At 45.0% G+C, this 55,431-nt stretch carries 68 protein-coding genes and 2 pseudogenes (2 of these 70 cut by a window edge); 13 read left to right on the top strand and 57 right to left on the bottom strand.

What is annotated here, in order from left to right:
• Window positions 1-17 carry the 3' end of a 6-phosphogluconolactonase gene (gene pgl, locus MOF34_RS01830; RefSeq protein WP_268398192.1) on the top strand. Its footprint begins 1,033 nt before the window's first position, so only the last 17 of its 1,050 coding nucleotides appear in the window; its start codon lies beyond the left edge, outside the window; the stop codon is at window positions 15-17.
• Window positions 18-53: 36 nt separating this feature from the next.
• Here the strand turns inward: pgl and MOF34_RS01825 are convergent, their stop codons facing one another.
• The 10 genes from MOF34_RS01825 to proG form a co-directional block, all read right to left on the bottom strand.
• A complete protein-coding gene (locus MOF34_RS01825) occupies window positions 54-1,043 on the bottom strand; it encodes an ABC transporter ATP-binding protein (protein WP_268398190.1) in 990 nt (329 codons plus the stop codon).
• Window positions 1,044-1,055: 12 nt separating this feature from the next.
• Window positions 1,056-1,946: a C40 family peptidase gene (locus MOF34_RS01820; RefSeq protein WP_019714126.1), complete on the bottom strand. Its 891-nt coding sequence runs from the start codon at window positions 1,944-1,946 to the stop codon at window positions 1,056-1,058.
• A complete protein-coding gene (gene ykfB / locus MOF34_RS01815) occupies window positions 1,943-3,043 on the bottom strand; it encodes an L-Ala-D/L-Glu epimerase (RefSeq protein ID WP_268398189.1) in 1,101 nt (366 codons plus the stop codon). The genes MOF34_RS01820 and ykfB overlap by 4 nt, the downstream gene beginning before the upstream one ends.
• On the bottom strand, window positions 3,040-3,999 hold the full coding sequence (locus MOF34_RS01810; RefSeq protein ID WP_268398187.1) for a S66 peptidase family protein: 960 nt from the start codon (window positions 3,997-3,999) through the stop codon (window positions 3,040-3,042). Before MOF34_RS01810 ends, ykfB begins: the two co-directional genes overlap by 4 nt.
• 88 nt (window positions 4,000-4,087) lie before the next feature.
• Window positions 4,088-5,737 carry a dipeptide ABC transporter substrate-binding protein DppE gene (gene dppE, locus MOF34_RS01805; protein WP_268398232.1) on the bottom strand — a complete coding sequence of 550 codons (1,650 nt, stop codon included), beginning with the start codon at window positions 5,735-5,737 and terminating at the stop codon, window positions 4,088-4,090.
• A 2-nt stretch (window positions 5,738-5,739) separates the two neighbouring features.
• Complete coding sequence (gene dppD, locus MOF34_RS01800) at window positions 5,740-6,747, bottom strand: dipeptide ABC transporter ATP-binding subunit DppD (RefSeq protein ID WP_268398185.1); 1,008 nt, start codon at window positions 6,745-6,747, stop codon at window positions 5,740-5,742.
• 4 nt (window positions 6,748-6,751) lie between these two features.
• A complete protein-coding gene (gene dppC / locus MOF34_RS01795; protein ID WP_019714121.1) occupies window positions 6,752-7,714 on the bottom strand; it encodes a dipeptide ABC transporter permease DppC in 963 nt (320 codons plus the stop codon).
• A 5-nt stretch (window positions 7,715-7,719) separates the two neighbouring features.
• On the bottom strand, window positions 7,720-8,646 hold the full coding sequence (dppB, locus tag MOF34_RS01790) for a dipeptide ABC transporter permease DppB (RefSeq protein WP_014663677.1): 927 nt from the start codon (window positions 8,644-8,646) through the stop codon (window positions 7,720-7,722).
• A 16-nt stretch (window positions 8,647-8,662) separates the two neighbouring features.
• Complete coding sequence (gene dppA / locus MOF34_RS01785; RefSeq protein ID WP_019714120.1) at window positions 8,663-9,487, bottom strand: D-aminopeptidase DppA; 825 nt, start codon at window positions 9,485-9,487, stop codon at window positions 8,663-8,665.
• Window positions 9,488-9,613: 126 nt separating this feature from the next.
• On the bottom strand, window positions 9,614-10,432 hold the full coding sequence (gene proG, locus MOF34_RS01780) for a pyrroline-5-carboxylate reductase ProG (protein ID WP_268398182.1): 819 nt from the start codon (window positions 10,430-10,432) through the stop codon (window positions 9,614-9,616).
• 171 nt (window positions 10,433-10,603) lie between these two features.
• Here proG and MOF34_RS01775 point away from each other — a divergent pair, with 171 nt between their 5' ends.
• Complete coding sequence (locus tag MOF34_RS01775; protein WP_268398180.1) at window positions 10,604-11,962, top strand: trypsin-like peptidase domain-containing protein; 1,359 nt, start codon at window positions 10,604-10,606, stop codon at window positions 11,960-11,962.
• A 459-nt stretch (window positions 11,963-12,421) separates the two neighbouring features.
• Here MOF34_RS01775 and MOF34_RS01770 read toward each other — a convergent pair whose 3' ends face one another.
• The 4 genes from MOF34_RS01770 to MOF34_RS01755 all read right to left on the bottom strand — a co-directional run bounded on the left by MOF34_RS01770 (window position 12,422) and on the right by MOF34_RS01755 (window position 16,796).
• Window positions 12,422-13,393 carry a glycosyltransferase family 2 protein gene (locus MOF34_RS01770; protein ID WP_268398178.1) on the bottom strand — a complete coding sequence of 324 codons (972 nt, stop codon included), beginning with the start codon at window positions 13,391-13,393 and terminating at the stop codon, window positions 12,422-12,424.
• Window positions 13,394-13,404: 11 nt separating this feature from the next.
• Entirely contained in the window at window positions 13,405-15,591 is a 2,187-nt protein-coding gene (locus tag MOF34_RS01765) for an ArnT family glycosyltransferase (RefSeq protein WP_268398176.1), read from the bottom strand.
• Window positions 15,592-15,598: 7 nt separating this feature from the next.
• Entirely contained in the window at window positions 15,599-15,745 is a 147-nt protein-coding gene (locus tag MOF34_RS01760; RefSeq protein ID WP_395940343.1) for a hypothetical protein, read from the bottom strand.
• Window positions 15,746-15,845: 100 nt separating this feature from the next.
• Window positions 15,846-16,796, bottom strand: coding sequence for a ring-cleaving dioxygenase (locus MOF34_RS01755; protein WP_268398175.1), 951 nt, complete (start codon window positions 16,794-16,796; stop codon window positions 15,846-15,848).
• 384 nt (window positions 16,797-17,180) lie between these two features.
• Between MOF34_RS01755 and steT the strand changes: the two genes are divergently transcribed.
• The 6 genes from steT (at window position 17,181) to spoIISC (ending at window position 21,653) form a co-directional block, all read left to right on the top strand.
• Entirely contained in the window at window positions 17,181-18,497 is a 1,317-nt protein-coding gene (gene steT / locus MOF34_RS01750) for a serine/threonine exchanger (RefSeq protein WP_019714114.1), read from the top strand.
• 274 nt (window positions 18,498-18,771) lie between these two features.
• On the top strand, window positions 18,772-19,389 hold the full coding sequence (locus MOF34_RS01745) for a DUF47 domain-containing protein (protein ID WP_010333926.1): 618 nt from the start codon (window positions 18,772-18,774) through the stop codon (window positions 19,387-19,389).
• A 12-nt stretch (window positions 19,390-19,401) separates the two neighbouring features.
• Window positions 19,402-20,403 (top strand): inorganic phosphate transporter, encoded by a 1,002-nt coding sequence (locus tag MOF34_RS01740; protein ID WP_268398173.1) that lies wholly within the window; start codon window positions 19,402-19,404, stop codon window positions 20,401-20,403.
• Window positions 20,404-20,512: 109 nt separating this feature from the next.
• Window positions 20,513-21,259 (top strand): toxin-antitoxin-antitoxin system toxin SpoIISA, encoded by a 747-nt coding sequence (gene spoIISA, locus MOF34_RS01735; RefSeq protein ID WP_268398171.1) that lies wholly within the window; start codon window positions 20,513-20,515, stop codon window positions 21,257-21,259.
• Complete coding sequence (gene spoIISB / locus MOF34_RS01730; protein ID WP_268398169.1) at window positions 21,260-21,430, top strand: three component toxin-antitoxin-antitoxin system antitoxin SpoIISB; 171 nt, start codon at window positions 21,260-21,262, stop codon at window positions 21,428-21,430.
• 85 nt (window positions 21,431-21,515) lie between these two features.
• Window positions 21,516-21,653 carry a three component toxin-antitoxin-antitoxin system antitoxin SpoIISC gene (gene spoIISC / locus MOF34_RS01725; RefSeq protein WP_019714109.1) on the top strand — a complete coding sequence of 46 codons (138 nt, stop codon included), beginning with the start codon at window positions 21,516-21,518 and terminating at the stop codon, window positions 21,651-21,653.
• Between the two features lie 40 nt (window positions 21,654-21,693).
• Here spoIISC and MOF34_RS01720 read toward each other — a convergent pair whose 3' ends face one another.
• The 36 genes and pseudogenes from MOF34_RS01720 to MOF34_RS01545 all read right to left on the bottom strand — a co-directional run bounded on the left by MOF34_RS01720 (window position 21,694) and on the right by MOF34_RS01545 (window position 48,487).
• Window positions 21,694-22,587 carry an N-acetylmuramoyl-L-alanine amidase gene (locus MOF34_RS01720; RefSeq protein WP_268398168.1) on the bottom strand — a complete coding sequence of 298 codons (894 nt, stop codon included), beginning with the start codon at window positions 22,585-22,587 and terminating at the stop codon, window positions 21,694-21,696.
• Between the two features lie 12 nt (window positions 22,588-22,599).
• Complete coding sequence (locus MOF34_RS01715) at window positions 22,600-22,863, bottom strand: phage holin (protein WP_268398166.1); 264 nt, start codon at window positions 22,861-22,863, stop codon at window positions 22,600-22,602.
• Window positions 22,864-22,875: 12 nt separating this feature from the next.
• Window positions 22,876-23,145, bottom strand: a complete 270-nt coding sequence (locus tag MOF34_RS01710) for a hemolysin XhlA family protein (RefSeq protein WP_019714106.1) — start codon at window positions 23,143-23,145, stop codon at window positions 22,876-22,878.
• Between the two features lie 52 nt (window positions 23,146-23,197).
• Window positions 23,198-24,038, bottom strand: a pseudogene (gene xepA / locus MOF34_RS01705) (phage-like element PBSX protein XepA).
• 44 nt (window positions 24,039-24,082) lie between these two features.
• Entirely contained in the window at window positions 24,083-24,247 is a 165-nt protein-coding gene (locus MOF34_RS01700; protein WP_003218441.1) for an XkdX family protein, read from the bottom strand.
• A complete protein-coding gene (locus tag MOF34_RS01695; RefSeq protein ID WP_019714104.1) occupies window positions 24,244-24,573 on the bottom strand; it encodes an XkdW family protein in 330 nt (109 codons plus the stop codon). The genes MOF34_RS01700 and MOF34_RS01695 overlap by 4 nt, the downstream gene beginning before the upstream one ends.
• Before the next feature lie 11 nt (window positions 24,574-24,584).
• The gene (locus tag MOF34_RS20935) at window positions 24,585-26,333 is read right to left on the bottom strand and encodes a terminase (RefSeq protein ID WP_419901019.1); all 1,749 of its coding nucleotides are present in this window, start codon (window positions 26,331-26,333) and stop codon (window positions 24,585-24,587) included.
• 2 nt (window positions 26,334-26,335) lie between these two features.
• Window positions 26,336-26,608 (bottom strand): hypothetical protein, encoded by a 273-nt coding sequence (locus MOF34_RS01685; RefSeq protein ID WP_268398165.1) that lies wholly within the window; start codon window positions 26,606-26,608, stop codon window positions 26,336-26,338.
• Window positions 26,605-27,183 (bottom strand): YmfQ family protein, encoded by a 579-nt coding sequence (locus MOF34_RS01680; protein WP_019714101.1) that lies wholly within the window; start codon window positions 27,181-27,183, stop codon window positions 26,605-26,607. The genes MOF34_RS01685 and MOF34_RS01680 overlap by 4 nt, the downstream gene beginning before the upstream one ends.
• Complete coding sequence (locus MOF34_RS01675) at window positions 27,167-28,213, bottom strand: baseplate J/gp47 family protein (protein ID WP_268398163.1); 1,047 nt, start codon at window positions 28,211-28,213, stop codon at window positions 27,167-27,169. Before MOF34_RS01675 ends, MOF34_RS01680 begins: the two co-directional genes overlap by 17 nt.
• Window positions 28,206-28,631 (bottom strand): DUF2634 domain-containing protein, encoded by a 426-nt coding sequence (locus MOF34_RS01670; RefSeq protein WP_268398161.1) that lies wholly within the window; start codon window positions 28,629-28,631, stop codon window positions 28,206-28,208. The genes MOF34_RS01675 and MOF34_RS01670 overlap by 8 nt, the downstream gene beginning before the upstream one ends.
• Before the next feature lie 56 nt (window positions 28,632-28,687).
• On the bottom strand, window positions 28,688-28,954 hold the full coding sequence (locus MOF34_RS01665) for a DUF2577 family protein (protein ID WP_019714098.1): 267 nt from the start codon (window positions 28,952-28,954) through the stop codon (window positions 28,688-28,690).
• Window positions 28,951-29,931, bottom strand: coding sequence for an XkdQ/YqbQ family protein (locus tag MOF34_RS01660; protein ID WP_268398160.1), 981 nt, complete (start codon window positions 29,929-29,931; stop codon window positions 28,951-28,953). The genes MOF34_RS01665 and MOF34_RS01660 overlap by 4 nt, the downstream gene beginning before the upstream one ends.
• A 15-nt stretch (window positions 29,932-29,946) precedes the next feature.
• Window positions 29,947-30,606 carry a LysM peptidoglycan-binding domain-containing protein gene (locus MOF34_RS01655; RefSeq protein ID WP_019714096.1) on the bottom strand — a complete coding sequence of 220 codons (660 nt, stop codon included), beginning with the start codon at window positions 30,604-30,606 and terminating at the stop codon, window positions 29,947-29,949.
• On the bottom strand, window positions 30,599-35,365 hold the full coding sequence (locus tag MOF34_RS01650) for a transglycosylase SLT domain-containing protein (RefSeq protein ID WP_268398158.1): 4,767 nt from the start codon (window positions 35,363-35,365) through the stop codon (window positions 30,599-30,601). Before MOF34_RS01650 ends, MOF34_RS01655 begins: the two co-directional genes overlap by 8 nt.
• On the bottom strand, window positions 35,366-35,506 hold the full coding sequence (locus MOF34_RS01645) for a hypothetical protein (protein WP_003220596.1): 141 nt from the start codon (window positions 35,504-35,506) through the stop codon (window positions 35,366-35,368).
• Between the two features lie 41 nt (window positions 35,507-35,547).
• Window positions 35,548-35,994 carry a phage tail assembly chaperone gene (locus MOF34_RS01640; protein ID WP_003220594.1) on the bottom strand — a complete coding sequence of 149 codons (447 nt, stop codon included), beginning with the start codon at window positions 35,992-35,994 and terminating at the stop codon, window positions 35,548-35,550.
• Between the two features lie 97 nt (window positions 35,995-36,091).
• Window positions 36,092-36,535 (bottom strand): phage tail tube protein, encoded by a 444-nt coding sequence (locus tag MOF34_RS01635; protein WP_268398156.1) that lies wholly within the window; start codon window positions 36,533-36,535, stop codon window positions 36,092-36,094.
• Window position 36,536: 1 nt separating this feature from the next.
• Entirely contained in the window at window positions 36,537-37,937 is a 1,401-nt protein-coding gene (locus tag MOF34_RS01630) for a phage tail sheath family protein (RefSeq protein WP_268398154.1), read from the bottom strand.
• Window positions 37,934-38,152 carry a hypothetical protein gene (locus MOF34_RS01625; protein ID WP_268398153.1) on the bottom strand — a complete coding sequence of 73 codons (219 nt, stop codon included), beginning with the start codon at window positions 38,150-38,152 and terminating at the stop codon, window positions 37,934-37,936. The genes MOF34_RS01630 and MOF34_RS01625 overlap by 4 nt, the downstream gene beginning before the upstream one ends.
• A gap of 3 nt (window positions 38,153-38,155) precedes the next feature.
• Complete coding sequence (locus MOF34_RS01620) at window positions 38,156-38,596, bottom strand: phage tail terminator family protein (RefSeq protein ID WP_268398151.1); 441 nt, start codon at window positions 38,594-38,596, stop codon at window positions 38,156-38,158.
• A gap of 12 nt (window positions 38,597-38,608) precedes the next feature.
• A complete protein-coding gene (locus MOF34_RS01615) occupies window positions 38,609-39,094 on the bottom strand; it encodes an HK97 gp10 family phage protein (protein ID WP_019714092.1) in 486 nt (161 codons plus the stop codon).
• Entirely contained in the window at window positions 39,091-39,447 is a 357-nt protein-coding gene (locus MOF34_RS01610) for a YqbH/XkdH family protein (protein ID WP_268398149.1), read from the bottom strand. Before MOF34_RS01610 ends, MOF34_RS01615 begins: the two co-directional genes overlap by 4 nt.
• A complete protein-coding gene (locus tag MOF34_RS01605; protein ID WP_003220581.1) occupies window positions 39,444-39,827 on the bottom strand; it encodes a DUF3199 family protein in 384 nt (127 codons plus the stop codon). The genes MOF34_RS01610 and MOF34_RS01605 overlap by 4 nt, the downstream gene beginning before the upstream one ends.
• Before the next feature lie 21 nt (window positions 39,828-39,848).
• Window positions 39,849-40,784 carry a phage major capsid protein gene (locus tag MOF34_RS01600; protein ID WP_268398147.1) on the bottom strand — a complete coding sequence of 312 codons (936 nt, stop codon included), beginning with the start codon at window positions 40,782-40,784 and terminating at the stop codon, window positions 39,849-39,851.
• Between the two features lie 24 nt (window positions 40,785-40,808).
• Window positions 40,809-41,636: an XkdF-like putative serine protease domain-containing protein gene (locus tag MOF34_RS01595; RefSeq protein ID WP_268398145.1), complete on the bottom strand. Its 828-nt coding sequence runs from the start codon at window positions 41,634-41,636 to the stop codon at window positions 40,809-40,811.
• Between the two features lie 16 nt (window positions 41,637-41,652).
• Complete coding sequence (locus MOF34_RS01590) at window positions 41,653-43,140, bottom strand: phage portal protein (RefSeq protein WP_268398231.1); 1,488 nt, start codon at window positions 43,138-43,140, stop codon at window positions 41,653-41,655.
• Between the two features lie 3 nt (window positions 43,141-43,143).
• Entirely contained in the window at window positions 43,144-44,445 is a 1,302-nt protein-coding gene (locus MOF34_RS01585; protein ID WP_268398143.1) for a PBSX family phage terminase large subunit, read from the bottom strand.
• Window positions 44,442-45,239: a phage terminase small subunit gene (xtmA, locus tag MOF34_RS01580; protein ID WP_268398141.1), complete on the bottom strand. Its 798-nt coding sequence runs from the start codon at window positions 45,237-45,239 to the stop codon at window positions 44,442-44,444. Before xtmA ends, MOF34_RS01585 begins: the two co-directional genes overlap by 4 nt.
• 117 nt (window positions 45,240-45,356) lie before the next feature.
• Window positions 45,357-45,866, bottom strand: a complete 510-nt coding sequence (locus MOF34_RS01575; RefSeq protein WP_268398139.1) for a sigma-70 family RNA polymerase sigma factor — start codon at window positions 45,864-45,866, stop codon at window positions 45,357-45,359.
• A gap of 114 nt (window positions 45,867-45,980) precedes the next feature.
• Window positions 45,981-46,187, bottom strand: coding sequence for a phage-like element PBSX protein XtrA (gene xtrA / locus MOF34_RS01570; RefSeq protein ID WP_003220566.1), 207 nt, complete (start codon window positions 46,185-46,187; stop codon window positions 45,981-45,983).
• Window positions 46,174-46,533, bottom strand: coding sequence for a phage-like element PBSX protein XkdD (xkdD, locus tag MOF34_RS01565; RefSeq protein ID WP_268398138.1), 360 nt, complete (start codon window positions 46,531-46,533; stop codon window positions 46,174-46,176). The genes xtrA and xkdD overlap by 14 nt, the downstream gene beginning before the upstream one ends.
• A gap of 84 nt (window positions 46,534-46,617) precedes the next feature.
• Entirely contained in the window at window positions 46,618-46,785 is a 168-nt protein-coding gene (locus MOF34_RS01560) for a hypothetical protein (protein ID WP_051922642.1), read from the bottom strand.
• Window positions 46,785-47,585: an ATP-binding protein gene (locus tag MOF34_RS01555; RefSeq protein ID WP_080010274.1), complete on the bottom strand. Its 801-nt coding sequence runs from the start codon at window positions 47,583-47,585 to the stop codon at window positions 46,785-46,787. The genes MOF34_RS01560 and MOF34_RS01555 overlap by 1 nt, the downstream gene beginning before the upstream one ends.
• The gene (locus tag MOF34_RS01550) at window positions 47,485-48,321 is read right to left on the bottom strand and encodes a phage portal protein (protein ID WP_268398136.1); all 837 of its coding nucleotides are present in this window, start codon (window positions 48,319-48,321) and stop codon (window positions 47,485-47,487) included. Before MOF34_RS01550 ends, MOF34_RS01555 begins: the two co-directional genes overlap by 101 nt.
• Window positions 48,308-48,487 (bottom strand): hypothetical protein, encoded by a 180-nt coding sequence (locus MOF34_RS01545; RefSeq protein WP_268398135.1) that lies wholly within the window; start codon window positions 48,485-48,487, stop codon window positions 48,308-48,310. The genes MOF34_RS01550 and MOF34_RS01545 overlap by 14 nt, the downstream gene beginning before the upstream one ends.
• A gap of 180 nt (window positions 48,488-48,667) precedes the next feature.
• On the opposite strand from MOF34_RS01545, the gene xre reads away from it, so the two are divergent.
• Together xre and MOF34_RS01535 are read left to right on the top strand one after the other, a co-directional pair.
• On the top strand, window positions 48,668-49,009 hold the full coding sequence (gene xre / locus MOF34_RS01540; protein ID WP_003220555.1) for an HTH-type transcriptional regulator Xre: 342 nt from the start codon (window positions 48,668-48,670) through the stop codon (window positions 49,007-49,009).
• 161 nt (window positions 49,010-49,170) lie between these two features.
• Window positions 49,171-49,767: an ImmA/IrrE family metallo-endopeptidase gene (locus tag MOF34_RS01535; RefSeq protein ID WP_268398133.1), complete on the top strand. Its 597-nt coding sequence runs from the start codon at window positions 49,171-49,173 to the stop codon at window positions 49,765-49,767.
• Between the two features lie 43 nt (window positions 49,768-49,810).
• Here MOF34_RS01535 and MOF34_RS01530 read toward each other — a convergent pair whose 3' ends face one another.
• Both MOF34_RS01530 and MOF34_RS01525 read right to left on the bottom strand, forming a co-directional pair.
• On the bottom strand, window positions 49,811-50,647 hold the full coding sequence (locus tag MOF34_RS01530; RefSeq protein ID WP_019714077.1) for a manganese catalase family protein: 837 nt from the start codon (window positions 50,645-50,647) through the stop codon (window positions 49,811-49,813).
• A gap of 74 nt (window positions 50,648-50,721) precedes the next feature.
• Window positions 50,722-51,324, bottom strand: coding sequence for a poly-gamma-glutamate hydrolase family protein (locus MOF34_RS01525; protein WP_268398130.1), 603 nt, complete (start codon window positions 51,322-51,324; stop codon window positions 50,722-50,724).
• Between the two features lie 105 nt (window positions 51,325-51,429).
• On the opposite strand from MOF34_RS01525, the gene MOF34_RS01520 reads away from it, so the two are divergent.
• Window positions 51,430-51,807 (top strand): PH domain-containing protein, encoded by a 378-nt coding sequence (locus MOF34_RS01520; RefSeq protein ID WP_268398128.1) that lies wholly within the window; start codon window positions 51,430-51,432, stop codon window positions 51,805-51,807.
• Window positions 51,808-51,843: 36 nt separating this feature from the next.
• On the opposite strand, the gene MOF34_RS01515 is transcribed toward MOF34_RS01520, so the two are convergent.
• A complete protein-coding gene (locus MOF34_RS01515) occupies window positions 51,844-52,797 on the bottom strand; it encodes an N-acetylmuramoyl-L-alanine amidase (RefSeq protein ID WP_019714074.1) in 954 nt (317 codons plus the stop codon).
• 122 nt (window positions 52,798-52,919) lie between these two features.
• On the opposite strand from MOF34_RS01515, the gene MOF34_RS01510 reads away from it, so the two are divergent.
• Complete coding sequence (locus MOF34_RS01510; RefSeq protein ID WP_268398126.1) at window positions 52,920-53,162, top strand: YciI family protein; 243 nt, start codon at window positions 52,920-52,922, stop codon at window positions 53,160-53,162.
• Between the two features lie 43 nt (window positions 53,163-53,205).
• Here MOF34_RS01510 and phrA read toward each other — a convergent pair whose 3' ends face one another.
• From phrA to MOF34_RS01490, 4 genes are all read right to left on the bottom strand, one after another.
• A complete protein-coding gene (gene phrA, locus MOF34_RS01505) occupies window positions 53,206-53,340 on the bottom strand; it encodes a phosphatase RapA inhibitor PhrA (RefSeq protein ID WP_019714072.1) in 135 nt (44 codons plus the stop codon).
• Window positions 53,330-54,466 (bottom strand): response regulator aspartate phosphatase RapA, encoded by a 1,137-nt coding sequence (gene rapA, locus MOF34_RS01500; RefSeq protein ID WP_268398124.1) that lies wholly within the window; start codon window positions 54,464-54,466, stop codon window positions 53,330-53,332. The genes phrA and rapA overlap by 11 nt, the downstream gene beginning before the upstream one ends.
• A gap of 214 nt (window positions 54,467-54,680) precedes the next feature.
• Window positions 54,681-54,770: an IS3 family transposase gene (locus MOF34_RS01495; RefSeq protein WP_268398230.1), complete on the bottom strand. Its 90-nt coding sequence runs from the start codon at window positions 54,768-54,770 to the stop codon at window positions 54,681-54,683.
• Complete coding sequence (locus tag MOF34_RS01490; RefSeq protein WP_419901020.1) at window positions 54,731-55,354, bottom strand: IS3 family transposase; 624 nt, start codon at window positions 55,352-55,354, stop codon at window positions 54,731-54,733. Before MOF34_RS01490 ends, MOF34_RS01495 begins: the two co-directional genes overlap by 40 nt.
• A 49-nt stretch (window positions 55,355-55,403) precedes the next feature.
• Between MOF34_RS01490 and MOF34_RS01485 the strand changes: the two are divergent.
• Window positions 55,404-55,431: pseudogene (locus MOF34_RS01485) on the top strand (IS3 family transposase) (its annotated part continues 140 nt past the right edge of the window); the annotation flags it as partial.

Below are 55,431 nucleotides of genomic sequence, written 5' to 3'. Positions count from 1 at the left end.
TTTTACATCAATTATAAAAGCAAAGACTGGCGACGGAGCCAGTCTTTCTTTGATTATCTCACCTTTTCTGTCGTCTCAGCATTTCGATACAAATGGCAGGCGACAAATCGGCCTGCTTCAATTTCCTGAAGGTGGGGACGGGATTCCCCGCATTCAGGCATCGCCTCCGGACAGCGGGTCCGAAACACGCAGCCGCTCGGCGGATTAACCGGGCTCGGCAGCTCCCCTTTTAAGAGGATCCGCTCACGCTTGTCCTCCAATTCAGGGTCAGGAATCGGAATCGAGGACAAAAGCGCCTTTGTATAGGGATGCAGCGGTTCGCGATACAAGGTGCCGCTCTCTGTAATTTCCATCATGTGCCCTAAGTACATAACACCGATCCTATCACTGATATGCTTCACCATCGAAAGGTCATGCGCAATAAATAAAAACGTGAGTCCTTTCTCTTTTTGAAGCCGCTTCAACAGATTCACCACCTGCGCTTGAACCGAGACATCAAGTGCAGAAATCGGTTCGTCTGCCACGATACATTCAGGATTCAGCGACAGTGCTCTGGCAATCCCGATTCTTTGTCTCTGTCCGCCGCTGAATTCATGGGGGTAACGGCTGCCAAAATCAGGGTGAAGACCCACTGCATCAAGCAGCTCGTCCACGACGAGAAGCCGCGCTTTGTGGGTATTGTAAAGGTTGTGAATTTCCATCGGCTCCAAAATGATTTCTCGAACGGTCATGCGCGGGTTCAGCGAAGCATAAGGATCCTGAAAAATCATTTGCAGTTTGCGGTTAAAGGCAAACTGCTCTTTCTCACTCAGTGAGTGGAGGTTGGTGCCGCGGTATTTCACACTTCCTTCTGTTGGCTGATAAAGGCGCATCAGCACTCTCCCCAAGGTTGATTTCCCGCACCCTGATTCACCGACTAAACCAAACGTTTCTCCTTCATGAATCTGAAAGGTGACCCCGTCGACGGCTTTGACTGTCCGCTTTTTTCCTGCGTCAAAATGCATTTTCAGCTGGCTGACTTCTAACAAAGGCAGTGGCGTCATTTGTCTCCCTCCTTATTCTGAAAAACAGCGGCGCACCGCACATCGTTCTTTTTCATAGATTGTCTCTTTTAATGTAAGGATTTCAATTGATTTTCCCGTCTTTGGAGAATGAAGCATTTTTCCGTCGCCGACGGACAGACCGACGTGGTGAATCGCACCTTTTCCTTCCTCATAAGCGAAAAACAGCAGGTCACCGGCTTTCATATCATCAAGCGGGATTTCCTCCCCCGCCTTTGCCTGATCTCCTGCATCACGGGGGATGCTGTATCCATTGGCCTTAAATATACTGTACATAAACCCGGAGCAATCAAACCCAAACCCGCTGATCCCTCCCCACAGGTAGGGAAGCCCGAGAAAAAATGCCCCCGTTTGAATAATGTCTTCAGCAGTCCCTTTCTGTTCGCGAACAGGCACTGCATCAGTTTGCTTCACAAACCTTTCCCCTAAAACGGTCGAAACCTTAAAATATCCGTTTTCTTCTGCAATGAGGGGAAGAACTGTCAAAAAGCTCAGTTCGATCTCCTTTTCTCCATTTCTTTTGTACAAAAAAGCAGCAGGTTTGCTGATCATGACATCTTTTTGCGTATGGATGGGACTTGTTTTTTTCAGCTGGTTCTTTTTCATCCAGCCCGGATATCCGCGTGGATCTTTTCGGGATGGCTGGCTCGGCACGATTACAGAAACCCATTCACCCTGTTCCGCCGTCACCAGTACCTTTTCGCCAAAGAGAACCTGAGTTTGGATCACATTATCTGTACATAATCCAAGCCGCTCCTCATACGTCATGCCCTCCAGCCAGTCTCTGATCAATACGGCAGGACGAAGCATCGCTTGATCAGATGGACGAGGTGAATCAGGCGCTGTCCAGATATTGGCCACTGCTGATATGACAGTGTGCATCATTGCTCTATTTCCCCTTTCAAAAGCGCAGCTCCAGTGATTCCGAGTCCTGGTCTGTCAGGCATCGCAATCTTGCTGCCGCTGTATGTTATGCCACCTTTGATGACATCTGTTTTCAGCATCAGCGGCGCATCAAAATCAAAGCGTGTGATGTTTCTTTTGCTTGCCGCAAAATGCGCCGCGGCCGTAATGCCCAGCTTCGTTTCGATCATGCTGCCGACCATGCACTCTACTCCGCACGCTTCAGCCATGGCATTGATTTTCTCTGCTCCGCTAATGCCGCCCGCTTTCATCAATTTAATATTAATCAAGTCAGCGCTTCGGGTTTGAAGAATTTCGAACGCCTGCCGCGGCGTAAAAACACTTTCATCAGCCATAATCAGTGTGTATGTCGCATCTGTCACCTTTTTAAGCCCAGCAAGATCATCTTTATGGACAGGCTGTTCGACAAGCTCAATGCCAAGACCGGCATCCTCCATTTTCCGAATAGCAGTTACCGCTTCCTTCGGTGTCCACCCCTGATTGGCGTCTAGTCGAAGTTTCACGGCTGACCCGACACGTTTTCTGATTTCTTGGATACGCGCGATATCTGTTGCGATATCATCTTTCCCGACCTTTATTTTCAACGTTTGAAAGCCTTGTTTGAGATAATTCTCGGCATCCGCTGCCATCTCTTCAGGTGAGTTGACACTGACGGTATAATCTGTTTCCAGCGTATCTTGGTATCCGCCGAGCATTTGATAAAGCGGCAGTCCGCACATCTGCGCCCAACCGTCGTATACCGCCATTTCCACAGCCGCCTTAGCGCTCTGGTTTCCTGTAAGAAGATGCTGTATGTCATGCAGAATAGCCTCACAGCCGGACAGGCTTTTTCCAAGCAGTGCCGGCTTCAAGACATCGTGAATTGCACATTCAATGCTGTCCATGCTGTCTCCTGTAATTACGATCGTCGGGGGTGCTTCTCCCCATCCGATTGCACCGCTGTCATAAGTGATCCTGACGATGACCGATTCAGCTGTATGCACAGTGCGAAGCGCGGTTCTAAACGGCTTTGTCAGCGGTACGGCGATTCGGTTTGTTTCTATTCGCGTGATTTTCATGGCTTCAGCGCCCCTTCTGAGACGCCCGCCCCGATGACGACTGTTTTTTGTGCAGTACTCATAGCAGCTCGCACACCGATCGGAACGGCAAAACTCGGTGAGCAGTGGCCGATTTTAAATCCTCTCAGAGCAGGCTTGCCGGCCGATACAATATAGTCATCAAGCACCTGCTCAAGCGACAATGATTTCTCCCTCTGCACCGGGACACAGTTGTGAAAATCACAAACAAGAATTCCGGCTGCATCCGTCAGCTTTCCTGCCATTTTCAGCTGATTCAGCATCCGGTCAATTTGGTATGGCTCCTCGTCAATATCTTCAAAAAACAGAAGCTTGCCTTTCGTATCAATTTCAAACGGCGTGCCCAGCGTAGATGTCAGTAAAGAGAGATTTCCTCCGACAAGCTCGCCTTCCGCTTTTCCGGGAACAAGCACGGTCAGCGGAGAAAGCTCTTCTGTATAGGTAAATTCTGTCTCTTGGAAGAGCTGCTCATACGACGCTTTTGTCAGCGGATGAACGTCGTCGAGGCCAATATCTGAGCTGAGCATCGGGCCATGGAAGGTGACAAGACCTGTGTTTTGATGGATGGCAGTATGTAAAAATGTAATATCGCTGTATCCCCAAAAGATTTTAGGATGTTTGCGGATTAAGCTGTAATCAATGCCAGCGGCGATACGTCCTGTCCCAAAACCCCCGCATGCGCACAGCACTGCTTTTACCTCCTCGTCTCTGAACATCTCATGAAGATCAGCCAGCCGCTCATCATCCTGTCCCGCTAAGTAGCCGTGCTGGTTTTTCAGTGCCTTGCCCAATTTCACCTGCAGTCCGAGCTCTTTTAAAAATAAAAGCGCGGTGTCAAGCTTTTTTGAATCCGGCGGGCTTGCAGGCGCGATTACTCCGACTGTATCACCCTTTTTCAGCGCTTTCGGCTTGTGATTCAACTGAATCCCTCCTTTCATTTGCTCTGCACCCTACGTATACGTGCAAGAAAGAGAAAAAATACCGCTCCCTTCACATAAAGAAGCAGTATTTTCTCAATCGCCGGCGTCAGTTTTTATCTGCCCATTTTAAATCGATATAGCCGACAGGATGCCGGACGATCCCCTTTACATTTTCGTTTTGCAGGTTGACCTGGTTATAGAAATAAACCGGAATAATCGGCGCTTCATTGACCAGCAGCTTTTCCGCTTGATGCATTAGGGAGAAACGCGTTTTTTCATCAGCTTCATGTTTCGCCCGCTTGATCAGCTGATCGTATTCTTTATTGGCCCAGCCTGTGCGGTTCATCGAATTCCCTGTTTGGAAGGCTTCCAGAAAACTGATAGGGTCCGCGTAGTCAGGCAAAAATGAGCTTTGAGAGAATTGGAATTTGAGCGCTTTTTGATCCTCTAAAAATACGTTCCATTCCATATTGGCCAGCTTCACATCGACTCCTAGAGTATTTTTCAATTTTTGCTGGATCGCCTCGGCAATCTTTTTATGCTCCGGCTTTGTGCTGTAAGTAAGAGTAATCGCAGGAAGCCTATCATAGTTTTCTTCCTTCATGCCCTTTTCCAGCAGCTGCTTTGCTTTGCTTTCATTTGGCGTGACCAGGTCTCCGCCCGCTTCACGGAAATCCTTGCCGTCAGGCTGCGTAAATCCAGGCGATACAAAGGCGTGCGCAGGTTTTTCGTTATTTTTCGTGACGTATTTTACAATTTCCTCCTGATCGACAGCCATCGCAAAGGCTTTTCTGATGTTTTCATTTTGGAATGGCTCCATGTTTACATTAAACCGGTAGAAATAGAGGCCCGCCTGGTCAACAATACTGACGTTGTCCTGGTCAAGCAGCTGATCGCTTAACTCAGCAGGGACGTAAGCGGTATCCAGTTCCCCAGACTGAAACATCTGGTAATCTGTATTTCTGTCACTGACCATCGCCCATTTCACCTTATCAAGCTTCACGGTGTCTTTATCCCAATACGTGTCGCTTTTCTCCATGGTGATGCTGTCATCATGCTTCCATTCCGTCAGCTTAAACGGACCATTCCCGACAAATGTATCCGCCTCAGCAAACCACTTCGGATTTTCTTTATCGACCTTTTCATTTACCGGAAAATACGCCGGATTGGATACGACGCTGAGAAAATATTTTTGCGGCGCTTCAAGGGTTACTTCCAGGGTTCGATCATCCTTTGCCGTCACCTTCACATCGTCTTTTTTCCCTTTCCCGCTGTTATATGCTTCGCCGCCTTCAATAAAGTAGCCGAGAAACGCAGATGAAGCGCCTTTTTTCGGATCAAGCATCCGTTTCCACGCGTATTCAAAGTCTCCGGCCGTTACCGGATCTCCGTTTGTCCATTTCGCATTTTCCCGAATCGTAAATGTGTAGGTTTTTTTATCTTTTGATACAGACCACTTTTCCGCCATTGCCGGTTCAGGCTCATTCTCCTTGCCGAAACGCGTCAGCCCCTCCATGATGTTATTTAACGGCTGCCACGACACATTATTAAAACCGATCGGCGGATCGAACGAAGTCGGTTCATTTTCGTTATTTACATACAGCACCTTTTCCCCGCTGGTTTTTGCCTTATCATGACGGCTTTCCTTTCCGGCCTGTTCGTTCGCTGTACATCCCATCAGCGCAAACGAAAGTCCTAATGCAAGGCCCATTCCCCATAGCTTTTTCACTCTTTTCATCCTCTTCCCCCTTTTCATGATCAATCCTTCGCACCTCCGGACAGCATGACATGTTCAGCCCGTTGATCCTGCAGCCAGCAGTTGACGGTGTGCGTGTCAGATCTGATGGTCTGGCCCGGGTATACCCTGTCACACACGATCATCCTATTCGGACATCGGGCAGCAAATGGGCAGCCTGGTGGAGGTGAAAATAAATCCGGCGGCGTTCCGTCAATCGGAATCAGCTCCGCGCCCTCCATATCCAACCGCGGGACAGAGTTCAGCAGCCCTTTCGTATAAGGGTGCTGCGGCTGATAAAAAATATCTTTTCTCGTGCCGATCTCCGCCATTTTACCGGCATACATAACTGCAACTCTGTCAGCAACCTGGGCAACGACCCCTAAATCGTGTGTAATCAGAATGACAGACACATTCGTTTTTCTCTGAATCTCTTTAAACAGCTCCAAAATCTGTGCCTGAATGGTCACGTCAAGAGCGGTGGTCGGTTCGTCTGCGATTAATATATCAGGCTCGCAAATCAGCGCCATCGCAATGACAATCCGCTGTCTCATGCCGCCGCTGAATTGGTGGGGATACTGTTTGAGCCGCTCTTCGGGATCTGGAATGCCGACCAATGACAGCATGGAAAGCACTTCTTCCCTCGCCGCCTTTTTGCTCATGTTCTTATGGCGCAGGAGCGCTTCCCCCAGCTGATCTCCGACAGTCAGCGTCGGGTTTAACGCTGTCATCGGGTCTTGAAAAATCATAGAAATGTCGGCTCCCCTAATGCTTCTCATTTCTTTGTCAGAGAGACGGCAAAGGTCTTTGTTTTTATATAGAATACTGCCGTCCGTCACTTTGGCCGAATAGGGCGGAAGCAGGCCCATGATGCTTTGGGAAGTAACGCTTTTGCCGCAGCCGGATTCGCCGACAATCGCAAAGGTCTCACCTTGATACAAATCAAAGCTCACCCCTCTGACTGCCTGAACCGTCCCGCCGTAAGTCGTAAAAGAAACGTGCAGATTTTTGACTGACAGAACTTTTTCCATACAGCTACCTCCTCAGCTTAGGGTCGAGCGCATCCTGTAATCCGTCCCCAAGTACATTAAACGCATACATCGTCAAAGAGATGAAAAAGGCCGGAAAAAATAAGCGCCACCAATGCCCAGACAAAATCGTAGGCAGACCGTCATTCGCCATCACACCCCAGCTTGCAAACGGAGCCTGTATGCCGAGGCCGAGAAAGCTTAAAAATGATTCTGCGAATATAGCGGCAGGTACGGTTAATGTCATTTGTACGATGATTGCTCCCATTGTATTCGGCAGCAGATTCTTCCGGATGATGCGAAAGGTTCTCGCACCAAAGGTTTTCGATGCGAGTACGTATTCATTATTTTTAATCTGTAGCACCTGTCCTCTTACAATTCTTGCCATGCCGACCCATCCGGTCACAGTCAGCGCCACAATAATGGTGCCCAGTCCCGGCCCCATCAGCACCATCAGCAAAATGACAACAAGAAGATACGGTAGGCCGTACAGCACTTCGATAATCCGCATCATAATGCTGTCAGTCCTGCCGCCTTTATAGCCCGCAACGCCTCCATATATGACCCCAATCACAAAATCAATCAGTGCTGCCATGACTCCGACAAATAACGAAATCCTCGCTCCGTACCATGTTCGGGTAAACACATCCCGGCCAAGCTCATCGGTGCCGAACCAATGATCGGCTGATGGCGGGAGATTTTGTTCGGTCAGCGATTGGCGCGCGACACTATGGGGTGATAAAAGGGGCCCGATTACTGCCATGACAAATAGAAATAAAAGAATAAAGAGTCCCGCCATCGCTAATTTATTTTTCTTCAGCCTCCTCCAAGCATCCTGCGTGTATGACAAACTCGGCCGCTTGACCGAATCGGCTTCTCGATTTTTTTCATGATTCGAGACAAACCACTCATCCGGCACATGAATGTGCTGCTTTGGCTGGCGTTCATCCGTTTGTACAGGGAGATTCACACGCTTCACCCTTTCTTATGCAGTTTAATGCGCGGGTCCAGCAGACCGTAGGCCAAATCGACCAAAAACAGCATGATGATCAGAATAACGCTGTAAAAAACGGTCGTTCCCATAATCACGGGATAGTCCCGCTGATTAATACTTTCAACAAAATATTTTCCCATTCCCGGAATGGCAAAGATTTTTTCAATGACAAAGCTTCCTGTTAAGATGCTGGCGACGAGTGTGCCCAGAACGGTAATGACGGGCATGAGTGCATTTCTGAGTGCGTGTTTTACGATAATTTTGAACGGAGAAAGCCCTTTTGCTTTTGCTGTGCGGATATAATCCTGTGTCAGAACTTCAACCATGCTTGACCGTGTCAGCCTGGCAATGATCGCCATTGGCCCTACAGCAAGCGCTGCGGTCGGAAGCACCATATGAATCGGGCTCGTCCATGTGGCAGCGGGAAATAGTTTGAGATTGACAGCAAATTGCTGAATGAGCAATGTTGCCAGAATAAAATTCGGGATGGAGATGCCGAGTACCGCGAGACTCATTGCGGCGTAATCCAAAAAACCATTGCGGCGGAGCGCAGCGATTACGCCCAGTACCAGCCCAGAGATCACGGCAATGACAATGGCTGTCATTCCAAGCTCAAAGGAAACGGGAAATCCGCGTTCCAGCATATCATTTACGCTGTCTGACGGTTTTTTAATTGAAGGTCCGAAATCGAATGTAATGATGGATTTTAGGTAGATGATGTATTGGAAAATGAGAGGATCGTCTAAGTGATAGTAGGCTTCGAGATTTTTTTGCACGGCTTCATTAGTGCCTCTCTCCTCGTTAAAAGGAGATCCGGGAATGACCTTCATGAGAACAAAAGTCAGGGTGGTAATCACCAAAATCGTGGCTGCCATTGCCCAAAAACGCTTTATCATGTATCGCGCCAAAGCCTAAAACACCCCTTTAGCAGAATGATGTCCGCATCGCAAGCTCAGTCATGACAAGCATCGCCTGATAGGCTTCAAGCATGTCCTTCGCCTGAAATTGAACGGTTGTGGTTCCCGGTTTGATTTCAGTTCCCGGCATCAGGTTGGCCCATTCAGCCTGTCCGTAATTGCCGAACTCAATGCTTAGAACCGGTCTGTCAGGCGGTGTGAGCGGTTTGACTTTGTCCTTGTTTTGCAGGGCAAATGCGGTTTTTTCTGTCAGCAGACGCCCGGCTTTCACAGGGGACAAGCACTTCACTGCAGATCTTGAAATGGTTTGTTTGACAGCGGCTGTCGTAACATTCGGAATGAGCTCTTCCGCTTCCTTTGCCGCCCGGTCATCTCCGGCTACCATTAATACCGGGACATCATAATAACCGGCAACGTATGCATTTAACCCGAGCTCACCGACAGGCCGATCGTTTATGTAAAAATGACGGACGCCGAAAATCATGCTGTGTGACATCACGCCTGGAGTTGAAGCTCTCGCATGGTACCCGAGAAACAAAGCGCCTGTATACGTATCATCCAGTCCCTCTACCATTGAAAATGGTTTGACGTCACCGGATATCAAGTGTGCTTCAGGATGAAGCCTTTCAACCATTAGATTATTCATCTTCGAATGGCTGTCATTGACAAGCACTTCGGTACACCCGCTGTTAAACGCTTCGGCAATACAGTAGTTTGCTTCTTCAGTCATGATAAGCCGCCCGCGTTCATAATTGCGCTTGCCGGAATCCACAAAGGTATCGTCCGGAAGACCCGAAATACCTTCCATATCTACTGACATGTACAGTTTCATAACGCTCCTCCTTTTTTACTAAATTATGAATATTCTAACAGATTATATTAAAAAAAGAGGAAAAATGCAATATAACTGAGGAAAATCACAACGATTCAATGATAAAAAGAACCCTCTTTCAAGGGTTCATGTCTGTTTCTCCACCTGTTCTGTAAGCAGTTTATATTTATTCAAGGTTCTTTCAAACACCTCGTCAAAAACGTCCGGCACAGAAGTATGTATCACTTCAGCTCCCTCTCCTGTAATTCCGCCTTTCGTTGCGACACGTTCCAGCGTTTCCCCGAAAGACATCTTCTTTTCGATCAGCAGCTTGCCAGTTCCGTATAGTGAATGAATTAGAAAGTCATAAGCTTCTTCTTTGGACAGACTGCTGTTTCTGACTGCAGACAGCGCCAGTTCTTCGAAGACGGCAGCTATAAACCCTGGTGCCGAGCTCGTCAGATTGCTGGCGGCATCCAAATTCGATTCTTTGATTTCTCGCACGCGGCTGAAAGCAGATAACAATTCATTCAGGCGTTCTTTTTTATCCACTGTCAGTGCTTTACTATGAACGACAAGCGAGATGCCCGCTCCTGCTTCAGATGTAATTGCAGGAATGAAACGTGATATACCGGCTTCCGTTTCAGCCTCCAAAAGACGCAACGGCACACCGGCGGCAATGGAAACGATATGCGTATCCCTGTTCACATGCGGGTGTAGACGGCGGAGCGTTTCAATAACATTTAGCGGCGGCACACAAATAAAAATCAGACGGCATGTTTTCGCCCAGTTTTCTAGCGGAACAGCCGCTACATGTGGATAATCTGACATCAGCGCCTGCAGCCGCTCCCCCTTCGTTCTTGTTTCAATAAAGAGCTCGTGCTCCTTGATTTGTTCATGCTTTAACAGCTGCCTGGCGATCATATCGGCCATGCTGCCATATCCAATAAATCCAATTTGTTCCATTAAATCAGTCCTTTCATATACAATATGAAGTGTACCGTTTTCCGCACTTTTTCACAATTTCCCATAATCTTTTCATTTTTATCCCACAGTTTTTGTTTATGATAAACTCAAGTCATAAACCTATCATAATCAATTAAAAACCAGTGAAAATAGAGAAACGGAGTGAACTTGATGGATAACTATCGTGACGAAAACAGAACAGAAGGCAATGAGAGTGAAGTCTTGCTAGCGAAAGAGAACGATCAGAGCACCCCATACTCAGCCCGCAATGTCATTCATGATCAGGAGAAGAAAAAACGTGGGTTCGGATGGTTCAGACCGCTTCTTGGCGGAGTGATCGGCGGCAGTCTCGCCCTTGGCATATACACGTTTACACCGCTTGGCGACCATGATTCTCAGGACACTGCAAATCAATTGTCCAGCCAGCAGCAAACACAATCGGTGACAGCTAAAAGCACGTCCACTGAATCTAGCAAAAGCTCGTCAAGCCCAAGCAGCTCATCAGCATTTAAGAGCGAGGATTCCTCTAAAATCTCAGATATGGTGGAAGACATTTCACCGGCGATTGTCGGTATTACAAATCTTCAGGCTCAGTCAAACAGCTCTTGGTTTGGCTCTAGTTCATCTGGTTCCAGTGAAGATACAGAAAGCGGTACAGGGTCTGGTGTCATATTCAAAAAAGAGAACGGCAAGGCTTATATTATTACGAATAACCATGTCGTAGAAGGAGCATCTTCCCTGAAGGTCTCTTTATATGATGGCACTGAGGTAACAGCAAAGCTGGTAGGCAGTGACTCCTTAACAGATTTAGCAGTCCTCCAAATCAGTGATGACCACGTAACAAAAGTGGCAAGCTTCGGTGATTCATCGGATCTCAGAACAGGCGAGACCGTCATTGCGATTGGAGATCCGCTTGGAAAAGACTTGTCCCGCACAGTAACACAAGGAATTGTAAGCGGTGTGGACAGAACGGTTTCAATGTCAACATCAGTCGGTCAAACAAGCATTAATGTAATTCAGACCGACGCGGCGATTAATCCAGGTAACAGCGGCGGTCCGTTATTAAATACTTCCGGTAAAATTGTCGGCATTAACAGCATGAAAATCAGTGAAGATGATGTAGAAGGCATTGGATTTTCAATTCCAAGCAATGACGTAAAACCGATTGCAGAAGAATTGCTCTCTAAAGGACAAATTGAACGTCCGTATATCGGTGTCAGCATGCTTGATTTAGAACAAGTGCCGCAAAACTACCAAGAAGGCACACTCGGCCTGTTCGGCAATCAGCTCAATAAGGGCGTATACATCCGAGAGGTCGCTTCCGGCTCTCCTGCAGAAAAGGCTGGATTGAAAGCGGAGGATATTATCATCCGCCTCAAAGGCAAAGAAATCAATACAGGCAGTGAATTGCGCAATATCTTATATAAGGACGCAAACATTGGTGACACTGTTGAAGTGAAAATTCTCAGAAACGGCAAAGAAATGACGAAAAAAATCAAACTCGACCAAAAAGAAGAAACAACTTCGTAAGACATAACACCTCAGGCTGCAAAAGCGGTCTGGGGCTTTTTATTGAACAAAAGACTTATCTCTCTTCAAAACTTACTAATGAGATAATATATCAATCAGGCTAACATCATTGTAATCAGATGCATGTTTGAGAAAGAGGTATGAACATGAGAACCGTGGAATTGAGCATGATCTAGGCAAGAGTAGCTCTCTGTACTAAGCTTTCGACATTGGCATAGAGAATTACACTGGATGCCAGATTCTATTACACATAACTGGTACGGCTCGAATCATGCGTTTCTTAAAGTCCCCTCAGTATAACAGCTGACATGCAGCAAACTTAGGCTTTGCTGTTTTTTATTTCAGCATGCCTAAACCCCAGTGCAAGTTTACAATCCCTTATTCCGATATTTCTATCAGTATCTTTTCTATTGATTAACCAGAATTAAAACCCCTGACCGTTACGGACAGGGGTTCAGGTTATGACATATGCTGGTCTCTGTAGAATCTTTTATTTTCAATTCCATACGATTTCTGAACGATGTAAAGCGGCCTGTCTTTAGCCTCATCATAGATTCTGCCGATATATTCGCCGATCATCCCCAGAATCAGAAGAACGATGCCGCTGAACAGGAGCTGGATCACAATAAGTGATGACCAGCCGGTAATCGTGCTGTCTGTAAATAGCTTCATATACAGCACGATAAACATATACAGAAATCCTGCACCTGACATTAGAATTCCCGCATAGCTCGCCAGCTTCAGCGGTTTGTGCGAAAACGTCGTGATGCCGTCCATTGACAGCTTCAGCATTTTCTTCAGCGGGTACTTTGTTTCTCCGGCAAGCCTTTCATCACGTACATACTCGACCGCTGTCTGTTTGAAGCCCACCCAGCTGACGAGCCCTCTGACAAAAGGATTTTTCTCTTTCAATCTCTTCATTTCATCACAGACTTTTCTGTCCATGAGGCGGAAATCCCCTGTATCAATCGGGATATCAATATCCGTCATGCTGCTGAGAAGCCGGTAAAACATAGCCGCAGTTTTTTTTTTGAAAAAGGTCTCCCCTTTTCGTTTTGTCCGCACGGCATACACGACCTCATAGCCTTCCTTCCATTTTTCAATCATATCTAAAATCAATTCAGGAGGATCCTGTAAATCGGCGTCAATGACGACGATTGCATTCCCCTGTGCATAATCCATCCCTGCTGTAATGGCGATCTGGTGTCCAAAGTTCCTTGAAAAATCAATGATTTTCACTCTCGGATCGATCAGGCTGTGTTCTCTTAAAATCTCAATACTGCGATCTTTGCTTCCATCGTTGACAAAAAGCAGCTCGTAGTTTTCCTTTGTTTGATCCATGACCTCTTTTAAGCGCTGATAGGTTTCATGAATGACAAGCTCTTCGTTATACACAGGTACAACAATTGAATATTGAATATGTCTGCTCATGTTTTTTCCTCCTATTCATCAGCATGTAGTTCGTATAATGTCGCTGACTGATTCATTCCGCCAGGTCCGCCGCCCATTTGGCTCTTTTCGCCTGAGGACTTGCTGTTGTTTGATGTATCAGCTGAATCATTATTTTCTGTTTTCTGATCAGATGATGATTGTTGATCAGAATTTGATTGCCATTTATCTGAAGACACTTCTTTCCCGTTTTTCTCAACCCATTCAACAATGTCATTGTTTCCGCCTCTTCCTCTTCCAGAAGCTAAGAAGTATTTCACTTTTCCCTCTTTTACAAGCTTTTTGAATTGAGTCAGCGTGATAGCCGGATCAGAACCGCTGAATCCGCCAATAGCCATGACAGCTTTTGTCGTTTTAATAATATATGGCGCCGCTGTGTTCGAGTCGGTTGTGGCGAATAAGTATTCAGCTCCGGAGTTATTCTCCTCTAAATATTTAATCAGTTTTTCATTTACAGATGCATCAGACATTCCCATGCCTTTTCCGCTCATGGATGCAAGCTGAGGACCTGTTTCAGGCTGTGAGCTGTTGCCCCCGTACAGAAGCGGTGTGCTTGCCCAATAAATCGGCATCACCAGCAATGCGAGTAGAGCTGCAAGAGATACATAATAACTGATCGGTTTTTGGCGCTGTTTGAACAACAGCAGCGCAATCGCTAACATCACGCCGATCACACCTACGCTAATGCTCCAGCCTGCACCGATTTGATCGTTGTAGTTTCTGAGAATAAACAACTCAAAACCAGTTGTGGCAATAATTGCTGCCGGCAGAAGCCATGATTTCCAGCCAGTCTGATTGCGGTACAGGTGAACAAGAGCAACCCAGCCTGCACCGACAAGAGCCGCAATCGGCGGTGCCAGCATAATGAGATAATAGTGATGGAAAAATTCGGCGACACTGAAGAACACAGCAATCGGCACAAGCCATGCGACCCAGAATGCCGTTTCCTTCTGCTCTACAGATAGCCTTCTTCTTTCTCTCGCTCCTGCAATCAGTAAGCCTGCGATTCCAAAAATCGCAAATGGCAGAAGCCAGCTGATTTGATCAGATAATTCTTGTTGGAAAAGCCGCAGCGGACCAGGTGTTCCCGTTCCGAACATTCCTGAACCTGATTGCATTTTCGATCCGGTTCCTGTACCGCCTTTCCCTCCGTCTCCGCCAAAACCGCCTTGGCCGCCATCTCCGCCGCTTGGAGGGCCTCCTTGACCGCCGCTTGGCATTTCACCATTGGATGGAGGTACCGTCATATTGCCATTTGCAGATTTATCATCACTTGATGAGCTGCTGCTTGATGACTGATTAGACGGTGCTTGATTTTGTGTTGAACTGTTATCAGAAGAAGGCATTTCTTTTGAAGCGTCTCCGTTTGGTCCACCCTGTCCGCCGCCGGAATTTTGGCCTGTCAGCCGCTGAATCCCGTTATATCCGAAAGCCAATTCCAAAACGGAGTTGGTCTGGCTGCTTCCGATATAAGGCCGCTTGCTTGCAGGGATATTGTCAACAATGAGCGGCCATGATAAGGAAACGGCTGCTAATACGGCTAAAGCACTTACTAAGGAAATGATTTTTTTCTTAATTGTGGCGTTTGCCGCAATCAGATAGAACAATAAGAAGGCCGGCAAAATCATATAAGCTTGAAGCATTTTTGTATTAAAGCCTGCACCAACAACGAAAAATGCTGCTAACAGCCAGATCAACTTTCCTTTTCTGACCGCTTTAAAGAGTAGCCATGTGGCCAACAATAAGAAAAATACCAATAATGCATCAACATTGTTTGTACGTGCTACAGCTACAGCAATCGGTGTACATGCCATAACAAACGAGGCAATGCGCGCCGCTGTTTTTCCGAATGTCGGCTTAATCAGCAAGTACATAAGAAGGACTGAACCTACACCCGCTAATGCCTGTGGCAGAATGACACTCCATCCATGCATACCAAATATCAATGCACTGATCGTTTGGATTTGATATGTAATAGGCGGTTTATCAACTGTTATAAAGCCGGCAGCATCGAACGAAGCATAAAAGAAATTATGAAAACTTTGCATCATACTTGTAACTGCCGCGGTGTAATAAGGATTCACCGTGTCGTCCTTCCAAATGTTATAGATATTTAAGAATGCAGATGCGAGCAAAATGAGGATGAGGACGAGATCCAGCTCGCGTTTTTTCTTTTCCACTTGTTTTTCACTCCTTTTTGTCTAACTTTGAAATAGTGTAACAAGCAAATATGAATAAACTATTAATAAACAAAGACAATATTTTTGCCGAGGCCATTACATGACAATCGTCCATATACCCAACAGATTTTAAGCTATTTATCCTAATCGGCATCTGATATTTTCTGCCCGAAAAGCCATCCTGTTTATGTCAAAATGTATGCTGATAATAAAAAAAGCCTTCCGGCAGCACCGGAAGGCAAATCAATTACAACTTATTGTATCGGTTTTAGTTTTGCTTCAATTTCAGCTCTTCGATGCTCAAGATATGGCGGAAGTGCGATCGTTTGGCCAAGCTCATCAAGGTTTTCATCAACCATAAAGCCCGGTCCGTCAGTTGATAACTCGAACAAAATGCCGTTCGGCTCTCTGAAATACAGTGCCTTGAAGTAGTAGCGTTCAACGATGCCGGAATTGCTATAGCCTTCCCGGCTGATGATCTGGTGCCACCCGGCAAGTTCTTCTTCATCTCTTACCCGAAATGCAACATGGTGAACACTTCCTTTTCCTTGCCGCTCGCGGGGAAGATCGTTTCTTTCTATTAAATGGATTTCCGTTGCCGCACCGCCTTCACCAGATTCCAAAATAACGGCAGTTGCTTGTCCGTCGACTGTTTCACGATTGATTTCTGTAAACCCAAGAATATTCGTCAATACGTGTAAGGTTGGTTCAGCGTATGGCACAGTCAATTCAATCGGACCTAACCCGCGAAACGAAAATTCTTCTGGAATGCCGCTTTGTTTAACAGGCAGACCATATCCTTTTCCTTTCTCATCAGCAGTCAGCACAAGGCGCTGTCCTTCATGATCTTGGAATGCCAATATGTCACGTCCCGCTCTTTGGGCAATGCCGCTATGCGCCACCTGATGCTCTTCAAAACGTTCTTTCCAGTAATGCAGGGCTTCTGTGCTTGGAACGCGCAAACCAATAGAAGAAATACTGTTTGTTCCCGCATGAAACGGCGCAATGCGGGGGATCTCAAAAAACGTCAGCTCAGTTCCCGGATTTGCCACTTCATCTCCGTAAAACAGGTGGTACATTGTCGGCTCATCCTGATTGACGGATTTTTTGACAAGTTTTAATCCTAATACTTTCTTATAAAAATCTAAGTTTTTTTGTGCATCGGCCGTTAATGCCGACACGTGGTGAATGCCGTTGACTTTCATATACTGTCCCTCCAGGTCATTTTATCTCGATTTCGAGATATTATATCATAGTTATATATTTATTGTTCTAATTAGAAGGTATTTTATTCGCATAGGAAAGTCAACATATCAGCTTCGCGAAGGTTCGTTATTTTGCTGGGTTCTCATCGCATCCTCTGTTTCGGTTAAAACCCATGCGCAAAATACGAACTTTCAAACTATATAATGATGTATTCATTCGTTTATTTCTTGTTAAAGTAGGCGTTTTAACAGGTTTATCAGCCATCCACAAAGCAAATAGTGAAAATCAGAAAATTTATTTTATTTCACTTTTCTAAAATAGGGTTTACAATATGAAAAAAAGATTCTTCTCATGAAGCTTCAACATCATAGGAGGTTAAGGACATGCATACTGAAGACAACGGTTTGAAAAAAGAGATAGGCCTCTTGTTTGCCCTTACTCTTGTCATCGGAACCATTATCGGTTCAGGTGTTTTTATGAAGCCTGGCGCAGTGCTCGCTTATTCGGGTGATTCAAAGACAGCGCTTTTCGCCTGGCTGTTAGGCGGTATTTTAACATTGGCGGGCGGTTTGACAATCGCAGAAATCGGGACGCAAATCCCAAAAACCGGCGGGCTTTATACGTATCTTGAAGAAGTGTACGGCGAGTTTTGGGGATTTTTGTGCGGCTGGGTGCAGATTATCATTTACGGTCCGGCCATTATCGGTGCACTAGGTTTATATTTTGGATCTTTAATGGCCAATCTTTTCGGCTGGGGCTCTGGACTATCAAAAGTAATCGGAATTATAGCAGTTCTCTTTTTATGCGTCATTAATATTATCGGTACAAAATACGGCGGTTTTGTCCAAACACTGACAACAATCGGAAAGCTGATACCGATTGCATGCATCATCATCTTTGGCCTTTGGAAAGGCGATCAGCACATCTTCACAGCAGTAAACGAAAGCATTGCCGATATGAATTTCGGAGCAGCGATTTTGGCTACATTGTTTGCTTACGACGGATGGATTCTACTGGCCGCTCTCGGCGGAGAAATGAAAAATCCCGAAAAGCTGCTGCCGCGCGCAATGACGGGCGGATTATTAATCGTAACAGCCATCTACATTTTCATTAATTTTGCATTGCTTCACATCCTGTCTGCGAACGAAATTGTCACACTTGGTGAAAATGCGACAAGCACTGCTGCCACCATGCTGTTCGGGTCAATTGGCGGAAAACTGATCAGTGTCGGGATTATTGTCAGCATCTTCGGCTGCCTAAACGGAAAAGTCCTTTCTTTCCCGCGTGTATCATTTGCAATGGCAGAACGCAAACAGCTTCCATTTGCTGAAAAACTGTCACAAGTACACCCGACGTTCCGCACACCATGGATTGCGATTTCCTTTCAAATTGCCGTGTCTTTGATTTTGATGCTGATCAGCAACCCTGATAAACTATCGGAGATCTCTATTTTCATGATCTACATTTTTTATGTGATGGCCTTTTTTGCGGTGTTTATCCTCCGCAAGCGAACGAAGGGAGAAAAGCGCGCCTACAGTGTTCCGCTATACCCATTCATGCCGATTTTGGCCATCGCAGGCTCATTCTTTGTGTTAGGAAGCACACTCATTACAGATACACTGAGCTGCGGTTTATCCATCCTCATCGGCCTTGCCGGACTTCCTGTTTATTACGGGATGAAAAAACGAAAATCAAGCTGATTAAACGGTTCCCTTGTTTAGGGAACCGTTTTTTGGTGAAACAGAAGATAAAAGTTGACAGGAAAAATACAACTTTTGATATACTTTTTACGTTAAACAGAAAGCTTGTGCAAACTATGGTCGTTTTTAAGCCGAAGCAGGGCAAAATAAGTGGACATGTTTTGCTGAAAAAGTCAAGCCGTGTTTTTTTCGACTTTACCTGTTTTTTTTCGACAAAAGGCTATATAATAATTTGATGTGTGCATTGTCTCATTCAAACTATGGAGGGTTTTTAATGATAAGAAGAAAAAAAGATAAGTTCTCACTCCTTTTAACAGAAATCGCAAAAAATATAGACGAAACTGCCGAATATTTTTTGAACTTTAAGGTCACAAACCAAACGACGCTTAAAGAATTCGCAGATACGTTAAAAGAATATGAAACAAAAGGTGACAATCATGTTCATGTCATGATTAAAGAGCTTAACAAAGCGTTCATCACTCCTATTGAACGCGAAGATATCCTTCAGCTGACAAACAGCCTGGATGATGTGCTTGACGGAATCGAACATTTCTCTGCCATGATGGAGATTTTCTCGATTACTTCATCTGACGAGCATATCGATAAATTCAGCGGATACATCAGAGAATGTGCCAAAGAAATTTTAATTACAATTGAGCTGCTGGCAGAAAACCGCTTAAAGGATATTCAGCCTCACGCAATCAAAATTAAAGAATATGAGCACAGCTGTGACAACTTGCACAGAAAATCATTAAAGAATCTTTTCGGAAATGAAACAGATCCGATCAAAGTGATTCAATATCGTGAAATTTATGAAACGCTTGAAGAAATTGCTGACTCTTGCCAAAGTGTTGCCAATAATCTTGAAACCATCATTATGAAAAACGCGTAACGAGGGGTTAAAATGGATATTTTATTAATTTTAACGATACTAATAGTCATTTGTGCTCTGGCGTTTGACTTCATCAATGGGTTTCATGATACGGCGAACGCAATTGCGACTTCAGTATCGACAAAAGCGCTGAAACCGCGCCATGCCATTATAATGGCGGCTGTGATGAACTTTATCGGCGCAATGACATTTACAGGTGTTGCCAAAACCATTACAAAAGACATTGTAGACCCTTATACATTAGAAAATGGATCTGTCGTCATTTTGGCTGCATTAATCGCTGCGATTGCCTGGAACCTGATCACATGGTACTACGGCATCCCAAGTAGCTCATCCCATGCCATCATCGGAGCTATTGCCGGTGCCGCCATTGCGTCAGCCGGATTTGCTGCGTTAAATTATAAGGGATTCATTAAAATCATTGAAGCACTTATTTTTTCTCCGATTATTGCCTTTGTCCTTGGGTTTATTATTTACAGCATCGTCAAGGTGATCTTCAAAGACAGCAATTTGGCGAAAACGAACAAGCAATTCCGCAGAGTGCAGATTGTAACAGCTGCCCTGCAATCGTATACACACGGAACAAACGATGCGCAAAAAGCAATGGGAATTATCACAATGGCTCTCATTACAGCGAATTTACATACTTCTTCTAATGATATTCCAACCTGGGTGCAATTCGCCTGCGCGACAGCCATGGGTCTCGGAACATCAATCGGCGGCTGGAAAATCATCAAAACCGTTGGCGGAAAAATCATGAAAATTCGTCCGGTAAACGGTGTTTCTGCTGACTTAACCGGTGCAGCTATTATTTTCGGCGCCACATTTATTCATTTGCCGGTCAGTACAACCCACGTCATTTCTTCATCAATCCTTGGCGTCGGTGCGTCACACCGGGTAAAAGGCGTAAACTGGGGTACGGCCAAGCGGATGCTCATCACATGGGTCATCACGCTTCCAATTTCAGCGACACTTGGTGCCATTGCCTACTTTATTTTAAATATGATTTTTTAATGTTACGCCGCTTCTGTCAAAGGAGCGGTTTTTTTGATGGAACAGGAAAACCGGCCGTATCTCCCGAATACAATAAGCAGAACCTATTTCAGATGTGAGGGATTGATGTATGCTTTTATTCTTTCAGATCATGGTCTGGTGCATCATGGCCGGATTAGCCTTATACGTGTATGCCACGTGGCGTTTCGAAGCGAAGGTCAAAGAAAAAACGTCCGCCATCCGGAAAACATGGTATTTACTGTTTGTTCTGGGCGCTATGGTATACTGGACATATGATTCCTCTTCCCTGTTTACTCACTGGGAACGGTATCTCATTGTCGCCGTCAGTTTTGCTTTAATTGACGCTTTCATCTTCTTAAGCGCATACGTCAAAAAACTGGCCGGCAGCGAACTGGAAACAGATACAAGAGAAATCCTCGAAGAAAACAACGAAATGCTTCACATGTATCTCAATCGGCTGAAAACATACCAATACCTATTGAAAAACGAACCGATCCACGTTTATTATGGAAGTATAGAAGCATATGCTGAAGGTATTGATAAACTGCTGAAAACCTATTCCGATAAAATGAATGTAACGGCCTCCCTTTGTCACTATTCGACACAGGCTGATAAAGACCGGTTAACCGAGCATATGGACGATCCGGCAGACGTGCAAACTCGGCTTGATCGAAAGGATGTTTATTACGACCAATACGGAAAAGTGGTTCTCATCCCTTTTACCATCGAGACACAGGGTTACGTCATTAAGCTGACGTCTGACAGCATTGTCACGGAATTTGATTATTTGCTTTTCACATCATTAACGAGCGTATATGATTTGGTGCTGCCAATTGAAGAGGAAGGTGAAGGATAAATGGAACGCGCATTTCAAAACGGATGCGAGCCCCGCGCGGCGAAGCCGTTTAAAATTCTGAAAAAACGTTCAACCACCAGTGTCGCAGGCTATCAAGTCAGCCCGCATACAGCGAGAATCTTCAAAGAAAACGAACGGCTGATTGACGAGTATAAACAAAAAAAAGCATGATCACACTAAAAGGACAAGAGAAAACAGCTCTTGTCCTTATTCCTTTTCTTATAAGGGGTACATATAATAAAACAAACAGAGGAAATTGTCAGGTGATACAGTGAAAAAATTGGTGAGGCGTGTGAAGTTTGTTGATTACGGAAAGTTTGGCCTTTCCGGGTATTCGCTTCGGGTGAAGGAGCGGAGTGCAGGAATTTTAAAAAAATTAAAGAAGAAAAAATAAATCCCGGGGAGAAACTCCGGGATTTTTCGTGCACTGTGAGTCAGCTTAATTGGACTGCGATTTTTGCTTTAGTCGCCGGTCCGTAAATACCGTCGGCGGTTAGACCGTTAACAGACTGAAAGCGTGCAACTGCATCAGCAGTTTTCGGTCCGTAAATGCCGTCAATTCCGTTGTTGACAGCTCCTTTATCAGGGTAAAAATAGAGGGCGGCCAGTGCTCTTTGCACCTGAAAGACATGTTCTCCTGAGGTGTAAGGCGTTGTTAGTTTGATAATGCCGTCAGGAAGCGGATAGAGTTCTGGTTCTTCAGCGTACGATGGTGCACTTACAATTAACACTTGACCGACCTGAATGACATTCGGATCTTCGATATTGTTCCACTCTTGCAGTTGAGCAACAGTAACACCGAACGCTCTCGCTATAGATGTAAGCGTGTCACCTTGTTTCACAACGTAAGTTTGGCTGCCGCCTCCCCCAATTCCAGCTTTAAATGAATCCCACGTATCCAGCAGTCTGCGCGGACATTCCTTCCCAGACCAATACTTATGAGGGACGATATTGGCGAGACTGATATTGTGTTCAGCCATTAATGTTTTGATAAGCCACTGGGCATTTGCTGTTGCTTGCGCAAAATCTCCATCCGCATTTTCACAAATTTCAATTCCGATAGAAGCCCTGTTGCCGCTGCCGTTTCCATCTCCTGCATGCCAGCCGTTTTCATTTAAAGGCAGATGCTGATAAATTTCTGTATCATCAACTGTAAAATGCCAGCTTGTCGCCGTATCAGGATTTTTTAAATAGCGGGCATGCGCCTCAGCATCCGCTCCCGCTGCAGTGTTCGCAGTATTGTGCACTGTAATGTAAAGCGGGGTCATTGCATAGCCTGGACGGTTATTTGCACCGACTGGAATAAAGTCTTGAATAATGTTTACCATTTAAATCTCTCCTTATTTGGTCAGATTGTTTTTAAGTAACAAGTCACGCTGTTTTTTCCCTTTTGCTGTTACATAATTGTTTTTAAACCAAGCAGCAAGTGTCGTTCCGATTGTGAAAATGACAGATCCGGCAGAATAAAGAGCGTCAGCAAGCTGATTAACCTGCTCCTCCTGAATATCGAATGGTGATTTGCCAAACATCAGCAAGGTCTGGTTGATTAATGCAACCAAAAGAAGCACCGTCCTGATGACCGTGCCTTTGTCACACATTCTCATAAAAATCCCCCTTTAATGCTGCAGCAGGTTGTACATAATGGCGATGGCTCCGCCAATGACCCCTGTGCATACTGCTGTAATGATGGCACCTGTGATGGTGCGTTTAATCCACGTTGTATTTTCATCAATTTTGTTTAATTTTTCATTCAGCGTCATGATTTGCTGATCTTGCCGGTCAGACACTCGTTCTAATACGGAAACTCTTTGCTCCAGCGCTTTTTGCTCACCTTTCATGTCTGCAAATTCCTGCTGAAACACATTCACATCTATCTCTTGCTGCATTACTCACTCCTCCTTTACATGCGGATCACCTCCCTTCCGAGGTCCGAAATGGTTATGAAACCGCGGTTCCTTTTATCGAAAGAGTCCCCCCGGTGATACTGGCGATCTCCATGATGATCTCCTTGAAACCTTTAATATTAAAGGCCCACGCCTCAGCTTTCCCTAATGTACTCGAGGCGGAGGACGCATCATCAGATTTCACGCCTCTGATCGGAAATGTCTGTCCTGACACTGATTTCCCCCAAAATTTCACCTCACTCGTTTCCGCTGTGCCGTATACTTCAACGAGTAAATATGCAGCACCCTCCACGGGTAAAGCGGCACCCTTGCCCGCAGTATCGGCATTTTTATGAAAGACAAAGTCAAACGTCTTGCCAGCTTCCACTTTCAGCCGTCCATCGTCTGTTTGATTCTCCGAAAAGTCAATCTGCAAAGGCGCTTTTCTATTTAAACGTACATCGATTTCTCCCGCACCGACTGATTGGTATAATACAAATTCTGATTGCTGAAGATTCCAGTTCACATAACGGAAGCGGTAATAGCGTTTAGAAAGGTACACCCAGTCCGTCGCCGTCAGGACACCCGCTGCGACATTAATTACTGCTGTCGGTTGTCCAAGCACTGTTATTATCGCTTTCTTCTATAAAGAGCGTACCTTCACGATCTGCATACGCCCATCCCTTCACTTTCGAAACCAGAATTGCGCCCAGCCTGTCTTGCCCGAGCTGACTGTATGCCACAGTCGCCTTTAAGACAGCGTTCGTTAAAATTTCTGCTACACCTGACAAGTTCGAAACAGGTGTCACAAAATCATTTTTCCCTCCTCTATAGGGCTTTACAGCTCCGGCTTTTCCAGTCTTATCGAGAGGAAATTCATATTGATACTTCACCATCTTCATCCTCCTTTTGATCTAAAAACAGGCAAAATAAAAAAGCCTTACATGGCTTTACCGGTAATTTCTTTATACTGGTCAGATGTAATCAGCTTTTTGTTCACACCCTCTGCCAGGTCCTCAAATGAACAGTCTTGATATGCGATGGCCTGTTTCACCATATCCGTTGTCGCCCACTCATAATAGAGGGCAAGCACCCAATAATTCATTCAGCATGATCTCCTTTCAAGGAAAGTAATGAAAGCTTTATATCTGACAGCTCGCTCCCCAACGTTTTGTTCAACTCTTCTAGCTGCTTACGAGCCAGCTTTTCTTGGGACAATTCCTGAGCGAGAAGCTCCATCTGATCAGGCGGCTCATACGGCGGGTTTTTTTGTAGCTCTTCCCACCAGGATTCGAGCTCTTTTTGGGTTGGGATTGGGGCGCGCAGATTCCATTTTTCAATATAAGAACCATTGCCGTCATTTCTTAATTCAAAATCTTTTCTTGGAACTGCGTCAGGGTATTTATACATGATTGCGTCGTATAATATCATTTTTGTACCTCCTATACTCTAGGATAGTTGTGCCCGCCAAGTTCAATAATATCAAAATAGTTAATAATACCGTCTCTATCTTGTACATAGCGTGTAGCGGAACCTGAATATCCGACATATACATATATTTCAATATAATCTCCTGCGTTCAGTGGCACTGTAACTGATCCTGTGACAGTTGCATTAAATTCACTGGTGTCATTATTATCTTTTGGGGAAGGCATTCTATACTGATCCATTAATTTATATTTTGATCCGTTGACATAAATATATAGCTCAAAATTAGAATATTGCAATGTGTTTTCAATTATTAAACTAGCTCCGACTAAATACATTCCTGAATGACTTGCTATAAATCTTGAGTTATTTGTATCGTATATTTTATGGCTGTCCTTAATAATACGATTATAATTAATTTTTTGTGTTTCACCTTTTATTAGTTCTTGTTTTCCTGTAGTGCCTACATTCACATGAGCAAACCCAGATATTTTCTCCCACTCTGACCATCCAGACTGAGGGTACCACTGACGAATCCAAGTACCTGTTCCAGCAAAAGAATATGAAAAATTCCCGTTAGTGTAAAAATACTGAGCAAAACGATAATTATTATATTTTTCATTTTTTACAAAACCCATCTTACCTGGATAACCTGTAGTATTCTCTTGACCAATATCCATTAGTGTTAACCCCGGAGGATATTCATTCCCCCCAGTTCTTGCGTCTTGAATTGCACTAGAACCTGTAAGAATGGTTAATTTTTGATTTGAATAGTTTGTATCTACGTAGTTTTTTGCATCAGCTAATGATTTATCAGCCTTTGTTTGAGCATCGCTAGCATTTTCAATTTTATTCCATCCTTGCCAAACTAAATTACCATCAACATAATTTGTAAACATATTATTTCTATAATCAATTGCTACTACATACCCAAAAGTTCCATTGCCATTACTATCAGTTGCTGTAAAATGAAAAAATCCTCTAGTTGATAAAGTAGAGGGGGCATTAGTTGGCTTACCAGTAGAATAGAATGTCCCAAATCTCTCACCAGATTTTACAATTTTACTAAGAAAATCATCGCTATCACCTATAGAAATAAAAACTCCACCTGCATCGTTTGTAATTTTAGACGACTGACCAGCATTCCACTTATTTCGTTCCGCTACAGTAATATGCGCTATAGAGTCTTTAGCATGATTAGATACTTTCATCTCTGCGCCAGCTGTTGTCTCTAATTCAATCCAATTTGACCAGTTACCGTTTAAGAGAGTTTTACGGAAAGTTTTATTATCATTTGTCATCACAATTACATGACCATTTAGTTTACTGTCACAGCAAGTCCAAAATCCTCTTCCTGAGCCGCCTGGTGAATTTAAAGACGTGCCACTATAAGAAAAGTAAGTCAATGTAGGATAGTTCAACAGTTCCGTATGGAAATCACTCGTGATACTGAACATAGGTTGTCCATTATCATTTGTAATCTTAGATAACTGACCGCCGTTCCATTTCTCCCGCTCTTCCTCCGTAATATGTCGCACCAGATCTTGCTCATGCTGGTCAAAGTCCTTCTTTGCCGCCTGCTTCACGTTATCCACGTTCCCCAACCCGATTTGTGCCTTTGTTGTGTTGTGGGGGTTGTTCATGTCGTTTTTGTGGGCGGCCAGGTCTGTGTGGGCGTCTTTTATTCCTTTTTCCCAGCGGTTGACGTCATCTTCGTTGATGGGGTCATCCGGGAGCCAGTCGGTTTTTTCTTCGTATGCCATGGTTACACCACCTCAAAAGTAAATCTGAAATCGAGTGTTCTGTTTTCACTGACGTCCAGGTCAGTCTTTCTTTCTGTGATCACATTGCCCAGCTCGTCGATAATTTGTACCGTTTTGATATGCTTGGTGTCTTCCTTACGTTTTGTCAGAACGGTGACTGTCGCTCCATCAATAGAGAGCTCTACTATTTCTGTTTTTTGTCCGTTAAGCAGCACATGATCAATTCTGTCTTTTAGATCGGCAGCTGTGCGTTCTCTGTATATGGTTGAAATCAAGTTAAAACCACCTCGTTGTTATTAAGGGTGACAGAATAACCGACTTTCAGCTCACTGGCTGTTCGGTATCTCCGGTGATTCAGAATGACTGTATCTTTGATTTGAATCGTCTCATTTAGTCCGCCTCTGAGCGTATACGCCAAATGAGCGGGCTTCATGTTTTCGATGGCTTCAATCAGCTCATTCATGTGCTGAAGGTCATCAACATTAATATCGACGTTAAATCGGTATTCGCCGGGCAGCAGGCGGACCTGTGCAGACGGGTTTTTCAAGAAACGGTTCACCGCCTGCTCAATGGCCCTGTAGGTGATTGGCGGGATGTTCGACATTTTTGAAATGAGCCGCAATCGCCTGATCTCATCGGTGTCACCTGATTCCCGCGGCACGTTTAAAATCTTTTCCCAGCGGCTCAGCCCCCATGTCGCTGTCGGCACAAATAGCTGATCCGTCAGGTCAAAAATGCTGTTATTTTGTTGATCAAACTCAGGCGCTTCCGCTTTTAGCAGCTCTGCCATTTCTTTAAGGCTGGTGAGAAACGGAGGCAGATACGCTGTCATGTCATCTTGTTTGCTCAATGATCTTCACCTGCCCAAGTTTAGGAATTTCCACATCGCTTAACACCAAATTTTCAGAGGTGCCGTTGATTTGAATATTGGAATAATCACTGACTGACGGTGAATTATAGACGATATTGTTAATTTGAGAAAGGCGGATGACGTTGTCTTCGAACGCCATTTTTTTAAAGAGATGTAAAACGCCCTCTTCAATTTCTGACTTCACTTCATCAATTGAGTGATTGATCTCAGGCAGCACTTCGGCAGAAATCTCAACTTCCTTCCAGACAGCGCTTTCCACTGTGACAACAGCTCCGATTGGCGCCTGTCCCTCCCCTTGTCCTGGTTCAGGGTCGATATAATCTTTCACTTTTTGAATTAAGATATCGGAAGCCGGCTCAAGATTCGCATTCGTGACGACAATTTTGACCGTACCGTCCCCGTTCCAAAGCGGGAAGATCTTTGCTTTTCCAACACCGTCCACTTCTTCAGCCCATTCTTTATAGTGCATTTTGTTAGCGCTGACAGCCTCGCGCCGAACCCTTGTAAAATACCGTTCTCTTAAGCTGTCATCTCCTTCTTCCTCTCGCCCCGGGATCAGGATTTCTTTGACAATGGCTGTCTCTAATCCGGGAATGGTATCAAGCGACAGTAAATTGCGTCCGGTCAGATTGGCGTTTCCTGCTTCACCAGGTGTTTCACAGATGAGCGTTCCGTCTGCCGTATATTGAAAATAAAGATTATCCACATAGAAGCGGGAGCCCACAGGAATAGTAATTCCAGATGTAAACTCCCCCGCTCTGACCGCCTTTGTCGCGGCTGTCCGTTCAATCCCCGCTTCCGCTGCACGCCGGTCTAAAAATACGCCTTGCGCGGTATCAGAGAAGACTAGCTCAAGCACAGTATCCAGCCATATATATGACTTCGCAAGCTCGGCTGCCGCCGGGGCTAAGGCATTATAAATGACGCTCCCTTCTCTTGTGTCAATATCTGCGGAGATGCTGTTCAGCATCCGCTCCATAATCTCTTCAAAGGTCTGATCTTCAAACATCTTCGCCAATCACCTCCTCAATCTCAAGCATCCCTTCATCTGTCTCCACCAAAAAGGAAACATGAAACGCATCGCCTTGTTTTTCTATCTCAAAATCGGTTACAGCAGATATTCGGTCATCATAAACTAACGCCTCTTCTATCAGCCTCGGAATCTCCATCTTTTTATAGGCATCAGTCGTATCATGATCTGTAAGCACGTCCTGAAGCTCATTTCCGACATTATGGCTGTATATGGAATACGCATAACGTTCTGTTTGTAAGGCGATATACACAAACTGTTTGATCGCTTCTAGCCCGGTAATCAGCTCATTTGTAATTCTTCCGTTTTCAAAATCTATTTTGTATGTTTTAGAGGTTTCAATGACTTCGCTCTCATCTTCAAAATCCTCAAACTCCACTTCTGGTGTCAGGGCCATGATGCCCACTCCTTTATACAAGCTAAATAAAAGCCCCTTCATGCGAAGCGGTTTGTCTATACTTTATCTAAAATAAAAAACGATTGCCCTCCAGTCAGAGCCGCGGTCATGACGCGATCCCCCGGTTCGAGTGCATCGTCTCCTCCGGACTGCATCCGTTTTGGGATGATGATGGCGTCAGCCGGTATGATCAGTTTGCTGTTTTCTTTTAATTTGATTTCCACAGGAGAAACCGAAACAACCTCAGCCGGCAGCAGCTCCACCGGAGACTCAGCATCAACTGCGCCGACGGCCAAATGTTTAATAGCCTCACTCAATCTCATGATGAAACTCCTTCGGGCATCGTATTCTTTTCGACAACATCAATGGTCATCGTATGTTTCGTTCCTTTAAACTCGTGCCGGTCCGTATCTACCCAATAGGTTTTCTTGATCCCGGCCTCCGGAATGGAAATATAGACAGGCAAGCCGCTTTGCACTTCCGGGATGCCGACTGCCTGAATATTTTTCAGTTCTTTTTTCACGCCCTTTTTTTCTGCAAGGCGCACATCTGCCCGTTGCTGAAGCTGAGCCTCGTTGATGTCATCTGTGACTGTTTCCGTATATTGAAGCACACCATATTTGTTTAAGGCTGAACTGTCCTTGGCAGACGCTTTATACGTCTTATTGTCCTTCTGCCGGCGGAGCACCACCCGTGTGGCAGTGTCGTTTATGGAAGTGCTGTATTGGTAGCCCGTGATATTGACGCCGGTTTCCAGCACCCATACCTCTGACGGATCTGGCCAAGCGCGCAGACCGAGCTTTCCTTTTTCCGAATACAGCTGATAATGTCGGCCTGTCTGGCTTTTCGTCTGTTTCAACGCTTTTAATATGATGTCATACAGGGTCGTATCATTTTTAATGACAAGGCTTTTGATCGTATGGCCTGTGTTCGCAATCGAGGCTGTCGGTATCTGGAAATCATTGGAAATCCTTCTGATGATCTGGTCAGCCCGCTGATTGGAAAACACATACACTTCCTGGTTTTTGACCAGGTATTGGAGCATATCATACGCACTGAAGGCAAGCGTATGCTCGTCCGGGGTTCTTGCAAAAACAATGCCCCGAAATAGCTCTTTTCCCTTCCATTTAAACAAGACCGTATCTCCTTCTGTGACACTGTAATACGTCTGGTCGCCCTGTTTGATGACGATGGTCGCTTCAATAGAGCGCGGCGCCTGATAACGATGGCCTTCAAGTGATACGCATTCTGCTACTAGCTCAAGCCACTCTGTATCTTTAATGACGAACAGTTCAATCATCATACATCACCTGTTTCATTGCGGTATCTTTAATTTTTGGCCGGGAAAAATCCAGTGGCCCGGTTGCCTGATATTCCGTTTGCTTCGTTTGATCATTGCTGTTTTATTGGCGTTCCAAATTTTGCGCCATTGCGTGCTGTTCCCGTAAAACCTGCCGGCAATGTCCCATAGTGTGTCTCCCTTTTTTACTGTGTAAGTTTTCGGAGATGACTTCGACGGGCGTTTTGCCTTTGTTTTTTTCTTCTGCTTGATTTTTCGGGGGGAAGCGGTTTTGTATTCTTTTAGTACAATATCAAAATCCCTATCTCCTATCTCATTGTCTCCTTCACTGTATTTAAGGCTTTCAATGCTGCATGTCATATTGATTTTTGTTCCTGTAATTAAAAATTGGATAGGCTTTTTAGCCTTCATCCATTTTTCAATTTTCGCAATGGCATTTTCCGGAGACGGGAGATTTTGATATTCAGCTATCGGCGTATACTTTTTTGGAAAAAAAGAAGAAAATGAAATTTCTTTCGCTCCGGGTTCTTCAATAAACGTTAGTTCACCAAGTCCTGTTATCTTTACTGAGTCATTTTGTACACTATTCGCTATGTCAATCGCTTCAGGAAGAACAGGGAATCGCAGCTTTTCTTTTCCCTGTGATATCCAAAATTCATAGACAGACTTAGTCAAAAGCCACGACCCCCTTTGTTCCAGTGTTAATATCTTTTTGTAATTCATCAAGTAATGCCTGCTTGATTTTCGCTACTAGGCTGTCAGCGTCCTGTTCATTATGGAAATGCTGATCGCCGTTAAACTCAATCTTAATTTCTTTCGTTCCGGCTGTGTGAATCGTTTGCCGGGTTCCAGCGGTAATGGCTGAAACTTGTCCTGAAGAAAGGTCAGACTGGGATTGAGATGGATCTGTCACTTCCATACCCAGAGCTTGCGCCGCTTTCTGAAGGAGATAGCGGCCGCGTATGCCCCGCTCCTCCGGAATGATCCATTCCCTCTTGTTTCCTTCACCGACACGGGCAATTTGTTCTTTTGTAATCAGCCCGCCGTTGGCATATCCAACATACGGCCCGCCATAATTCAAGCTTTTAATCCCCGGCACATTGTTGATCGACCCGTATCTGCTTTTAATATAGCCGATCGCAGCAGCTGCGTTGTGAATCGGGTTTTTAATGTTACCCATACCTGGTGCTTTATGATCATTAAAGGTGCTTGGGATTGTCTGCATGAGCCCTTGTGATGGATGCCCCGCTTTTGCGTTGCTGTCCCAAAGGTTGATTGCGTTCGGGTTGCCTCCGGATTCATGCTGTGCAATTGTCATTAGTCCCGGAAGCCAGCTCATCGGTGTCTTTGTGGCCATGAGAGCGGCCATAATCCACTGTTTCACGTTCCCGCTCATAGCGCCCATCCCTGAATAAGCAGCAGCCAGTGATCCAGCTTGTTTTTCAGCATACTTCTTTACATCTACTGACCCAAGACCTTTGACAACACCGATTGAAGCAAAACGCCCCAAGCTCATCATGACGCGGGAAGGTGAATGGATATCTAATTCCTCACGAAAAGCCTGTTCCACTCTCTTCGCCATATCCTTTGCAGCTTGTTTCACTTCACTGGATTTAGAATTCATGCCTGTCACAAAGTTTCCGACCATGCCTGAACCCCAGCTATTCGATGTGTCTTTTGAACGCAGGAACGGTTTGTCGACATGTGTGCTAACATATTGTGCTGTCCCTGTTTGAGTTGAGTTTTGTCCTTGCGCAAAGCCTTTGACCGTTCCTGTGCCCCATGAGGAAGATTTGTTCACAGTAGCTTGGAACGGTGTTTTAACTTTTGATTGCAAAAAGCCGTCTGTACCAGTTGCAGTACCGTTTTGACCCTTGGCATAGCCGCTCACCATTTGTTTTCCGTAATTTGGTGAAGAAGAAATCATTTGTGTAAATGGCGTATTGATGTTTTTCTTTTTCCAGTCTTCCATTTTGACCGGCTGATTGCTGATGCCTTTACCAAAGCCTTCTGAAAATTGCTGTCCGAGTGTGGACGCTTGGCCTGTAAGATTTGCAGTGTCCATTGATGGAGAGGCTGATCCTGATAACGGACTGGAAGCTGCTCCTCCTGAAACAGATACCGGATTTCCACTGGAAGACGAAGCGGCTCCCATGTCGTCTACGACTTGCATACCCAGCTTAGACGCCGCTTGAGAAAGAAGCATCTTCCCCCGGCCTCGGTTGTTATCAACCGGGATAACGAATTCCTTGCCGGCTTCACCGATCCAAGAAATGGTTGGTTTGGTGATGTAGCCGCCTGTGGCTTTTTTATCCGGATCCTTACCTTTATTCGGATCTCCGCCGCCGGTTACAAAATTAATCACTTTACTAGCTACGCCGCCAGCTTTATCCCAGATTTGCTTCACCCAGCCGAACGCTTTAGAAAAAGCATCTGAAATGGCTTCTCCAACCTTTGTAAGAGGTTCTTGAATATTCTTTTTAAACCAGCCGCTCAGGCCCTTCCAAATGTTCTTAACGGTGTCTATAGCTTTTTTGAAAGCGTCAGAAATCCCCTTGCCTACATCTAAGACTGTATTTTTCACCGGGTTCCAGACTATATCCATGAACCATCCCGATACCGTACTGAACACACTCTTAATTTTAGTCCAAGCGCCGGTCATTTTATCCCAGATTGTGGTTGCCGCTCCGATAACAGCCGATTTGACTGGTCCCCACACATTGCTCATAAACCATGAAGCAACTGTACTGAACACATTTTTAATCGTCGTCCATGCGTTTACAATTTTAGACCATATGGCTGTAGCCACACCAACAACAGCGGATGACACCGGTGTCCAAACATTGTCCATAAACCATGTTGATACGGTACTGAAAATTGTTTGTATCGTTGTCCATGCGTTTACGATGTTTGACCATATACTTGTAGCCACTCCCATAACCGCGGATGACACTGGTGTCCAAACATTGTCCGTAAACCATGTTGATACAGTTCCCCAAGTACCCTGAATGGCTAACCAGGCATTTTGCGCACCCTCTGTAATGCTGTTCCATGTATCATTTAGAGCGCCGGCATCAATTGCCTTCCCTAAACTTTCACCACCGAAAGTGCCGGCAATTCCTCCTACAACACCACCAATAGCGGTTCCGACTCCCGGCACAACGCTTCCAATAGCCGCTCCGGCAGCTGCTCCGGCTAAACCTCCGCCGGCTGAACCTACCTTTTCACCGGCATTATCCTTATTGATTCCGGCTAAGTCAGTAAGAGACAAAATTTCTCCTAATCCCGGTATTCCTTTTGCAGCTCCTTTTAAGCCCTTCAGTCCGCCCTTCAAACCTTTTGATTCTCCCAATGTTTTCAGAAGGCCTGAAAAACCTTTGCCTGATCCGCCTTTAGCTGCTTTTGCCGATTTAGGCGTATTCATAGGATTTGATTTATTGCCTTTGTTTGATGAACCATTTCTATTTTTGACTTTTTTGCTTTTGCTTGTACTGATTCCGGCACAGCAGCATCCGCAAGCCCCGCCCCATTTGCCGCCTGACTTCTTCGATTTAGAACCTGACGCTTTTTGATTCATAGAAGGTTTTTTAGTGCGGTTTGAGTTGTTAGAAGTCGAATTCTTTGTATTGGCTTTTGAGGCTTTTTGTTTGCCTTTACTTCCGCTGGATTTTCCGCCAAACAGTCCTCCAATATCCAGATTCCCTAGCTTTTCAGCAATGCCTTTTATAATCTTTTCAAAAAACTCTCCCACTTTTTCAATAATTTTATCAGGACTGAATTTCTCAAATTTTTTCGCGATTTTTGAGACAATATTATCAAAAAACTTTTCTGCTTTATTCGCGATTTTATCTGGGTTGAGGAAATTGAACTTTTCAGAGACTTTGTCAACAATATTTGTTACAAAGTCTTCTGCTTTAGTGAGAATCGCGTCCGGACTGAATTTACTCACGATATCATCCACTTTTTTCATAAAGGAGTCTGTAAACTTGTCCAGTTCGTTAAAAATGGTTTCTGGGCTGAATTTACTTACGACATCGTCCACTTTTTTCATAAAGGAATCTGCAAACTTATCCAGTTCGTTAAAAATGGTTTCCGGGCTAAATTTGCTTACAATATCAGCTACTTTTTTCATAAAGGAATCTGCAAATTTGTCCAGCTGCTTAAAAATAGCTTCAGGACTGAATTTACTTACGACATCGTCCACTTTTTTTATAAATGAGCCTGTAAATTTGTCTAGCTGCTTAAAAATGGCTTTAGGACTGAATTTACTTACGACATCGTCCACTTTTTTTATAAATGAGCCTGTAAACTTGTCCAGCTGTTTTAGAAGCGTCTCCGGACTGAATTTCGTGGCGATTGCATCCACCTTATTCATGAATGATGTAGTAAACTTATCCAGCTGGGACAAAATCGTTTCTGGACTGAACTTTGTCGCAATTGCATCCACTTTACTCATAAATGATGTTGTGAACTTATCCAGCTGCGCCAGAATCGTTTCTGGACTGAACTTTGTCGCAATTACATCCACCTTACTCATAAATGATGTTGTGAACTTGTCCAGCTCTGTCAAGATTGTTTCCGGGCTGAATTTTGTGGCGACCTCATCCACCTTATTCATGAACGATGTTGTAAATTTATCCAGCTCTGTCAAAATTGTTTCCGGGCTAAATTTTATGGCGATTTCATCCACTTTTTCCATGAATGATGAAGCAAATTTGTCCAGTGCTGTCAAAATCGTTTCTGGATCAAACATGCTTGCAATATCACCTGTATTTCCTCCAGCTGAAGGGGCTGCTTTATCGGGTGAACCTGAGCTTCTCATGCTGTCAATTCTTTTCTGCAATGAATCCAGCTTATCTGACACCTTGTCATTAATAGCCAGCTCTAATTTGTTGTCTTTTCCTGTTAAGGCATCAATACCTGCTGAAATGCGACCGACTGTTTTCATGACGTGATCAATCACGCGTATCGTAACAGAATAACCATTTTTAAGTGCAGTTTCCATATAACGCTGTATTTTTTGCACAGCCGGCGAAACTTGATCTTCTGCACTCAACACGATCGTAAAACCTTTAAAACCTGCAACGAGCTCTCTTAATCGTTCAAACCTTTCTGTTGCTTGATCACTAGCGCCGATGTTAATAGATACGGATGCCGGCAATCCTTGCAATTGAGTTTGAACCTGCTGAATGACAGCGCTGGCGTTATCCTCAGCTGAAATGGAAATCATTTGAGAACCAAGCTTTTTCTTTAGAGATTTTTGTATGCGGTCAATAGTTCTTAAAATAGTTTTACTATCTTTTCGTATATCGATAGCGCTTTTTCGCTGCACCATTTTTCTATATTTTTCAAGCGCTCTAAATCCATTTTGTATCTTTCTTAATTTTTTGCTTACACGGTCTTCCATATCAAATCTTGCTGTCAGCTTGGCCAATTACGATGCCCCTCCTTTCTTTGCTTGTTTTTCAAGGAGATCCAGCTTATACCCGATCAGTCCATACAGCAGTGCCTTAAAATTTCTGGGCGCTTCGTAGAGCGCTAATAAATCTGATGGGGAATAGTGAAGCTCGTGCATCGCATAGTAGAGATACACGGCTTCTTTATGCCCATCTTTTATTAGTTTTTTGCTTCTTCTTCCAGGTCTTCTAATTCATCTTCGAATCCATTAATCTCAATCGCTTTGTTGAGCCAGTTTGCGTATTCGCCTCCTACAGACAGGACACGTTTCGCAACTTCTACCGGGTCAGCCGTTTTGTAAGCTTCTCGAAGATCTTTTGAACGGAAGTCAGGGTAAACGGTTGATTCAACTGCGATTCGGGCATAAAAGCGCTGGCTGTCTAAATCCTTTACACGGCCTCTGCCTTTGACATTTTTATACGTTGTTGTTTCTTTTTCCAATTCATCAATGCGCTCCGTCGTAATCGCTTTAAAAATAAATGGCACGACATTCCCTTTTTTATCAACAAAACGCTTTGAGATCGGCACTTTGATTTCCTCAGCTTCAATTGTTTTTCCCGGCATAAAAAAGGAAAGATCATATACGTTTTCGTTCTTCTCGCTCATGTAAAAAACTCCCTTATCTTTTAATTGATTTCATCATGTGAAAAACAGACCTTTCTGAGAAAGGTCTGCGGTCTGCGTATGGCTGGTTCAACTTTGATTAAAACGTATCAGAAAGCTTTTCAGGCACGTCGAAGTCTTCGAAGGTAAATGGAACTTCTTCCTCTAACGCTTCTGAATCGACATCAAGGCTTGCGATTTTGGCAGAGTCAAAGTTGACGTCGTACAGCGTGACTCGCTCTGTGCCTCGTCCGGAGGACTTATCATCCAGCACAGCTTGCAGCGTAAAGTAAGGATCACTGCCTTTTTTGACATAGTCCATCATCAGAATCACGAATTTTGATGTGACTTTATAGAAGGTTGCTGTTCCAGTTCCGTTTGCCCCTGTTGTTTTATGGCCTGTCATGCGGCGGCCCATAATGTTTACTTCAGACTTGTTTTTCTCGACGTTTGCTTCAAATGTTTTGATATGCGCCATTTCTTCGCCATCGAGAAATAAGCGTCCTTCTTTACCTGAAATCGTGTTTTGTGCTTTTAATGACATATTAGTTTACCTCCACATTAAAGTAGAATTTTTCCGCTGCGTCGACAGGCTGTACAGCCAGGTCAATCAAGAAACCGTCACGGTCTTCATTCATTGAAATTGTGATATCTTCATCAGAATCAAAGCCAGTGATGCCGCCAGCATCCTGAAGAGTTGTCATGTATTGCGTGATCATCGTTTTCACGTATTGAAGTCCGTCTTCAGACGCCGGAATATCGCTTCCGCTTCCTTTTCTTGATTTAATTAAGGCTTTCAGCTCGCGTGTTAAATCATTATTCACAGCGTCCAGGACACGGACGATTTTGTTTTTCGCAAATTTTTTGTTTTTCTCAGCTGTGAACGTAACGAGTGAGTTAATGTCCTTTTCTAGGCTGACAGATTTATCGCGGGCGTCAAATGTGAATAAAAATTCGCCTTTGCCCAGGCGTTCAACTATCGTATCGTGGTCAAGGCGGTGTAACACATCAACGGCGCCTTCGTACTCTACAAATGTAAGTGATTGATTAAAGGTTGCTCCTGCACTCGCTCCAGCTACCCAAGCTGTTGCTTTGTCCGGCGTAACTTCCGTGCCATCTTCCAGCAGCACACCTTCCGTTACGTTGATGATCCCTTCATAGTCACCTGCATAATTGGCTGTGACCCCTTGCACTTTTTGTCCTTGGCCGTCGCGAAGGCGCTTAATGAAAGCAGCAAATGTCGCCTTCAGCTGATCACCTTCCGCAACAGGCAGCACAATCACATCAAAGTTCTCCGTTTCAGCCGCGGCTAAGAAATCTGTATAGTCGGAGTTGACAGGGGCTTTATCGGTACCGCCGGATAAACGGATTCCCGCAGATGCATTCAGTGTCTCAGCTGAAGTATCTCCTTCTGATCCAGTGAGCGGAATTGTCGAGGATAGATCGCCTGTGCCAGTAAAGGTAACATAGCCGTTAGCTGTTAATTCTTCAGCCTTTTTGACGGTTTGTTTATCAACCTCTGATTCATCCATATACGTTGTTACATCAAAAGAAGCAGCATCCAGCACATTTGGATGAATGCGGATGATAATGTCATTTCCTTTTGTTCCGCCATATACCGCAGTCGCTTTGACGCCTTCAGCAATATCAGCAGACGCTCGGACACCTTCGGTTAGACGGTACATCAATACCGTTTTCGCATTTTTCTTTGCTTCACGCAAAAGCAATAAAGACGGATCATCAATGCTGAGGCCCACTTTTTTGTTTAGATCCTCAACGCTCGAAATGGAGACGAACGTTTTCGCTTCGCCCCAGCTAGATGCGACTGGAAGCGCCACGGTTCCCCGTTCACCGAGTGACACCCGCTCCTGCGCTGTCGTTTTAAAGTTAAAATAAATGCCTGCACGTTCTTTTTCTTTGCCTGTTGTAAATGTTCCGCCATTCATGATGACAAGACCTCCTTGGTTAGAAATGTTTGAATCAATTGATTGGCTTCTGATTTCGTCATACGTGTTTGATCCACGCCAAATAAAGCCCCCTGAAGGATATCCGACTTAACGCCGAACAACTCCTTCGCGTGCTCGATCAAATCCGCTGTATCAAAAAGAGCTTCACGGCTCTCCGTATTTACAGCCTTCTTCTGTTGTTTGTTTTTTGCCACCGCTTATTTCACCCCGCTGTTCATGTCGATATCCTGTAAGACAGGCTGTTCTGATTTGTGATAATAATATCGGCTGCTCCACCTGATCACCATGACCGCCTCGCCCCTGTCTCCTATCCTTGTCTCAATTCGGGTAATGCGAACCATATCCCCCGTCTTCTCGCCGGATTCACTGAGCAGCGGAACCATATTTCTCGCTTCTCTGATGGCATCCGCGAGCCTGTCCACTTCATCCAGCGCCTGGACGGAGTCATGATGAAACAGCTTCACATTGAGACTGTAGGTTTTTTTAAATGTGGAGACCGTATCTGTTTCCTCGAAAACAGATGGCGATGGGACGTATAACGACGGCACCTGAAACTGATCAGGCAGCTCACGTTCATAAATGGGAACAGGCCACCGGCTGTACAAAAACGCCATGATCGATCCTGTTTCGCTGTTCATCCTGCTCCTCCTTTACAGCTTCTTCAGCCACTGGCGCAATTTGCTTTCCAGCGATTTTTCAAACAGCTGTTCATATAAAAGCAGCGCATGATCCCAGTAGCTCGTGCCCGGGACCCATTTTCTCTTGAGCGCCATTCCCGTTGAAGCCGCGGGATCATAAATAAACCGCGAGCCTTGAAAATGCCCCGGCACCCATCTCACATCTTGTTTTGACGTCCAATGGCCGTCATTTAGAAATGAGGCGTAATCCAGCTGTGTACCCACCTCAAGCGAAAGCCCGCCGCTTTGCACAATCCAAAAATTGTCTTCTGCATTTTTCTCGAACGAGCTGAGCAGTTTTTCTGTATCAATCGTTTGTGTGCTGATGAGTTCAGATTGGACGATCTCCAGAAAATCTTGCCCGCACTCCTCAAGCCACCGGGACGCCTGACGTGAAAATCCTCCTGATGCCGCTTTTTTTAATGACGTGTTTAGCTGTTTCAGTCCCGCTATTTTCATAGGCTTTCATCCCTGACCGCGATGACTTCCCAATGATGATGTCTGATCCTTTTCGGCAGCTTTAGTATATATTGATGATTCTCCCACATGATTTTATCGTTTACGCGGATGTCCGCTGACAACGGAAAATGGACGAGAAAGCTGTGATATACAATTTGATCCGGCTCCTCCTGGATCAGCTGCTGCGTTTTTTCAGAAAAATAGCAAGGGACATCTTGTTCATCGGGTGTGTCCGGATATGAAATCACCGGCTGCAGCTTGTCTGCCGGAATCCCGAATCGGCCTGCAGACGGTGCTTGCGCCGCTTCATGATAAATGTCGCAGCGGTGAATGAGCATCTGCTGATAGCTCATAAAGACCTCACCTTCAGTCTGGAGGATTCAGGGACGTAGCCCGGTATGATAAACTCTTCGAGCAAATGATACACCTCTGGCCGCTGAATGCCGCCTTCTCCGGAAACCGTGTACGAATAATCCCCCATTTTTTCAGACTGGTAGCTTGATGAGGCTGATTCATCGCTATTTACAAGCGCAAAATACTGGGCAAGCTTCAGCAAAGCCAATTTCGCCTTGTCGGGCAGCGGGTCATAAACGCTGTCTTCAAAGCAGTGGCCCGTGATGAGAGCCGCTTCCGCTTCTGCCTCAATGATATCCTGCGCAAGCAGTTCTTCCGGCCTGTTTTTCACCCGATCATAGACCGAATAGGAGGCTACGTCAGTCGGTTCAATGAGCATGAGCTGACCACCCCGTTTCTATTATTCTTTTACGTTAATTAATTTCGCGCAGGCATCCTCTTCCTCGAACTTGCTGTCCAGCTTGGCCGTTAAGACAATAATGAACTTACGGGAGCGGATGTCTTTGTCGACTTCAATTCGGATATTGCGAGAGAATCCGAGAATGATATTTTTCGGATGTGTGAGAATGATATCAGAAGCGTCATATTGCGCGTCTCCCTCACCGACTGTATACGGCTGAATATTAGATACCCCTTTAACCGGTACGCCGAATGCTGTTGATAAACCACCCTGAACAGCCAGGTCCCCAAGGTTTGTCTGGCGGTCTGCCACGCGGTCCTTCCATTCAACTTCTAAGCCGTGAGACGTATAGAATCTGAATTCCTGAGGAATACGCAAATATTTCGGCGGAACAGCCTTTAAGCCTTTCTTGAATGTTGCTCTGGACAGTTCTTCACCGTTCATGTCAATGATGTGGGACACCGCTTGTTTGCGGATGCCGTCCAGCTGCGCCAGATACGGATCAGCTGATGCTGTATCACCGTTTACAATCAGCTCTTCAATATCAACGGCTGCGCGCTCTGCTAAAATTTGCATGATCGTCTGTTGTAGGCCGTCTTTTTCAATATTGTTTTCAAGTGTGTCATACGTAATGTTGATTTCCGCAATGACTTCTTTCGTGTTCAGCTGGACAGTGCTAGTCGTTGGAACTGTCAGCTCGTCGTTTGACAGTGCTTTTCCTTCTTGAGCAGCCCGCAGAATACGCTGGCCGAATCCGATTTTCTCAAATTTTTGCGAGTCATTTTCCATTTGAATCACGCGGGATTCACTGAAAATGGTCGGCGTGTTTTGCACCATGCGGATAAAAGCCGATGCTTGCGCAGGATTCATAAGCCCGCCGCTTTTTAAAGCAGAAAGCGACATTTCCGCTTTCCGAATGATCTCTTGATTTCTCAATTGATTTCCTCCTCTTTGACTGGTTTACAGCAGTCCGCTCCAGATTGATTTTTTAACTTGCTCTGTATTGCCGCCCGCATCGTCCGCTGTCTGCTTAGACGCGCCTCGTGCCTTTTCCAAAGCCTCGATTCGCTCAATCAGCGGGGCGAGCATGTCCTCAACGAGCTTCTTCAGACGCTCGTCATCCCCCGTCTGCTCCGCCTTTTCACCCGTGTCTGTGTTTTTTTCAATCCGCTCAAGCCGTTTGAGCAGAGGGTAAAGCGCATGCTCGAATGATTCTTTCATGTCTTCTTTTCTCATTTCTTCAGTCTCCTTCCCTGTTTTGTCAGCCAGCATCTGCTTGAATACACTGAAGAATCCCGCCTTTTCAACCGGTTCTTCCTCATACACATCAGCAGTGCCCGCCATGCTGTAGCCGGTGATGATTCCAGCCTTGATCTGTTCCCACACCTCGTCAGACGCTCTCGTCACGAGCACCCACGAACCCTTTGCAATCTGCTTTGATCCGATCATAAAATCATCAGGCGCAACATATGACTCGACCACAACGCCGGTTCCGCCCTCAAAGCTGTGATTGATATCAATCTCCCGTGCCTCCGCGAGGAAGCCGTGCGCCGCTTTTTCTATTTCCTCCGCGGTCATAAAATCGCCGTGGGCATCAGGAACATCGGGCTCATACACGATTCCGTACACGAGCTTTTGTTCATCCTGCTCACTTTTTGTAAATAGCCTAACCTTTTTTTCAAATGACGGAGGTCCGGCTGACTTCGTAAAGAAAAATTCTGTCTGGTTAGCCGCCTTGTCTACATAACTGACAAAGCTGATTTTGGCATTTCTTAATTCCCGCGCCACCTTGATTCACCTCCCTTCAGGACGTTTTGATGTCTTCGATGCTTTCTTTCAGCTCCTGCATGAGCGTAGCCAGGTTTGTCTTTTCCGCATCCTGTCCTGCAGGCCGTTTGTAGATCTCCTCAGGCCACTCCTCCAGCGTTTTGCCAAGCACCCGTCCGGCAAGATCGCGTAAATCATTCGGCGAAACTGCTCCGGCTGTAATAAAAGGACCGAGCACTTTTGCAATCTCAAGCGGATCACGAAAGTCCGGTCCTTTTAATGTCAGCCTGACGTCATGAATATTCAGCTCCGGCAAAAGCAGCGTGTTCAGTTTATTCACGAGCGTTTTTCGCTCCGGCTGAAAGACCTGCTCCTCCGTAATTTTTCTAGCAGTATCAGCTGTCGCCCGGTTGTATTCCTGAGCCTCGCCTGTATACAGCGGCGGGAGGCGGAACGCCGAACGCAGCTTATTTCTGCTTTTTTCATCGTATTCTAGAAACAAGGCGTCGTTTTGCAGAATTTCCGCCAAGGATTTGATTTCCACAGACACCGGCGTAATATCCTCACCTCCATGGAGGTCCTTTTCTTTTGCGATTCCTTCCGCTTCAATCAGTAGAAATTTATGCGCGTTTTCCACGCCTTCTAGATCATTCATGTACTCTTGCAGTTCCCGGTAAGAAGCTTCCGACAGCATCCCGTTTTCCACTGTGATGGCAGCGGGTACGTGACGGCCCTGCTTAAAATACATAAAATTGAGCTCTTCCGCTTTTCGGGCTCCGTATAAGTTGACGATATTGCCGACCCAGCGGGGCACGCCGTATACGCCGCTACCGATTTTGAGGTGAATGGCTTCATTCGCTTGATACTTTTCTGCTAATGTGTTTACATATTCACCCGTGCGCATGTCCATTTTTCGCGGATCGCCGTATTCCTTGAAAAATACTTTCTCTCCATTGATCATCTGCACATATTTTCGGAAGCGTTTATGCCTTTTGATCCTTTTCATTTTCCTATTTTCTTCATATGCAAATGAGACCTCAACAGGTTCACCGGCTCCGCAAACTCGCATATGCTTCACATCTAAATATTCAATGCCGGCCGGTTTTCCCATCCCATCACGCAGCACTTCCATAAACCCGTTGCCTGTTTTTTCTCTGTCTTCGATGGCATAGCCTAAAATCATTTCGGCTGATTCGTCAAAATGAAGGCATTTATAAAAGGCTTCGAGTCTGGCCCATTCTTGTTCCGCTTTTTTCTTTTTCGTTTGATCGACATCACTCGCATTGACATCAAATGTGTACTCAACATCGAATCCAAAACCTGTAATATTGACTTTGTACGCATCAATGCATTGCTGGAGAATCGTCGAGTATTCAGCAATGGTTTTGAGCTCGATCATATTGTAAGGCGGTGCGATAATATCGTCTCCGTACAGCTCAGAAAAGTCATCTTCATAGATTTGCTTTGTCTGAGGGGCGGCGGAATTGGCTTTGAACACAGTCGCTCTGACGGTTTGATTGTGCATCATTTATGACCTTCTCCTTTCCCGGTTCGGCCGGATTCGTTTGTGTGCTGTCTCTTTCATATCAGCAACCTCATAGTCATCAAGCGCATACCAAATGGCAGAAAGCGTATGCGGGTCAATCGAGAATTCATCCTCTATCAGCGAGCCGTTTTTATCTTTAGCATACGTTAGCGTCTTAAGCTCATAGATGACATTTTCACAGCGGTCGGAACAGAAGATCTTTTTGAATCGTTTCACCTTTTTGGTGTACTGAAGCCTGGAGCCGGGAAACTTTCTGGCTCCGACCATCCGAAACCCCTGCTGGCGGAAATATTGAATGCTTTTCGGCTCAGCAGCGTCGGCTTTGATCAATTCCTGTGTGTCAATAAACTCACGCAGCGCCTCAGCCGTCCGGTCATCTGTCATTTTGTTTTGATAATACTCCCAATAAATGTAGAGGTGTTTTTTTTCAGGATCGACAGCGAGCCGTACGACGGCATTGTAGGATTCCTCGAAACCAAAATCCATGCCTGTCCGAAATATCGGCTTGCTGATGGCTGCGATACGTTCTTTTAGCTGGCTATGCGGAAGCACCTCGAACTGCGGCAGCACTCTGATTCCGTTGACGCCGAATCGTCCTTTCCGGGCAATCCAGTACAGGTCAGGATCATACGCCTTGAGCCCGTCGAGCTGTTTCACATAGCTTTTCGGGAGAAAGAGGTTGTCGTTTGCTGTGGAATGATGGTAATACGTATCCCCCTTCACAATCGTCCGCTTTTCGTAAAGTTCGCTGTCATCAAGCACAAACCGTTTTTTGCGATCATCCCGAAAAAAATGCCGGTACGTCCAATTGGAGGTGCCGACGGGATTAGTGGTGCAGATCATATGAAGCTTCAGCTCAGGGTGGCGAAGACGTCCGATTAATTCCTTAAAGCCTTCATACTTCACCTCTGAGCATTCTTCAATCCATATTAATGAAATGTTATGAACTGATTTTAATTTCACCGGATTGTCCATTCCTTTGAACATGATCCGGCTGCCGTTTTGAAACCGCAGCTGCAGCGGGGAAGAAAGGGATGCCACAGCCTTTGTGAGGCCGAGCTCTTCAATCACCTCTTGAAACAAGGCAAAGGTCGAATCCCGATGGGTATCGAACACCTCGCGAATGACAAGGGCCGTGCGTTTTTCCTTCAGCAGCTTTAAGACAATTTTCAATGCGGTATGATAGCTTTTGGATGAGCCGTAGCCGCCGACGAGAAATTGGTACGTCTGCTCCCAATTAAACACATAATCTTCGAAATGAGGGTTGATTTCTTTTACAATCATGGCTTGGCCTCTTTTCGTTTGATCATGATTTCAATCGGCTCCTGGCTGTCATCTGTTTTCTCCGCTTTTTGCTTGGCAAGCTTTAATTTTTCATTTTCAATTTTTTGTTTCAATTGATCCGGAAACAAATCAAAATATAAGGACAGCTTCTCGAGCGCCTTCATTTTATCGGCGAGCTTGATGGCGATGCCTTCTTTGCCAAGCTTCGCTTCCGTCACAATGGTGCCGTCAACGAGCCCGGAATCTTTGACATCGACAAAGCTGATTTCCTTCATAATCGGGTTATCATCTTCATCAAACAGCGGTCCCGATTTCCCGACAGCCTGGACCTCTTTTTTTCCGAAAGTCACATAGTCCGTAATATCTGCAAAAGCGATCTTGATATAAACCTGCAGCACGTCCATCGCTTCAATAAACATTTCATTAACCATTTCTTTTTTAATGCGTCTGATTTCAGCAGCGACCTTTTCATTCTTTAACAGCCGGCTGCCCGTCACATGGGCGCTTTCCGGAGAATAGCCTGCTTTGATTGCTGACTGTGTGGCATTAAAGCTTTTGACGTAATACAGGCAAAAAAGCCGCTGGCGTTCATTTAATTCATCATTGTCTATCCGGCGCTGTTTTTGTTCATTTCTGATTTCAGAAAACAAGGCTTCTTTCCAATTGTCTTGTTTTTTCCAGATGCCGATTGTTTTCGCGGAAACGCCGATTGTGTCGGCAATCGCCCGATTTGTGATCTTTCCTTGATGTTGTTGATAGATTGCTAATGCTTGTTCGCGCTGTTGTGTTTTCATGCTACGGCATCACCGCCACCTCCAGCATGGATGTCTATTCATAAAAGCGGCTGATCTTGCCAGCCGCTTATGTGTCATGCTTTATTCACTTATAGGTGGCAAAGGTATGACAAGCCTTCAGGCAAGCGATCGATTCATTTCCTCCTGCTGTCTTTGCATCTTTACAATCGCCCGTTTGATAGTCGTTTGCACAGTCGATTTTTTCACACCGAGAAGATCAGCGATTCGTTCATAAGAAAAGCATTCTACCTTATGCAGCAAAAACATTTCTTTTTCTCTGTCCGTTAACAGGGATAACGCTTCTTGGATTCTCTCTCTGTCTTCTTCTGATACCTGTCCGTCCGGCTCAACCATCATCGTGCTGGAAAATGATTCGATGATTCTCGGATCCTTGATCATCAGCCTCTGGTAGGCATCACGCCGGTCAATCGCCCGTCTGATGCCTGGCTGTCTTCCTTTTTCAAGCCATTCTGTTACATATTCAAGATCCGTGATGATATTTCTAATGATTTTTTTATCTCTCAGCTCCTCAGCTGAAAGCACGGATTCATCTGCTTCAGCAAGCGATTTATATTGTGTCCTTGTTTGTTTTAGCGTGCGTTTATATTCAAAAAGTAAGTCTTGCATTCTATGATCCTCCTTATTTTTAGCAATAAAAAACGGACACCAATCAACGCACAAATGCTGTGCAGTTGATCAGTGTCCGCAGGCTTTCCGTCTTGGACGTATTCTGTTTTCGCTTTAATTTAATTTGTAGCCGATTTCAAATTCCACGCGGGCAAGGTCTCCCTTTCTCGTTTCGACGAGCGTTTTTCCATGCTCCGGCGCTTCTGTGATCCATGCTTCTTGCTTGATGCCATCCACAATGATCACTCGGATTTTTCCGTCCTCCAGCTGGCTCTCCAGCGTAATAGAATCAATATTTAGCAGTTTTTTAGGATTGATCATGTTTCTTTTCCTCGCTTTCCGGTGCAGCGCTTGTTTTGGCTTTTTCTAATAGCTGAATAATGCGCTCCTTTGAATGAACAGAATTCCCTTTCAGAAAATCAAGAGCTGCTTTAGACGCTTCCAGCAGTTCAGGCGCAGCCGCCATCAAAGCGGCATTGCTTTTTTGCGAATAAGAGCTGAGGTCAAATACAGCGGCGATCAGCCGGCCGTTTGAATATGGGAATCTTTCTTTTTCTTCTTCACTGTACGCTGAATAAATATAGATCGGTTTCGTATCCCCGCACGGGACAGCACGCCACGGCGCCGGGCTTTTCTCTGCTTGTTTTGTTTTTGCCAACACGTTCACTTCCCGTCATCCTTATACCATTGTTCAATGTTTTTTTCTGTTTGCTTCGCCCGAAACAGCAAAGCAATTAGAGCAGTCAGCTGTTTAATCATGGACATTCTGCCTCGCTTTTTCCGCTGTCAACATTTGCTCCAGCTTTCGAATAACCGGCGTTAAATCAGTACCGGACCGGCAGTTCGGACATGGGTGAAAAACGGCTCCAATTTCGGTATGCTCCACAATGACTTTCTTTGTTTGACAAAGCTTGCACATTATCTGACACCCTCCAATCTATGATTCAGCTCGTACGCTGCCCCTTTGATAATCACTAAATAGTCGCTGCACATTTCGTAGATTCTTGTGCCGAGCGCTTCATCGACCCGTACAAGTGTTTCAATCGTCAGCTCGCTCGAAAGCAAAATCGGTTTATGATTTAAATAGCGGTAGTTAAGTACCGAATACATTTGCTCTAGCTGCCAATCTGTAGCACGGGGTTTGCCGTTAACCGGTTTGAACAGGTCATCTATGAACAGTACATCTGCCTGCTTCATTCGGCTCAGCTTTGCTTCCAAAAGATCAAAGTCATTTTTTAGATCAGTAAAGCCTTCCACGAACGGAAAATAAATGACCGGTACGTGGCGCGTTCTCATCAATTCATTGGCAGCAGCGGTCAAAAGGTGCGTTTTTCCTGATCCCGGCTGTCCTAAAAGGGCAATGCTGTTTTTCCGGCTGTCCTTGATTTGTTCATAATCGGCCACATACTCTTTTGTGCATTCAAACGCGTCTTTTATGGCCTGCGGCTTTGCCTCCGTGCGGAATTCTCTGAAGCCCAGCTGTCTAAAGGCGTAAGTAATCTCACTGGCACCAAGCAGCCGCTTCACTTTCCGTTCTGCCATGCAGCTGCACATCGTCCAGACTTCCATACCGTTCTGCCTGATGAGATAGCCTCCCTGATCCTTGCATCGCGGGCAATCATACCGGCTTGCGTCTGATTCGGCCGGTTTGTCCGCCAGTAATGGACGTCTCCCTTCTCGCAGTTCCTCTAAAATTTGCTCGATTGTTCGTTTTGTCATGTCTTTCCATCCTTTCATGTTGAATTGCGGTATTGTTTTTGGCCTGCTGCGCGAAAAATCGGTCTTCAATGAATTTGGAGCAGTAGCGAAAGGCCTTGATAGTTTCTGAAGCGGCGGTCCGCCGGTTTTCAAAGGCTTGAAAGCATTCCTCAAGCCATTTGATTGTTTGCGTGACAGGAACGCCGATGGCGACAATACGGGCGATGGCTTGATAATCTCTTGACGAAGGATACACGGTGCGCCCTTCTTGAGCCGAACGTAATTGTGTAAACCGCTTCGCAATGTGATCCACTGCATCATCAGCAGCAGTATTTATATTTGTATTATCTTTATCTGAGCGGACGTCTGTGTCCGGTGCCTGCGGCGAAAATGGCCGTTCCTTTATGCTCCGTTGTGCAGTTTTGTCCGATCTGGAGCTGAATTTTTTAGAATACTTTACAGAAATCACCAGTCCGTATGGCGCGCGGACAGCCTTTATGTACTCATGGGTTTCGAGAATCTCCAGCCACCTTCTGACGGTTTTCTCACTCACCCCGAAAACAGCCGCCATTTCTCTCGCTTTTAACGGCTTATGGCCAAGTACGATTCCCCAGCTTACGCCGTCTTTTTCAATTTCTTTTGTTGTTGCGCTGATGAACCAGAGAAACAGCCACAGCGCCGGGCCGATTTTTTCATAATGTTCTGAATTCAGTAACCCTGAATACGTAGGAAAAGGATAGCTTTTATCGGTTTTCATTGTACGCCGCTTCTCCTTTTAACATCATGTATGTTTGAAACTGTTCTTGCGTTTCAAAGTGGAACACCGGAAGGCCGCATGGGGTAAACGAAATAGTGCCGCCAGATTGTCCCAGATGGCGCTGATCTATAGGATTTTCACTAAAAACAATTTGGATTGGATACATGTGATATCACTCTCTTGATCTATTTTCGATACATTTCGTATCAACTATTACCAAGTATAAACGATACAAACTGTATCATCAAGTTATTTTTGATACTTTTTTTATCATAACTTTATTTTGATACAGATTGTATCTATAATCATAGGTAACTTAGGGAGTTTAAAAAAGAGAGGTCATAGTATGATAGGCAGCAGATTGAAGAGTCTCAGAGGGAAAAGGACACAGGAAGAAATCGCATCTCACATCGGTGTGTCACGGGCACGCTATTCCCACTATGAAAACGGGCGAAGCGAACCTGATTATGACACACTCCAAAAGCTGGCTGATTACTTTCAAGTGACGACTGACTACTTATTAACAGGGAAAGACAAAAAATCCGATGACGATATGTTCTCAGATCCGGACTTGCAGGTAGCATACCGTGATATGCAGGATTTTTCCCCAGAAAGCAAACAGCAAGCCATTGAATTTATCAACTATTTAAAAGAAAAAGAGAAAAACCGGAAGCCGAAAAATAAATAAATATTTCTCTGTTCTCTAAAACATATGAAAAATAAACCGATAAAAAGAAAAAAGTGTTTATTTCTTTAAGAAAAGGGAAAGATTTCAACACACTTTCCAGTCCTATTAGGGCTTTTCTTTCTCGCTAAAAACAGAACACACGTTCGAAAGGGAGTATTCAATTGGGCGATTACTTATCACATCTGGAGGAATACGTAAAAAATCTATACAGCCGGCTGGGCATCACCTCCCCCCATCATATTGACATGCTGAAAATCGCAAAGGATCTGGATATATGGGTTCATTTTGAGGATATGGGGAGCATGATGGTCAAATACGACGGCATGTACAGTATTGTATTAAATCAGAGAAAATCACGGGAAGAGCAATGGGAGGATTTTGGCCATGAACTGTGCCACGTGTTAAAGCATGCAGGCAATCATTTTCAGATGAACAAGCTCTTCAGGGAACTGCAGGAATTTCAGGCGAATCAATTTATGTACCACTTCTGTGTGCCAACCTTTATGCTGTTGCAGATGGAACTGCCGCAATGGAGAAGCCAGGCGCTTGCCACAATCGCGGGGGTATTCCGGGTAACAAAGGAATTCGCTGAAAAAAGGCTTGAAATGTTTGAACGGCGTAAAGTAGGTATTCAATTTCAGAAGCGGCTCGCATACGTATTATCACACAAGCGGCCAAATGTGTACGAGGAAGGCGATCAGCAGCACTTGCAGGTCGCTGAAGAAAAAGCGTTATATCATATCGGCAAATACAGCTGATTAAAATGGGCTGGGAATATATATCCTCAGCCCGGCAGAATAACTAGCATTTTGACATTGGAGGAATCGTATTATGCACCCACATTGGCGCCGGTTTAAGATGAGGCGCAGGCCCGAATGCAATCGGGGCTGGAATATATCGAAATTCTCCCCGGCCGTCTAAGGCTTCGCCATGAGCCCATCTCCCCTGTGAGCTTTCATCCCCTCTGGAAAAGTTAAATAGGTCATAGGCCACTTCCCGTTTTTCGAGCTCACGCGGGAATGTTGTTGGAACGACAATATCCCGTTCTCTTTCTTCCAGCTCTTTAATAGCCGCATACCACATATTTTGATGATAAGTATCCCTTGCAATCAAAAATGACAGCATATCCCTTACCCCTGGATCATCGGTCATCGCATACAGCCGAGTCACCTGAAGGCGCCCTTGAGATTCAGCATTTAAATTTGCGCGAAAATCCGCGAGCAAATTTCCGCTTGCAATAATGTATTTTGCATTCCACGGATAGCCCTCACTATCTGCTGGCATTGCACCCAAACCGGACACAATCGCATGCTGAGGATTCATTCCTGACATTACTGCTGCAATGGCGGGATTGCTTTTATAAGCATCCTCCTGGACATCGGCCGGGGCATTATCCAGAAGCCTGGAAATCATCGTCGCCAACATCTCTACGTGTGCAATCTCTTCAGTGCCAACGTCACATAACAAATCTTTATATTTGGCGTCCGCCCTGCAGTTAAAGCCTTGGAACAAATATTGCATCATGACACTGATCTCACCGAATTGGCCGCCTAGTATTTCTTGAAGCTTTTTTGCATAAACCGGATCGGGACGTGCTGGCTTTGCTTGATATTGAAGCTCTTTAATATGATAAAACATATTCATTCCTCCCTACACTTTCGCACAACTCCAGCGTATGAAGGAATAGGCCGATTGTGCAGGTCCCGTTATATTTATTCATAAAATCCAAGCTTTATGGCTTCTACATATCGATAAAACAGATCGTTTTGTGTGTAACTTTCATCACGGCAGCCAAAATTGCGGAATAATGCCTTTCGCTGTGCCGTGCTTACTTCCAATTGCAGTCCCATTTTCCTCTTCGTACGATTGACAATATTTTTCGGATGGACACCTGCCAGCCGGTTTTTCTCACTCGTGAGCTCAGCGCTAAAGCCCGCTTTATTCAGCTGCTCACAAATGAGCTTGGCTTTTTTACGGTCCGCGCCTCCGACCAATGTATGCGGAGTTTTTGGATCATGATACCCATGAAATGCCAATGCAAAATGGTGGGCATTCACTTTTTCTAAAGCCAGCGGCTCGTCAAAACGAGTGCTTGTCAGGTGCAAGGAACGGTTGTTTCGCTGCTTCACCCCTTCAAACAAATAAATGGAACATTGATCGGAAAATGCCCGCACCAGCTCACTGACGCCAGGCTCAATTCTCCCGCCGTGGGGGCCGAGGACGATAAGCTCACTTTCGTTTTTCTCCTCATAGATAATCCGGTACTCCGATTCAGAAACAGAAAGGGCTGCAAAGCTGTCGTACATATCTTTCATTTGAATGCTCTCCTTTACCAGTCAGCACCAGTTTACTCTACTCACTTATGTATGAAAACCTTTTTTATAGTATGATTTGATAGAATACGTATGAGGAGGTATATCATGGGATTTATTGATGGATTACTTGGCAATGCGTCAACACTGTCAACAGCTGCGGTGAAAGAAGAGTTGGCTCATATTTTACTCGATGGTGAGAATGTCGACGCCGCGTTTAAATTAGTTCGCGATTTAATCGTCTTTACTGACAAGCGGCTTATTCTTGTAGATAAGCAGGGACTCACAGGAAAGAAAACGGAATTTCAATCGATTCCGTACAAAAGCATTTCTAGATTCAGCGTGGAGACTGCCGGCCGCTTTGACCTTGATTCGGAGTTGAAAATTTGGATCTCCGGCGCAGAACTGCCCGCTGTCTCAAAGCAATTTAAAAAAGACGAAAGCATTTATGATATTCAAAAGGTTCTTGCCGCAGTTTGTGTATAAGAAGAAAACGGAAGCTTAGCAGCTTCCGTTTATTGATTACAGCTTTTCCTCTATTTTCGCTTTCGTTTTCGGACCGTAAATGCCATCTGCCGTTAATCCGCTGACAGACTGAAAACGTTTCACGGCATTTGCTGTTTTCGGGCCATAAACGCCATCAACGCCGTGATTTTTCGCTCCTTTATCAGGGTAAAAATAAAGAGCAGCTAAAGCTTTCTGCACCTGCTTTACATTTGTCCCTTTCGTTAGCGGGCTTGTCACTTTAATCACTCCGGCTGGGAGCGGATAGGAAGACGCGGCATGGCTTTTTGAAGAAGATGCCGATTGAGGCAGCTTAATCACCTGTCCGACTTTGATATGATGTGGGTCAGTGATATGATTTATGTTTTGCAGCGTTTTCACACTGACACCATGCGATGCGGCAATACCGGACAGTGTGTCGCCTTTTTTCACATGGTATTCAGACGCCGAAGAAGAGACTGAAGCCTTTTTCGCTGACACAACTCCGTTTAATTCCTTTTCAATCGCCGCCTTCACTTGATCCCAGCGCCCCTCTGATAAAATACGGTGTGGGCAGTACTTTCCGCTCCAGTCCTGATGCTTTCTCACCCGGTCTATTCCCCAGCCGCGCTCTTTCAAAAGCTGAGCCACGAAAGAAATCGCCAAGGCTTCGGCGGCCTCATATTTTGGGCCTCCCGATTTGCTGTAGCAAATCTCAACGCCGATTGATTTGCGGTTTCCTGTACCGTTTGTGCCGTCACCCGTGTGCCAGGCGTTTCGGTTTAGCGGCAGACCCTGAATCACCTCTTTATCATCCACCGCAAAGTGAAAGCTTGTTGAGCTGGTGTTCCCAAGCATATAGCTGATTTCATTAGCCGCTGACGCATCGTTTGCCGTGTTGTGAATGGTAATGTATTCAGCGGACATCGCATTGGGGCACTTCAACGCATATTTCGCTTCAGAAACCAAATTTTTCTTCACTTGAATGCTCACCTATCATCTCTCCTTTTTCTTTTTCATCAATAGGTGGCATTCGTAGGACGAAAAGCTCATATCATCCGTCACCGGTATATGGATAATGGTGTTACAATAAAGTTCAATAGGAAGGGTATGAGATGAATACGTACTTAATGCTGACAACGAGAACAAATCAATTCAATCAGGAGCATGTAGCCGGCCATTATGAATTTTTGGATCGCTTACAGGCAGAGAAGCGCTTAAAAATGTTCGGGCCATTCAGCGACGGCACAGGCGGAGCCTACGTCATCGAAGCAGGTTCGCTGGAAGAAGCGGAGGAAATCGGACATGCAGACTCTCTGGTGACAAGCGGATCTTCTGAGCTAACCATAAAAGAATGAAAGCTGAAATAAAAAAGACCCCTGAGGGTCTTTTTTGTCATCATCATGTTTGATTGCGTGCCGCAATGTGGAATGTATTCCCCTCTGTGTCTGCTGTTTCTCCTGCATGGACCATCACCTGAGTAAAGCTAAACCCGATCGCAACGAGCAACAAACCTGACATCCATTTAAATTTCATATAAACAATCTCCTCTCTGGATTTGTTTTTGTGCATGCACCATTTTCTCATAAAATGAAAGTGCTTTTTCGGGCTGTCCATTTTCTATATAGAATTGGGCAGCATCATGCGCCAGCTCTTCAATATAAGGATACAGCATATGTGCTTCAAGAAATTGAAAGGTGTGTGAGACTGATTCTGTGTCAATGTTTTTCGCGTATAACGCATGTAGAAATTGAAAAAGCTCCACAAATAATTCATCACTGTATTGACGAGCGATTTCCAATCCTTCACGATACTGTTTTTGCGCTTCGGCATCATTTTTTTGTTTATACAGAACCTGTGTTAAAGAGTAGATAGAGTGCGGAAGATTATCGAACTTTTCCGACTTGCAAATAGAAACAGATTTCTCAAAGTATTCGGCTGCCTTTTGCAGTTCACCCATTTTCTCATAGCAGTTGCCGAGATTGTACAGGGCTGAACTGATCAGGCGGGGGTTGCCTTCTTTCTTTGCAAGATCTAAAGCCAGTTCTAAGTGGGGCAATGCTCTTTCTGGATACTGCATATCATCATAATTTCCTGCAATAACGAATTCACATTGGATTCTGCGGACGGTGTACGTTTCATACATTTGGTACGTTTCTAATGCCTGAACGGCATAGCTCATCGATACATAGGTTTGTTTTAAATTGTAAAAAATCTCGGCCATTTTAAAAGCAAACTCGGCCTTCTCAATATCATCCGAGACAAGGGCAAGATTCTTTTCTGCCCGTTTATAATACTTCATGGCACTGACAAACATTTTCTGCTTAAATTCATACATTCCTCGAAAAAAATTAAAGTAATAATCGAGAAGCCCTGTCAGCTTGTACTGATTCCCCTCAATATCTTCTGATAATTCTGAAAACTCTAGCTGCGACGTGTCCTCTCCAAAAGGCTTAATGTAATCCAGCATGACACGATGTCTGAACTCCATTAAAGAATAATACAGCAGCAAATCTTGATCTTCTTCCATATCCTCGATTTCTCTTTCTACTTCGAGCTTGACCCGTTCGGCTTCAGCAACGTGGAACTGCCGGATATGGGTATACCATTCATTAATTTTAAGCCCGACATAAGAGGACGGAATCGTCTGCTTCATCCTCAATTAATCCCCCCTTTTGAGTTGCCTAGGATATGTCATATTTTATCATATTTACTAGAAATAGAGAACCGAAAAAAGACCGCAATTGTCGAATTTCGGCTAACCGCAACAAAGAAGCACGGGTTTTTCAAAACCCGTGCTTTCATTTAGTGAAAACCGACATTGTTTCTTTCCATCCAGCTTGAACTGCCCCCTGTCTAGTAGACAGCGGAAATAACTAAAATATATCAGTCGGTTTAGCCCTGTATTCCACCGGGCTGAGGCCGTTTAGTTTTTCTTGTAGACGATCGTAGTTGTAAAAGCGGATGTATATTCATCAATATCGTGTTGAAGCTCCTCATATGTCTCATACGAGTTGCGTCTGTATTTTTCGCATTTTAATTTTCCCCAAAACGATTCAATGGGTCCGTTATCAATGCAGCGGCCGACCCGGGACATGCTTTGTGTCATATTTGCTTTGTCGACCATCCTTCTAAACTGGTAAGATGTGTATTGAAACCCTCTGTCGCTGTGGAGAAGAGGCTGTGTGTTAGGTGCTGCTTCGACCACTTTTTTAAAGGTTTCAAACACAAGGGCATTATTATTGGATTCCCCCAGCACATAAGACACGATCATTCCCTCGTGAAGATCCATAATGGCACTGAGATAGGCTTTCCGATGACCGTATTTCAGCTCTGTCACATCGGTGACCCACTTTTTTAAGAAAGCAACCTCCGCACGCAAACGCTCATTTTCCCGTTCCAGCCGTTTGTTTTTCCGCTGAGCTTCTTCTTGAGGTGTCAGCTCTTCATCGGTTTTTCGTTTTCCCCGTTTGTCTTTTAAGGCTTCTTCTCCGCCTTCTTCATATTTTTTGACCCATTGATACACCTGATGATAGGAGACTTGATAAATGTCTGTCGATCTGGCGTAATCCTTTCCGTAGAGCCAGGCAATCCTTCGTCATTCCTCACTAAAGTCTGAAACGTTCT

Origin of the sequence: Bacillus sp. T17B1 (assembly GCF_026796395.1) — a bacterium.
Taxonomy (GTDB): domain Bacteria; phylum Bacillota; class Bacilli; order Bacillales; family Bacillaceae; genus Bacillus; species Bacillus spizizenii_A.
Note: the sequence above shows the minus strand (reverse complement) of the source record. Positions and strands in the feature narration are given on the sequence as shown.

What these genes read in the sequence shown, in the direction of transcription:
- MOF34_RS01825 (WP_268398190.1), bottom strand. Translation starts at nt 1,043, where the DNA reads ATGACGCCACTGCCTTTGTTAGAAGTCAGCCAGCTGAAAATGCATTTT.
- MOF34_RS01820 (WP_019714126.1), bottom strand. Translation starts at nt 1,946, where the DNA reads ATGATGCACACTGTCATATCAGCAGTGGCCAATATCTGGACAGCGCCT.
- ykfB (WP_268398189.1), bottom strand. Translation starts at nt 3,043, where the DNA reads ATGAAAATCACGCGAATAGAAACAAACCGAATCGCCGTACCGCTGACA.
- MOF34_RS01810 (WP_268398187.1), bottom strand. Translation starts at nt 3,999, where the DNA reads ATGAAAGGAGGGATTCAGTTGAATCACAAGCCGAAAGCGCTGAAAAAG.
- dppE (WP_268398232.1), bottom strand. Translation starts at nt 5,737, where the DNA reads ATGAAAAGGGGGAAGAGGATGAAAAGAGTGAAAAAGCTATGGGGAATG.
- dppD (WP_268398185.1), bottom strand. Translation starts at nt 6,747, where the DNA reads ATGGAAAAAGTTCTGTCAGTCAAAAATCTGCACGTTTCTTTTACGACT.
- dppA (WP_019714120.1), bottom strand. Translation starts at nt 9,487, where the DNA reads ATGAAACTGTACATGTCAGTAGATATGGAAGGTATTTCGGGTCTTCCG.
- proG (WP_268398182.1), bottom strand. Translation starts at nt 10,432, where the DNA reads ATGGAACAAATTGGATTTATTGGATATGGCAGCATGGCCGATATGATC.
- MOF34_RS01775 (WP_268398180.1), top strand. Translation starts at nt 10,604, where the DNA reads ATGGATAACTATCGTGACGAAAACAGAACAGAAGGCAATGAGAGTGAA.
- MOF34_RS01770 (WP_268398178.1), bottom strand. Translation starts at nt 13,393, where the DNA reads ATGAGCAGACATATTCAATATTCAATTGTTGTACCTGTGTATAACGAA.
- MOF34_RS01760 (WP_395940343.1), bottom strand. Translation starts at nt 15,745, where the DNA reads ATGCCGATTAGGATAAATAGCTTAAAATCTGTTGGGTATATGGACGAT.
- MOF34_RS01755 (WP_268398175.1), bottom strand. Translation starts at nt 16,796, where the DNA reads ATGAAAGTCAACGGCATTCACCACGTGTCGGCATTAACGGCCGATGCA.
- steT (WP_019714114.1), top strand. Translation starts at nt 17,181, where the DNA reads ATGCATACTGAAGACAACGGTTTGAAAAAAGAGATAGGCCTCTTGTTT.
- MOF34_RS01745 (WP_010333926.1), top strand. Translation starts at nt 18,772, where the DNA reads ATGATAAGAAGAAAAAAAGATAAGTTCTCACTCCTTTTAACAGAAATC.
- MOF34_RS01740 (WP_268398173.1), top strand. Translation starts at nt 19,402, where the DNA reads ATGGATATTTTATTAATTTTAACGATACTAATAGTCATTTGTGCTCTG.
- spoIISA (WP_268398171.1), top strand. Translation starts at nt 20,513, where the DNA reads ATGCTTTTATTCTTTCAGATCATGGTCTGGTGCATCATGGCCGGATTA.
- spoIISB (WP_268398169.1), top strand. Translation starts at nt 21,260, where the DNA reads ATGGAACGCGCATTTCAAAACGGATGCGAGCCCCGCGCGGCGAAGCCG.
- MOF34_RS01720 (WP_268398168.1), bottom strand. Translation starts at nt 22,587, where the DNA reads ATGGTAAACATTATTCAAGACTTTATTCCAGTCGGTGCAAATAACCGT.
- MOF34_RS01715 (WP_268398166.1), bottom strand. Translation starts at nt 22,863, where the DNA reads ATGAGAATGTGTGACAAAGGCACGGTCATCAGGACGGTGCTTCTTTTG.
- MOF34_RS01710 (WP_019714106.1), bottom strand. Translation starts at nt 23,145, where the DNA reads ATGCAGCAAGAGATAGATGTGAATGTGTTTCAGCAGGAATTTGCAGAC.
- MOF34_RS01700 (WP_003218441.1), bottom strand. Translation starts at nt 24,247, where the DNA reads ATGAATTATTGGGTGCTTGCCCTCTATTATGAGTGGGCGACAACGGAT.
- MOF34_RS01695 (WP_019714104.1), bottom strand. Translation starts at nt 24,573, where the DNA reads ATGATATTATACGACGCAATCATGTATAAATACCCTGACGCAGTTCCA.
- MOF34_RS20935 (WP_419901019.1), bottom strand. Translation starts at nt 26,333, where the DNA reads ATGGCATACGAAGAAAAAACCGACTGGCTCCCGGATGACCCCATCAAC.
- MOF34_RS01675 (WP_268398163.1), bottom strand. Translation starts at nt 28,213, where the DNA reads ATGTTTGAAGATCAGACCTTTGAAGAGATTATGGAGCGGATGCTGAAC.
- MOF34_RS01670 (WP_268398161.1), bottom strand. Translation starts at nt 28,631, where the DNA reads ATGGCCCTGACACCAGAAGTGGAGTTTGAGGATTTTGAAGATGAGAGC.
- MOF34_RS01665 (WP_019714098.1), bottom strand. Translation starts at nt 28,954, where the DNA reads ATGAGATTGAGTGAGGCTATTAAACATTTGGCCGTCGGCGCAGTTGAT.
- MOF34_RS01660 (WP_268398160.1), bottom strand. Translation starts at nt 29,931, where the DNA reads ATGATTGAACTGTTCGTCATTAAAGATACAGAGTGGCTTGAGCTAGTA.
- MOF34_RS01645 (WP_003220596.1), bottom strand. Translation starts at nt 35,506, where the DNA reads ATGCACGAGCTTCACTATTCCCCATCAGATTTATTAGCGCTCTACGAA.
- MOF34_RS01640 (WP_003220594.1), bottom strand. Translation starts at nt 35,994, where the DNA reads ATGAGCGAGAAGAACGAAAACGTATATGATCTTTCCTTTTTTATGCCG.
- MOF34_RS01635 (WP_268398156.1), bottom strand. Translation starts at nt 36,535, where the DNA reads ATGTCATTAAAAGCACAAAACACGATTTCAGGTAAAGAAGGACGCTTA.
- MOF34_RS01630 (WP_268398154.1), bottom strand. Translation starts at nt 37,937, where the DNA reads ATGAATGGCGGAACATTTACAACAGGCAAAGAAAAAGAACGTGCAGGC.
- MOF34_RS01620 (WP_268398151.1), bottom strand. Translation starts at nt 38,596, where the DNA reads ATGAACAGCGAAACAGGATCGATCATGGCGTTTTTGTACAGCCGGTGG.
- MOF34_RS01615 (WP_019714092.1), bottom strand. Translation starts at nt 39,094, where the DNA reads ATGAAAATAGCGGGACTGAAACAGCTAAACACGTCATTAAAAAAAGCG.
- MOF34_RS01610 (WP_268398149.1), bottom strand. Translation starts at nt 39,447, where the DNA reads ATGAGCTATCAGCAGATGCTCATTCACCGCTGCGACATTTATCATGAA.
- MOF34_RS01605 (WP_003220581.1), bottom strand. Translation starts at nt 39,827, where the DNA reads ATGCTCATTGAACCGACTGACGTAGCCTCCTATTCGGTCTATGATCGG.
- MOF34_RS01590 (WP_268398231.1), bottom strand. Translation starts at nt 43,140, where the DNA reads ATGCACAATCAAACCGTCAGAGCGACTGTGTTCAAAGCCAATTCCGCC.
- MOF34_RS01585 (WP_268398143.1), bottom strand. Translation starts at nt 44,445, where the DNA reads ATGATTGTAAAAGAAATCAACCCTCATTTCGAAGATTATGTGTTTAAT.
- xtmA (WP_268398141.1), bottom strand. Translation starts at nt 45,239, where the DNA reads ATGAAAACACAACAGCGCGAACAAGCATTAGCAATCTATCAACAACAT.
- MOF34_RS01575 (WP_268398139.1), bottom strand. Translation starts at nt 45,866, where the DNA reads ATGCAAGACTTACTTTTTGAATATAAACGCACGCTAAAACAAACAAGG.
- xtrA (WP_003220566.1), bottom strand. Translation starts at nt 46,187, where the DNA reads ATGATCAATCCTAAAAAACTGCTAAATATTGATTCTATTACGCTGGAG.
- MOF34_RS01560 (WP_051922642.1), bottom strand. Translation starts at nt 46,785, where the DNA reads ATGTGCAAGCTTTGTCAAACAAAGAAAGTCATTGTGGAGCATACCGAA.
- MOF34_RS01555 (WP_080010274.1), bottom strand. Translation starts at nt 47,585, where the DNA reads ATGACAAAACGAACAATCGAGCAAATTTTAGAGGAACTGCGAGAAGGG.
- MOF34_RS01550 (WP_268398136.1), bottom strand. Translation starts at nt 48,321, where the DNA reads ATGAAAACCGATAAAAGCTATCCTTTTCCTACGTATTCAGGGTTACTG.
- MOF34_RS01545 (WP_268398135.1), bottom strand. Translation starts at nt 48,487, where the DNA reads ATGTATCCAATCCAAATTGTTTTTAGTGAAAATCCTATAGATCAGCGC.
- xre (WP_003220555.1), top strand. Translation starts at nt 48,668, where the DNA reads ATGATAGGCAGCAGATTGAAGAGTCTCAGAGGGAAAAGGACACAGGAA.
- MOF34_RS01530 (WP_019714077.1), bottom strand. Translation starts at nt 50,647, where the DNA reads ATGTTTTATCATATTAAAGAGCTTCAATATCAAGCAAAGCCAGCACGT.
- MOF34_RS01525 (WP_268398130.1), bottom strand. Translation starts at nt 51,324, where the DNA reads ATGAAAGATATGTACGACAGCTTTGCAGCCCTTTCTGTTTCTGAATCG.
- MOF34_RS01520 (WP_268398128.1), top strand. Translation starts at nt 51,430, where the DNA reads ATGGGATTTATTGATGGATTACTTGGCAATGCGTCAACACTGTCAACA.
- MOF34_RS01510 (WP_268398126.1), top strand. Translation starts at nt 52,920, where the DNA reads ATGAATACGTACTTAATGCTGACAACGAGAACAAATCAATTCAATCAG.
- phrA (WP_019714072.1), bottom strand. Translation starts at nt 53,340, where the DNA reads ATGAAATTTAAATGGATGTCAGGTTTGTTGCTCGTTGCGATCGGGTTT.